We start from the raw sequence: 57,222 nt of genomic DNA on the forward strand, positions 1-57,222 counted from the left end.
CAACACGCTGGTCGATGGCTTCGAAGCACAGGCCCACCAGGTGTTCCGCAACCTGCGCGCCGTGTGCCAGGCCGCCGGCGGCGACCTCTCGCACATCGTCAAGCTCGGCGTGTTCGTGGTCGATCTCGCCAACTTCGCCAAGCTGAACGAGATCATGGGCGAGTACTTCAGCCAGCCGTTCCCGGCACGCGCGGCCGTGCAGGCCGCCGCGCTGCCCAAGGGGGCGCTGGTGGAAGCCGATGCAGTGATGGTGCTGGGCTAAACCCACTGCACCGGCCGCGCCGTTCCTCGACTGTGACGGGACGGCGCCTGGCAAAAAGCGCATGCTGGGTGACCATGCTTTCCGGATGCCCGCCATGCGCCTCGATCTCTGGCTCGCCTTCGTCGCCGCCACGCTGCTGATCTCGGCCACGCCCGGCCCCAACATGCTGTTGATGCTGTCGCACGGTGTGCGCTACGGCGTGCGCGCCACGCTGGCGACCATGGCCGGCGCACTGCTGGGGCTGCTGCTGCTGATCGGGCTGTCCGCGCTCGGGGTCGGCGCCATCCTCGCCGCCTCGGTCACGCTGTTCACGGTGCTCAAGCTCGTGGGTGCAGCCTATCTCGTCTACCTGGGCGTGCAGGCCTGGCGCGCCGGCGAATCGCTGCACCTGCCGCGCGCCAATGCCGACGGCGCCCGCGCCCGGTTCCGTACCGGCCTCGCTGTGGCGCTGTCCAATCCCAAGGCCATCCTGTTCGCGGCCGCCTTCCTGCCGCAATTCATCGATGCCAAGCTGCCGCAATGCCCGCAATGGGCATTGCTGCTGGCGAGCTTCTTCGTGATCGAGGCAAGCTGGCAGGCGGTTTACGCCTGGGGCGGCGGCCGGTTGGCCGGTTGGCTGGCAGCCCCGGGACGGGTGCGTGCCTTCAACCGCGGCTGCGGCGCCACCTTCGTCGCCGCCGGCGGCCTGCTGGCAGCAGCCCGCCACTGAACCACCACGGCCCCAGTCTGACGCGACCTTGCCTATAGTAAGGTTCATCGCCGTTATGACGGGGTCGTATCATGGCTGCACTCAAGGACAGGTCGCTGCGCGCCAAGGTGCTGGTCGCCGCCGCGCTCGCCGTCGCCACCGGCTTTACGGTGATGATCGCGTTGATCGCGGTGAAGATCCAAAGCGGCGCCACCGCCGACGGCATCGCGCTCACCCATAAGGAAGCGGAAGACTACGCCACGCGCGTGAGCGACTATTTCGCGCTGGGCTATACGCTGCCCCAGCACCTGGTGCAGGTGGTCCAGGCACAGCAGCAAGGCGCCGCGCCGCCGGAACGCGCCGTCGTCTCCCGGCAGATCATGGCGCTGCTCGCCGGCTTTCCCGGCGCCTCGGGCTTGTGGATGGTGTGGGAGCCCAATGCCTTCGACGGCAAGGACGACCAGTTCCGCCTCGACTGGCCGCTGCACGACCCTTCCGGGCGCTACACGCCCTACGTGATCCGCAATGGCGGCAAGATCGAGCAGGCGCCGCTGGCAGCCTCCGACGAGGTGCCCAAGTTCGAGCAGTACCGCGAGCATCCGCAGGACTACAAGCCGCAATACGAGGCCGCCGGTTGGGGCGATTTCTACTACACACCCAAACAGCGCAACCGCGACACGGTGACCGAGCCGTATCCCTACGAGGTCGGCAGCGAGAAGGTGCTGATGTCCTCGCTGGTATCGGTGATCCGCAAGGACAACGCCCTCGTGGGCGTGGCAGCAGTCGACCTGCCGCTGGGTACGCTGCAATCGGGCATCGGCAACTACAAGCCACGGGGCGTCGGCCACGTGACACTGGTCTCCAACGGCGGGCTCTATGTGATCCATCCCGACGCCGCCCAGCTCGGCAAACCGCTCGATGCGGCCCGCTACCCGGCCGGCTTCAAGGACGCCGTGGCAGCCGGGCGCAGCGTGGAGTTCGAGCGCGATGGCCTGCTGCATGTCTATCGCCCGGTGAAGATCGGCGACACCGGTCAGGCCTGGTCGCTGGGGCTGTCGGTGCCGATGGACGCCATCCTGGCTGACGCGCGCGCCGCCCGCAATCACGCCATCGTCGTCGGCGTGGCCGCCACACTGATCATCCTCGCCGTGCTCGCCACGCTGTTGGGCGTGCTGACCCGGCCGCTGGCGCGGCTGGCGCAGGCGATGGAGGAATTGTCGTCCGGCGAAGGCGACCTGACGCGCCGACTGGACGTGACGGCACGCGACGAGATCGGCCGCACCAGCGAGGCATTCAACCGCTTCGTCGGCAACCTGCAGACCATGTTCCGCGAGGTGCGTAAGCAGAGCGACCAAATCGCCGCCGCTTCGGTGCAACTGCGCCAGGGCGCCGGCCGGGTCGCCGAAGCCTCGCACCAGCAGGCGGAGGCGGCCACCGCCACGGCAGCCAGCGTGCAGCAGGTGACGGTCAGCATCCAGCACATCGCCGATTCCACCGACGATTTCCGCGATACCGCGCGCAGTGCCGGCCGCGATACGGCAGCCGGCCAGGGCCAGGTGGAACAGGTGGCACGCGAGATCGCCGAGATCGATGCCGCGATGCAGGCGCTGACGGCGACCATGGACCAGTTGGGCGAGCAATCGAGCCGCGTGAACCATATCGTGCAGGCGATCCGCGCCATCGCCGACCAGACCAACCTGTTGGCGCTGAACGCGGCCATCGAGGCGGCGCGCGCCGGTGAGCAGGGCCGCGGCTTCGCGGTGGTGGCCGACGAGGTTCGCCAGCTCGCCGAGCGTACTGGCCAGGCCACGGTGGAGATCGGCGGCATCGTCGGCGAGATCCAGCGCGAGATCACCACCGCCACCGACGGCATGCACGGCGCCCGTGGTCAGATCCAACAGGGCGTCGCGGCATCGCGCGATGCGGCGCAGGCACTGTCGGGCATCCGTGATCGCGCCGACAACCTGGTGGAGAACGTCGGCCATATCGCCGAGGCGACCCGTGAGCAGGCGGCCGCCAGCACCGACATTGCCCACCATGTCGAGCGCATCAGCGGCATGGCACAACAGAACGACGAAGCTGTGGCTCAGGTGGGCCGCGCGGTGGCGGACCTGGAAAACCTGTCGTCGCGGCTACGCGGCCTGGTCGAGCGCTTCCGCATCTAGCCAGCGGCGTCAAGGCGAAGCAGACCACAGCGGCAGCAAGGCAAACGCGCTATGCTGCGCCTTGTTGCCGCCTTTGCTTTCACGCCTCTTGCTTCGTCATAAATATTCCTACCTCGCCGTGCTGCTGGTGTGGCTACTACTGACCGCCGCCGTGCTCGCCGCCTACGCCGGCATTGCGCTCAACGCGGCGCAGGCACGCCACCAGGCGCTGCACCAGCAGCTGCAGGACCGCCTGTGGTACCAGTTCGCCAGTGCGGAAATGGCGCTGGAGAACTTCGCCGCCTTCCAGAGCAACCCGCGCAGCCGCTCGCTCGCCATCGACCGTACCTATGCGCGCAAGCTGCTGTCACGTTATCCACACCTCTACGGCCTGCAACTGATCCGGCGGGTGCCGGCCAGCGAACTCGACCGCTTCAGCCAGGCATTGCGTGAGCTGGGCGAGCCGGGCTTCACAGTGCACGCGGTCGATCGCAACGGCCGCACCGTGCCACTGGTGCAGCGCCGCGATTACCACCCCATTGTGTTCATGGAGCCGGCGCCGCCGCCGGGCGTCGACCTGCTCGGGCTCGACGTGACCGACCGGCTCAGCATTGCCGGCGCCAGCGGACCGCGCACCATCGCCACCAAGCCGTTCCGGCTGCTGGAAGGCGAGGATGGCTACGGCATGACCCGGCCAGCTGCCAGCTGGACCATTGATGGTGCGGGCCATCCACCGCTGCTGTGGGTGGGGCTCGTCATCAAGACCGCTGCAATGAAACCGGAGCTCGCCACGCTGCCGGTCGGCATGCAGGTGAGTGCCTGGCACGACGCTGATCGCCAGGCGCGGCTGTTCGACCTGGCCGCGCCGCAGGTCAGCGCCTTCGAGGCGCGCTGGTTTCCGCAGCTGACACTGGGCACGCGCATCGCCAGCGACAGCCAGCCCTACGTGCTGGAAACGCGCTGGCAACTCGGCTGGTCCGTGCTCGATCGATCGCTGCTCTACACACTGGGTGCAGTGCTGGGCCTGCTGCTGCTCACGCTGCTGACCGTGGTACGGCTGGTGCATGCGCGCCACGATGCCCGGGCGCGGGCGGCGGCGCAGCTGGCGCACCTCGCCACCCACGATGGCCTCACCGGCCTTGCCAATCGACGCCTGCTGGACGACGCCCTCGAGGGCAGCATCGCCAGCAGCACGCCGTGCACGCTGGTGTTCCTTGATCTCGACCGCTTCAAGCCAATCAACGACGAGCACGGCCACGATGCCGGCGATCATGTGTTGAAGACGGTCGCGCAGCGGCTGGCGCTGTGCGTGCGCGCCGACGACACACTGGCGCGCTGGGGCGGCGACGAGTTCGCGCTGCTACTGCCTGGCGAGATGAATGCAGCACGCGAACGCGAGCTGCTGCGCCGGCTGACACAGGCGCTGATGGAGCCGATCAGCTGGCAGCAGCACAAGTTCACGCTCGGCGCGAGCCTCGGCGTCGCCCACTATCCACAGGACGGCGCCACCGCCAAGGCGGTGCTGCAGGCGGCGGACGGCCGCATGTACCAGCACAAGGCGCTGCGCCGCGCCAATCCGCTGGCGCCACCGCCGACACCGCTGGAGCTGGCACGGGGCTGAGGCGCATCAACGATCAGGCCCCGCATCGCGGGGCCTGTCGGGTGATCAGCAGTGGAACTGCACGTTGTCGATCAGGCGAGTGCTGCCCAGTCGTGCCGCGATCAGGATCACCAGGTGGTGATCGGTATGGGTGGCCGGCTTCAACGTATCGGCATTGCGCGTCTCGACATAGTCGATCTCGTTCCAGCCGCGAATGCGCAGATCCATCACCACCTCGGCCGCGAGCTTGGCGTAGTCGCGCTCGCCGCCTTCGATCGCCCTCTTCATCCGCGACAGATGCCAGTAGAGCCGCGGCGCTTCCTTGCGCTCCTCGGCGCTGAGATAGCCATTGCGGCTCGATAGCGCCAAACCGTCCTCGGCGCGTCCGGTATCGACCGGCACGATCTCGATCGGCATGTTGAGATCGCTCACCATGCTCTGGATCACGAACAGCTGCTGGAAATCCTTCTTGCCGAAGCAGGCCACATCCGGCTGCACGATGTTGAAGAGCTTGGTCACCACCGTGGCCACGCCACGGAAATGCCCTGGGCGGAAAGCGCCGCACAACTCATCCTGGATGGCGGGTGGCTCGACCTTGTACTGCTGGATCACATGTGGATACAGCTCCTTCTCGTCCGGCGCGAACACCACGGCGTTGTCGCACTCGGCGGCGATCAGCGCGGCATCGTTCTCCAGCGTGCGTGGATAGCGGTCGAAATCCTCGCCCTGGCCAAACTGCAGGCGGTTGACGAACAGGCTGACCACCACGGCGTCGCCACGTTGCTTCGCTTCGCGCACCAGCGCGATATGGCCCGCATGCAGGTTGCCCATGGTCGGCACGAAGGCGACGCGCCCGGCGCTTTTGCGCCACTCGCGCAGCTCGGAAATGGTATGGATGATGCGCATTGCAGGTCTCAAGCTTGGGGAATGGGAGACGGCACCAGATCGAACGGCGCCTTGCGGTAGTTGCTGACCGACGAGATGGAATGCAAGTAGCTGACGAGCTCGGGCAAGGGCTGGGCATGGATGTCGGGGTACAGGCATTCACCGGCATGCTCCACCGGATAGGCCAGCCGCTCGACGCCGGGTGTGAATTGGGCATCGATCCCTGGACGGGTATTGCCGCGCGGATCGCAGCGATACCAGCCGTAGCCCGGCAGGGAGACGGCGACGAGGCCATGCAGGCAGTGCGGCGGCGTAGGGCCATCGACCGTCAGCCGCTGGTAACACAGGCCCGCGGGAATGCCGTTGGCGCGCAACAGCGCCACCAGCAGATGACTCTTGGCAAAACAGAAGCCGGTGCCGGTGGCCAGCGTTTCGCTGGCGCTCACCGGCACTTCCTCGCGGTTGAAATCGTTGCAGTGCCCGATCTCGTCGCGCACCCACTCGAACGCCGCCTGCGCGGTCGCTTCGACATCGTCGCGGTGCAGCGAGGCAGCCAGCCGGGCCACGTCCGGGTCGGTAAAGTCGAGCACCGCACTGGGCTGCAGATAGGCGTCGGTTTTCATCATTCCTCGCTCAACCAGCCCTGGCGGCCAGCCTCATTGAGTTCGGCCTCCAGTTCGGCCCAGAGTTCGGGAAACACCGGTGCGATGCGTATGCGGTTGAGCCGCAGCACCTGGGAGAGCTTCACGCCGTTCTCGCGCCAGCTGCGGCCGTGTTGCGCCAGATTGAGCAGGATGGGCATCAAGCGGTCGATCGCCTTGGCATAGCGCGCCTCCGGCGTCGCGCCATCCTCCATCTCATGCCATAGCGCCAGCAGCGTCGCCCCCTGCTCACCAGGCAGCAGGCCGAACAGCCGCTCGGCAGCGCGGGCTTCGCCTTCCTCGCGCGCGGCAATGGCGGCGGTGTCGTAGACATTGACGTCGCCGACCTCGACCTCCGGAATATCGTGCACCAGCAGCATGCGCAGCACGCGGTCGATGTCGATCTGGAACGCGGCCTGCTCGCGCAGCGTCAGCGCCAGCAGCGTAACCTGCCAGCTGTGCTCGGCCACATTCTCCAGCCGGTCCATGCCGACCGGCCGGCTCTTGCGGGTAACGCCTTTGAGGCCGTCGGTTTCCAGGATGAAACGGCGCACCGCCTGGAACGGCGTCGCGCCGGCCATCAGAAGCTGTGCTCGTCGGCCGGGAAGGTGGCCGCTTTCACTGCCTTCACATAGGCCTCCACGGCGGCCTGGATGCTCGACGCGCCCTGCATGAAGTTCTTCACGAAGCGCGCCTTCTTGCCGGGGAACACGCCGATGGCGTCATACAGCACCAGCACCTGACCATCGCAATCGACACCGGCACCGATGCCGATGGTCGGCACCGCCAGCGACGCGGTCACCGAGCGCGCCACGGCGGCAGGCACCATCTCCATCAACACCAGCGCAGCGCCAGCCGCCTGCACCGCCAGCGCATCGCGCTTGAGCACCTCGGCCTCAGTCTCGCTCTTGCCCTGCACCTTGAAGCCACCGTAGGCATTGACCGACTGCGGCTGGAAGCCGATGTGCTGGCAGACCGGAATGCCGCGCTGGGTAAGGAAATCGACGGTCTCGGCCATCACCATGCCGCCCTCCAGCTTGACCATCTCGGCGCCGGCCGCCATCAGCCTGGCGGCATTCTCGAACGCCTGCTGCGGCGAGCACTGGTAGCTGGCGAACGACATGTCGGCAATCACCAGTGCCTGTCTGGCACCGCGCGCCACACACTCGGTGTGGTAGATCATCTGTTCCAGCGTCACCGGCAGCGTGCTGCTGCGGCCCTGGATCACGTTGCCCAGCGAATCGCCGATCAGCAGCACGTCCACTCCGGCCTCGTCGAGCAAGGTGGCGAAACTGGCGTCGTAGCAGGTCAGCATGGCGATCTTCTGACCGTCCTGCTTCATCTTGGCGAGCGTGGAAAGCGTGGTTTTCATGGCGAGGTTCCCTGAAGGCACAGCGCATTCATGTTGCGCCGCAAGACGAGTGTAGCCGAGGCGGATAGCCGCGGTTTATAGGGGAAACAGCAATTGGTCCGCCACCTTGGGCAGCAGGCGCGCCACCATGCCGTGGCCGGGGATGGCGAGATCGGGGGCGATCTCGGCGAGCGGCACCAGCACGAAGGCGCGCTCGTGCATGCGCGGGTGCGGCAGCGTCAAGTCGGTGGTCTTCACCATCAGGTCGTCGTACAGCAGCAGATCGAGATCCAGCGTGCGCGGCGCGTTCTTGAAGGTGCGCATGCGGCCGAGCAAGGCCTCGATCGCGAACAGCGATTCCATCAGCGCATCGGGCGTCAGCTGGGTTTCCAGTTCGGCCACCGCGTTGACGAAATCAGGCTGCTCGGCAAAGCCCACCGGTGCGGACGAATACAGCCGCGAGTGCTTGACCAGCCAGCTTTGCGGCAGCAGCGCGATCAGCTCGAGCGCCCGCTCGAGCTGTACGACGGGGCGCCCCAGATTGGCGCCGAGCGCGATAAAGGCACGGGCCATGGCTGCGGCTCACTCCTCGCCAGCCGTGGCGACACCGGCAGCACGCGGCTTGCGGCGGCGCTTGCGCGGCTTCTTGTCGCTCTTGGCCGGGTTGCCAACGCGGGCGATCATCGCCAGCCGGGTGTCGCCGTCCACCATCTGGAACTGGGTCCACCATTCGGCCAGCTCGCCCTCGACCAGGCCGCACTCGGCGCGCAACAACAGGAAATCGTAACCGGCACGGAAACGCGGCTGCTCCAACAGGCGGAACGGCCGCTGGCCGACGCGTTGCTCGAAGCGCGGCTGCAGCATCCAGATCTCCTTCATCGCCGTGCCGTAGCGCTTCGGAATGGCCAGGCGCTTCTCGACCTTGGCCTCGACCTCGTTCATAGCGTCGACCAGCGCCGGCACCGGGTATTCGCCAGCGGCGGTCTGCTTCTGCCACAGCGCCTCGACCTCGTGCCACAGCAGCGAGGCGAACAGGAAACCGGCGGAGACCGGCTTGTCGCCGGCAATGCGCTCGTCGGTGTTGGCGAGTGCCTTCTGCAGGAAGGCCTTGGTCGCGGGCTCGGACAGGAGCTTGTCGAGCAGCGGGAACAACGGCTTGTGCAGCCCCTGCTCGCGCAGGCTCATCAGGCAATCCCACGCCTTGCCCGAGAACAGCAGCTTCATCATCTCGTCGAACAAGCGCGCCGACGGGATGTTCTCCAGCAGCGGCGCGAGTTCGGCGATCGGCTTTCGGGTCGGCGGGGTGATGGTCAGGCCGAGCTTGGCCGCGAGGCGCACCGCGCGCAGCATGCGCACCGGATCTTCGCGATAGCGCAGGCTGGGATCGCCGATCATGGCAAGCCGCTTGCCGGTGAGATCATCGACGCCGTGGTGGAAGTCGAGGATCTCCTCGCGGCTGGGATCGTAGTACAGCGCGTTGACGGTGAAATCGCGGCGCGCGGCGTCTTCCTCGATGTTGCCGTAGACATTGTCGCGCAGTATGCGGCCGGTGGCATCGGTCGGGGCATCGGAAGCGCCGCGGAACGTCGTCACCTCGATGATCTCTTCCTCGCCGTGCTCCCAGAACGGCACGTGCACGATGCGAAAGCGCCGGCCTATGATGCGCGCCCGGTGGAACACGTGCTTCACCTGCTCGGGCGTGGCATTGGTCGCCACGTCGAAATCCTTGGGATGCTTGCCAAGGATCAGGTCGCGCACCGCGCCGCCGACGACATAGGCTTCAAAGCCCGCGTCCTGCAAGCGATCGCACACCTTGAGCGCCCCGTGGTGGATGTGCTCGCGGCGCACGCCGTAATGCTTGGCGTGCAACACCTGGCGACCAGGGCGACGCAGTACCTTGCCGATCAGCTTGCGTATCATCGTGGGTGGAGTGGGGAAGGACACTGGTAAAAACCGGCCATTATACAGATCGCGTCGGAAAACCTGCGGTGGACCCCCAAGGTCAGCGTCACCCGGCTGTCGGCATGCCGCCGCGCCCGGCCTAACCCGCTGTACGGGCGGCTTGCCGCTCAAGCTGTCACTGCCGCCCACCCAGGCTCGCGTGGTGAACTGGTGACCACACAGCCACAGGATAGTCCGATGCGCACGTTCCGCTACCTTCTCCTCAATGTCTTCAGCGAAAGCCATTTCGCCGGCAATCCGCTCGCCGTGTTTCCCGCGGCGCATGGGCTGACCGACACCGAGATGCAGCAGCTGGCCCAGCAGCTCAACCTGTCCGAGACCACCTTCGTCACCGCGCATGCCAGCGCCGACGCCGCCGTGCGCATCTTCACACCGAACTACGAGCTGCCGTTCGCCGGCCACCCTACGCTCGGCACCGCCTGGGCGGTGGCGCAGGGCCGGGCGGATGTCACGCTGGCGATGCCGGCCGGCCTCATCCCGGTGCGCCTCGATGGCGACGTGGCCACGCTCACCGCGCAACCGCCGCGCTATCGCGACGCCACGCCGACCGCCGAGATCGCCACCGCGCTGCGCCTGCCAGCCTCAGCCTTCGCCGGCACGCCACGCTGGGTGAACACCGGCACCGAGCAGCTGGTGGTGCCGCTGGCCAGCGCGGAGGCGGTCAGCGCCTGCGCGCCAACGGTCGCCGCGTTCGAAGCGGTGGCCACCAATGCCGTGGGCGTGGCGCAGATGCTGGTGTGGGCGCGCGATGGCGCCGATATCGTCGCCCGCTTCTTCTGGGTGCAATACGGCGCGATCGGAGAGGACTACGGTACCGGCTCCGCCGGCGCCAACCTCGCCGGTTGGCTGCTCGGCGAGGCCACGCCGCTGCCATTCATGGCGACCATGATCCAGGGCCGCGGCATTGGGCGCCTTGCCCATGTGCGGGTCTTGATCGACGCCGATCGCGCGATCCGTGTCGGTGGTCGGGTGGTGCAAGTGGGCGAAGGGGCGTTGACGCTGCCTGATTGAGGTTGCCGCGCTGCAGCAAATGGAACTGTTGCCGGTTGGGCGAAGTCACTCGGGTCTTTATACTTCGCCTTTTCCCGCCTCCATGTTCCCGCCTGCCATGAAGTTCGCCCCTCTCGTCATCGCCGTCGCCGCCGCGCCGCTGATCACCCATGCCTTCACTCCCCAGGTGCCGGAGATCGCCGCCAAATCGTATTACCTGTTCGACTACCAGAGCGGCGCCGTGCTGGCGGCAGATGATGCCAACGCGCGCGTCGAGCCCGCTTCGCTGACCAAGCTGATGACCGCCTATCTCACGTTCAAAGCGGTGAAGGAAGGCAAGCTCAAGCTCGACCAGCAGCTCACCGTGTCAGAAAAGGGCTGGAAGACCGAGGGCTCGCGCATGTTCCTCGACCCCAAGGTGCCAGCCAAGGTGGACGACCTGATCAAGGGCATGATCGTGCAGAGCGGCAACGATGCCTGCGTGACGCTGGCCGAGGCCATTGCCGGCAGCGAGGAAGTGTTCGCCCAGCTGATGAACCGCGAGGCCAAGCGCCTGGGCCTGTCCGGCAGCCATTTCACCAACTCCACCGGCCTGCCCGACCCCAACCTCTATACCACGACAACTGACCTCGGGAAGCTCGCCGCCGCCATCATCCGCGACTTCCCCGAGTTCTATCCGATCTACTCGATGAAGGAATTCTCGTACAACAACATCAAGCAGCCCAACCGCAACCTGCTGCTGTACCGCGATCCCTTCGTCGATGGCCTCAAGACCGGGCACACCAACTCCGCCGGCTTCAACCTCGTTGCCTCCACCCACCGCGACGAACGCCGTTTGATCTCGGTGGTGGTCGGCACCGCCAGCGAGCAGATGCGTGCCGCTGAATCGGCCAAGCTGTTGAACTGGGGCGTGCAGTTCTTCGAGACCCCACGCCTCTACGAAGCCAAGAAGGCCATCGCCACCGTGCCGGTATGGAAAGGTGCGGCCGACGAAGTGAAGGCCGGTTTTCTCGACAACCGTTACATCACGCTACCGCGCGGCGACGCCAAGAAGCTCAAGCTCGACTTCACCAGCAACCAGCCCTTGATCGCGCCGATCCAGCTCGGGCAGCAGATCGGCACACTCAAGGTCAGCGTCGAGGGCAAGGCCATCGGCACCTATCCGGTGGTGGCGCTGGAAAAGGTCGAGCAAGCGGGCATCTTCGGCCGCGCCTGGGACAGCATCCGGCTGTGGTTCAACAAGCTGTTCGGCTGATGCCGCTTTGCCTCTGAGCATGCCACTTTGTCGGCTGCGCGACGCAGCGGCTTACCGTACCTCACGTACTGTCTCGCCGCTGCTTGCTGGCCTTCGCGTGTCACGCCCGGATGCTGCGCGGAATACCCCAGACCGGCCAATGGTGCTGCCTCCGCGTTCGTGTACCAGCCGCCTGACACGGCCCTTGCCGGTGCGGAACTCGCTCCGGTGGCCAGTTGGCGAACCGCAGATGCCTGAGGTCACGGGTTCGGCGCTAAACTGGAAGCCCATCGCCTAGGAGATGCCCATGCTCGAGATGCGCCCCGGCTGCGAATGCTGTGACCGTGATCTGCCTGCCGATGCGGCTGGCGCCATGATCTGCTCGTTCGAATGCACGTTCTGCGTCGATTGCGCGACCGGCGTGCTATCCGGTATCTGCCCCAACTGTGGCGGCGAGCTGGTGGCCCGGCCGCGCCGGCCCACCGCCAAGCTTGCCAACAACCCCGCCTCGACCGCGCGCACCTACAAGCCGGCCGGCTGCGCCACGCACTGAGCCTGGCCATGGATGCTGCCCCCACGCTCACCGCCTTTCTCAACGGCCGCTTTGCGCCGCTTGCCGAGCTGCAGGTGTCGGTGCTGGACCGCGGCTTTTTGTTTGGCGACGGCGTGTACGAGATGATCCCGGTTTACGCGCGCCGGCCGTTCCGCCTGGCCGAGCACTTGCGCCGGCTGCAACGCAGCCTGACCGCCATCTCGCTCCCCAATCCGCACAGTGATGCCGAATGGACGGCCATCGTCGAGCAGCTCGTCGCTGCTCAGCCGTTCGATGACCAGTCGATCTACCTGCAGGTGACGCGCGGCGCGGCCTATCCGCGCAACCACGTCTTTCCCGCCGAAACGACGCCCACGGTGTTCGCCTTCGCCGATCCGCTGACGCCGCCGGCACGCGAAGCGGTCGAGCTGGGCGTCACCGCGATCTCGATTCCCGACATCCGCTGGGGCCGTTGCGATGTGAAGGCCATCTCGCTGCTCGCCAATGTGCTGGCCAAGCAGGCTGCGGTGGCGGCAGGCGCGGCGGAAACCGTGCTGTTCCGTGACGGCTGGCTCACCGAAGGCGCAGCCAGCAATCTCTTCGTGGTGCAGCACGGAGTGATTGCCACGCCCGCACCCTCGAACCGCATGCTCACCGGCATCACCTACGACGTGGTGATCGAGCTCGCCCAGGCACATGGCCTGCCGCTGCAGGTCCGCGACGTAAGCGAGGTGGAAATACGCGGCGCCGACGAGCTATGGCTCACGTCGTCGTCCAAGGAAATACTCGCCATCGTCGCCCTCGACGGCGCCCCGATTGGAAACGGTATTCCCGGCCCCATCTACCGACAGATGTACACGCACTACCAGGAGGCCGCGCAAGCGCGGCGCAACACACCATGAGCCTGAAACCGACCCAACCCAATGCTGGTGAACCCACCGGCAACAAGCTCGAAGACCTGCTGACCTTCCCGGCGGTGATCCCGGTCAAGGCCGTCAGCCTGAAAGGCGCAGACGCGGCCGAGTTCGAGGCTGCGGTGGTCGCCGTCACCGTCACCCATGTGCCGGGCTTCGCCGGCGGCGAACTGGTGACGATCCGCGCGTCGAGCTCGGGCTCTTACTACTCGGCAACGCTCAGCGTCACCTTCGACAGCGCAGACCAGTTCCGCCAGCTCGATGCCGCACTGCGCGCGCATCCGCACGTGCAGCTGGTGCTGTAAGGCGTGCTCGCCGAGGTCGTCACCGCGTTTCCCGCCGCATTGCCGTGGGTGGACGGTACGCCAGCCGTATCGCCACCCGGCTCGTCGGTGCGCCTGCTCGGCCAGCAGCCCTACGAGCCGACCTGGCATGCAATGCAGGCGTTCACCGACGCGCGCAATTCGGATACGCCGGACGAGATCTGGCTGCTGGAGCACCCGCCAGTATTCACGCTTGGCCAGGCCGGCAAGACCGAACACATCCTGCAGCGCGGCAACATCCCCATCGTGCAGATCGACCGGGGTGGCCAGGTCACCTACCACGGCCCAGGCCAGTTGATGGCCTATACGCTGTTCGACCTCAAGCGGCTTGGGATCGGCGTGCGCGAGCTGGTGCGCCGACTGGAGAACAGCGTGATCGCATTGCTCGCCGATTACGATCTCCCCGCCTACGGCAAGGTCGATGCACCCGGCGTGTATGTGCGGGATGCGGCGGGCGAGGAAGCCAAGATCGCCGCGCTGGGCCTGCGCATCCGCAATGGCTGCTGCTTTCACGGCCTGTGCTTCAACGTGGCGATGGATCTCGCGCCTTACGCCATGATCAATCCCTGTGGCTATCAGGGCCTCAAGGTGGCACAGCTCGCCGACTTCGGTATCGCGACCACACCGGCCGCGATTGCCGGTAAAATGGCCGACAAAATCCTGCAACAAATCAGCTGATTAGCCGCCGATTCGCGCGGCACTGGCGCCCACGCACATGACCGACACCGTCAAGACCGCCCCGCAATCCGCCCTACAGGGCGTGAAACTGAAGGGCGAAGCCAAGACCGCCCGTATCCCGATCAAGATCGTCCCGCTCGAGGAAAAGCTGAAGAAGCCGTCGTGGATCCGCGTGCAGGCGCCCAGCACCACCAGCCGCTTCTACGAGATCAAGGACATATTGCGCAGCCAGAAGCTGCACACGGTGTGCGAGGAAGCCTCCTGTCCCAATATCGGCGAGTGCTTCGGCAAGGGCACGGCCACCTTCATGATCATGGGCGACATTTGCACCCGCCGTTGCCCGTTCTGCGATGTGGGCCACGGTCGGCCCAACCCGCTCGATGCCGACGAGCCGCGCCATCTGGGCGAGACCATCGCCGCGCTGCGGCTGAAATACGTGGTGATCACCTCGGTCGATCGCGATGACCTGCGCGACGGTGGCGCCCAGCATTTCGTCGACTGCATCAGCCACACCCGCTCGCTGTCGCCCGCAACGCAAATCGAAGTACTGGTGCCCGATTTCCGCGGTCGGCTCGAAGTCGCGCTGGAACTCTTCGGCCAAGCGTTGCCGGATGTGATGAACCACAATCTGGAAACCGCGCCGCGGCTCTATAAGCAGGCTCGCCCGGGCTCGGACTACCTGCACTCGCTCAAGCTGCTGAAGGATTTCAAGGCGATGTACCCGGAGGTGGCAACCAAGTCCGGCATCATGGTGGGCCTCGGCGAAACCGACGAGGAAGTGGTACAGGTGATGCATGACATGCGTGCCCACGACATCGACATGATCACCATCGGCCAGTACCTGCAACCCTCGAACGGCCACCTGCCAGTGCTGCGCTATGTGCATCCGGACCAGTTCAAGGCCTGGGAAACGCTGGCCTACGAACTCGGCTTCAAGCACGCCGCCGTCGGCGCCATGGTACGCAGTTCCTACCACGCGGATCAGCAGGCTCACGACGCGGGGTTGTGACCGCTTGAACTGCGATGACAACAGCCGGCCATGTGCCGACTGTTTGTTTTTGTGTCGCGGCAAGGCACACTGAATGATTCGTTCACGAGCCCGCGCCATGTCCGACCTGCCCCGCCACCAGCTCTCGATGACTGTGCTGATGATGCCCGAGATGGCCAACTTCTCCGGCAATGTGCACGGCGGTCAGCTCTTGAAACTGCTCGACGAGGCGGCCTACGCCTGCGCCAGCCGCTATGCCGGCACCTATGTGGTGACACTGTCGGTCGATCAGGTGCTATTCAAACAGCCGATCCATGTCGGCGAGCTCGTCACCTTCCGCGCCAGCGTGAACTACACCGGCAACACCTCGATGGAGATCGGCATCCGGGTGGAGGCCGAGAACATCCGGACCCGCACGGTACGGCACACCAACAGCTGCTACTTCACCATGGTGGCACTTGGGGATGACGGCAAGCCGATCGCGATCCCGCCATTGGTGCCGGCCAATGAAGCCGAAACCGCGCGCTGGCGCGCAGCCGAATCACGCCGCCAGCGCCGGCTCAAGCACGGCTAGTCCGGCTTGGGTCTTTGCTGCGCCGCCTTGCGCGACCGCACTTGCTTGCGCAGCACCAGCCAGTTCGGCGAGCGGAAGCGCACCAGCTGGCGATAGAGCAGCACATACAGCACCACGAACACGGCGAGTGCAATCTGCAGTGCCAGCGGGTTCTTCCAGAACAGCACCGCCGGCACCACGCTGGTCGAGCACAACAGCCACAGATAGGGCGACGTCAGCGCATTGCGCGTGGTCTTGTGCCGCGCCTCCTGGCTGCCGACCGCCCAACGCACCAGCCGCTTGTACACCAGCATGTGCAGGTGTACGCCATCCGGCATGCCGGGCGACATGCCGCGTACGAACTTCTTGCGCCAGATCGAAAACAGCGTCTCGAACACCGGATAGATCACCACCAGTAGCGGGAACCATGGTGTGACACGATCGTGCCGCGCCACCAGCAGCACGGCCATCTCGCCGACCATGAAGCCGATCAGATAGGCGCCGCCATCACCGAGAAAGATATGACCACGCGGGTAGTTCCAGACGAAGAAGCCGAGGATCGCACCGATCATGGCAAACGAGGTGCGCCAGATCAGCGGGTCCTGCAGCTGCCACCCCACATAGCCGAAGGCGGCAAAGATCATCATCGACACCATGGCGGCCAAGCCGTTGTAGCCGTCGATGATGTTCACCGCATTCGCCACCCCGGCCACCGCCACGGCGGTGAACAGCAGCGCCACCGGCCAGAACGACACCATCGGGTCGAGCATCGGCACGTCGATGCGCTCGATGCCGGCATCGAGCAGCCAGAAGCCCGCCATCGCCGCGATCATGGTCAGCACTAGCCGTGCCAGCGGCGACACCGCCTTGGTCAGATCCTCGATCAAGCCGCCGAAAAAGGCCGGCAGGCTCACCAGGATCAACAGCCAGAACGCGCGCTCCTCGAGGATGCCCTTGTACGAATACCAGCTCGCCACGGCGAGCAGCCCCGCCATCACCGCCACGCCGCCGATGCGCGGCACGGCGTGCACATGGAATTTCTGTACGCCGCCCAGATCGTGGTCGGCCGACAATCCGCCGTGCCAATGGCTGGTGCGAATGATCAGCATGGTGCCGAGGAAGGACAGCAGAAAGCTGATGAACAAAACCTGCATGGGTCAGCGTATCCGTGACTTGAGCCAGCCGTTGACGGCGTAATGAATGAAATACCAGATCGACGCCGGCAGCGACAGCCGCTCCACCTCGCGGTGGACCTTCCATTGCCAGGCGGCGGCGCTCGACTTGTTGCTCGACACCGTGCCTGGGTGCACCCGATACAGCGCCAGCGGCTCGCCGATGCCGATCACCTTGTCGCGACAGGGCCCGAACTCGGCGGCAATGCGGCGGGTGAGCCGGATCCACAGCGCCAGATCCTGCCGCTTGCGGATATCCGGCATCCGCTCGCGCCCCAGCGCGCCGGCGTCGAAGATACCGGTCAGGCAACCGATATGGTTGGACTTGAGCAACATCACATGATTGACCCATGGCGGCGGCACCACCGGCCGCTCGCTGCGCACGCCAGCGGTGTCGATCTTGTGGTAGGCGCTGTAGCACAGCAGCGCGCCATGCCGCTGCATCGCTGCCAGCTGCGTGGCGAGCTTGTGCGGCAGCCAGGCATCGTCGCTATCGAGAAAGGCGATGTAGCGACCGATGCTCGCATCAATCGCCAGATTGCGCGCCCGTGCCGGCCCGCCCTGCCCGGCACTCTGCAGCACACGGATGCGTGGATCAGCCAAAGCCATCTCTTGGGCAACAGCGACCGTCTCGTCGGTCGAACCGTCGTCGACGATCAGCAGCTCCCAATCCTGATGCGTCTGCGCCTGCACCGAGGCCACCGCCTCGCGCAGAAAGGGCAGCGCGTTGTAGGCCGGCATCACGACACTAACGAGGGTATCGCGTACGGGGATTTCGCTCATCGCGTCAGCCCGCCTTTCCGTAGTGGAACAGTGCCGGCCAGCGCGTGCCGATGCGGCGCGCATGCCGGGCCCAGAAATACAGCGATGCAATCAGGCATAGCGGCACACCGAAAATCTCATAGAAGGCGATGGCGCGGGCGCGAACAAACTCCGGCCGGGCGAACTGTTGGCCCGAGCGCAGCTCGGGGTGGATCACCGTCACTCGATCCAGGTGCGAGATGCGCGCACCGGCGCGCAAGGCGCGCGCCAGAAACACCGGCTCGTCGCACACCGGGTAGGTGGCGCCGGCGCCCAGCCGCAATGGGAAACGCACCGCATGGCGCCGCAGCCAGTCGGCTTGCGCGATGATCTGGATGGTGCCCACGGTGAGGATATGCCGGCGGTTGTAGCGCAGGCCATCGGGCCGGCGCTTCATCGCGCGACCATCGGGCAGCAACACCGAAGCGATCAGGATCTCGTTCTCGGCGCGTTGCGGCAGATCGGCGAGCAACACGTCGATCGAGGCTGCCGGCAGTGTCACGTCGTCGTCCATGAACCACAGCCACGGCGTGGCGCAGTGAGTGATCGCCACATTGCGGCTGTGAGTGACGCCGACGGTATCCAGTGGCAACACCGTCACATTGTCCGGCCAGCCGCCGCGATCCTCGCCCGGCCGCTGCCACAGCAGCAGGTACTGCACGCGTGAATCGAACGCCCAGTCGCGCACGGCAGCGATGCGCTCGCCGAACACCGCGACGGCCACGGTCAGCAACGCACTCACGGCAGCCTCCGGTAGCCGTGCAGCGCACGAGTCACCTGGAAGCAGATGTCTTGCACGTACTGCCGCAGTTTTCGCGGCAACCGCGGGCTGAATACTTTCTGCCAAAAACCGGGATCGAGATCGAGCCGATCGCGCTCGATATGGCTGCCCGCCAGCAGCTCGGGATGCGACAGCAGCGGGGCGTAATAGAGCCGGATGCCGGTACCGGCCACGTAGCGATCCCAGCCATCGGCCACCAGCGTCGTTGCCCGGCCGCGTTGCAGCAGCTGCTCCGCGCTCTGCTTGGTGATCACATAGCCGCAGGTGCGCTTGATATGCGGATAGCTGTAGTCCGCCAGCTGGTACAAACCCGGCGTGGCGGTCGGCTTGCCGTAGAGGCGCTTTCTGGACACCAGCCCTTGCTGGCCACCAGCAATCAGGATGGCGTCGTCAGGCAGCTCTCCGGCCAGCGCCAGCACCTGGGCCAGCGCTGCATCGTCTCCCTCGATGTCGTCTTCCAGCACCAGCGCGCGCTTGGCCGTCGTCTGCAGGAAGGTTTCGTACGCCTGCAGGTGCGACAGCGTGCAGCCAAGCTCGGCCGGCGACATCAGCCGGCGGTAGTTGTGGTAGAAATCGACGGTGCGCTCGAAGAAGGCACGCGCCGGCATGGCGCGGCCGTCGACGGCTTCCACCAGCTGGAACGCAGAAGCATGCTGCGGGAAGCGAGCCGCCAATGCCTGGCGCCGGGCTTCGTCGCGCGCCAGCGAAACCAAGTAGATCGAGTAACTCATTGTGCCTTGTCCGTCGCCTCGAGCGGCATTACCCGAATGCCAGCCTCGCGTAGCAGCGTGTAGTCGGCGGGCCGGTTGATGTCGCCATGCTGCACCGCAAGCGTTTGCACGCGCGGCCACCCAGCGACAGAAAGCAGGCTGGAACTGAAAAAACTAATGACCTCCACGCCAAGCGCGGGCTCTGCCTGCAAGCGTTGTGCCAACCAATCCTCGAATACTTCGGGAGCCTCTACACGCTCGACTCGCTCGACAATGTAATCCTCGCGTGGGTGGGGGAAATAAAGGTCTGGTTGAAGCAGATCAACAGCAGCTTGGTTGAGCACCTTGCATCGCTCACGATCCGCTTCATACACCGGCTGCCCGAGGAAGACCCGCAACCAGCGGCTTGGGGAGGCCACTTCGATTGGCGCATCGAACAGCGGCAAGTAGCGGGAACGCTCGAATACGTTCGGCTGGCGATAGATCGTGTGATGCTGCGCCGATTGGGCCCGGATGGTATTGAGGTCATGCCGCACGCCAATCAGCACGGAGACCAGCGCCCGCTTCCTGCCACGCGGCTTGGGCACATCGAACAATCCCCCACGGATCAGGTTGCCCAGACCATCATCGAAGGTCTCCAGCCTGCGATAGTGCAGCTTGGAAAGCAGGTAATGCACCAGCCATTCGTTGGCAGATCCAAGGTACGCCACGTCGAGCCTGCCCCATCCCAGCGCAGCAATGCGCATGCGCACGAGATTGCCGCCGCTGCCGCCCCCCAGCACCACATAGCGCGAGCGAACACAAAGTCGGGCCAGTCGCTGATAGTAGTGGCGTGCCTTGTCGTTGTCGTGCTTCGTGTAGTAAAGCAGCTGCCATTCCGCAGGCGTCTCAACAATCAGCCGTTCGCCAATCAGCACGTGCAGCGGCGTGGCACAGATCAGCAACCGGCGCTCGCTCATGCGACTGCTCCAAAGGCGCTACGCCATGGCATTGGATGGTGGCGGGCGGCAAAGAACCAGGTCGCGGCGAAGAAACAGGCCTTGGACAGTGCAAACGCCAGCGCCGCGCCGACGAGGCCAATCGCGTGCACCAGCGCCAGCGCCAGCAACACGCTCAGCACCGCACACGACAAGGTGATGCGCGACAGCACCGCGGTCTTCTTGGCGTAGAACAGGTAGTTGGTCACCATCAGATACATGCCGTGAAAAGCCCCACCCAGCGCAATGAACAGCACCACCTGCTCAGCGCCGGCATAGCGCGGGCCCAGCACCAGCGCCGCCAGCGGCGGCGCCAGCCAGCCGAGTAGCAGCGCGAATACCGTGATGGCGGCAAAATAGCCGTAAGTGGCCCGCACCACGCGGCGCAGCGTGGCAGCATCATTGCGCGCCAGCACGCCAAACAGCCACGGCGCATAGGCCTTGTTCACGGCATCGGCCAAGAGCTGCACGATCATGCCCAGCTGCAAGCCGGCGATATAGAGACCGACCGCGTGTTCATCGAGCGCACCCGCGATCACGAAACGATCGGCATTGGCGAGCGCCACTCCCCCCAACGCATGCGGCAGCAACGGCACGCCAAAGCGCAGCAGCTCGCGCAGCGATGCACCATCTGCCCCCCAGCGCAGTTGCTGCTTGCGGGCCAACGTCCACAGCGCCACGGCGGCGGCGACCAGCGCCGCCAGTACGAGGCCGGTTGCCCGGCCGTGCCAGTCCGGCAATACGGTGGCGATCAAACCCAGCGACAGCAGCACATTGCCCGCCGCCTGCGACAGCTGGAACGCGGCATACGGCCGCGCCTGACCCGCGGTCTGCCAAGCCGCCAGCCGCACCTGCGCCACCATCTGCAGCGCCGCCAGCACCACGCACAACGCCAGCCACTCGGGTGGCAGCCAGGTCTCTCCCGGCCACAAGGCCGCGCCCAGCCAGGTGAGCACCGTCAGCACCAGCGCCGAGGTCCATACCAAGGTTAGCGCACTGCCGACGAAGCGCGGAAACGCCTCGGGCGCTCGCTGGTGATAGAACACATTGAGCGCGCCGGGCGCGGACAGGCCGACCAGCGCCACCATCACCGCGGTGATCGCTTGGAATAGCGCAGCGATACCGAACTGCTCCGGCGTCAGCAGCCGAGTCAGCACCGGCAGCGCGAGAAACGGGATGGCGCTGCCGCCCAGATTGGCCAGCAGATACCAGGTGGCCGAACGGGCCAGCCGTGAACTCATGAGCCCTCGCCCTCGCGCAACAGGATGTCGGCTAGCAACAGGTCAGCGCGATGATCGATATCGACGGCGCGCTCGGCCGGCATCACATAGGCATAGCTGTTCGCGCCCAGGAAACCGCCCTGCGCCAGCAAGCTGGCAGTACGCGCGATATAGAGGGCGCCATTGAGCCGGTAGTAGGTCGGCAGATCCTGCGAGCGTTTGCCCAGCACCTCAGGGCGCAGGAAGCCCGCCAGCGAACCATCATGCGGCAAGGTATTGCTCCACAGCGGGCTGTGCTCGGCTTCGGAGACCGAGACTACGCTGTCGGCGCCGGTATCGCGAAAGCGCGCAAACGCCGCGCGGATGTCCTCCGCGGTGCGCAGCGGGCTGGTCGGTTGCAGCAAGGTCGTTGTCTCCGGCACGCCGGATTCGGCCTCCAGCCAGGCCAGCGCATGGCGGATCACGTCCATCGAGCTTGCGGTATCGGAGGAGAATTCGGCCGGACGCAGGAAGGGCACGTCGGCGCCATGCGCGCGCGCGATGTCGGCCAGCGCCCCGCTGTCGGTGCTAACCAGCACGCGGTCGAAACAACCACTAGCCAGCGCTGCCTCGATGGTCCAGGCAATCAGCGGCTTGCCTGCCACCGGCAGCAGGTTCTTGTTCGGCAAGCGCTTGCTGCCAGCACGCGCGGGGATCAGTGCCACTGATGAGTTGAACACGGCTCGTCCTCGATCAATTAGAAAGCCAAGCCAAACCCACACCAACAGGCAACCGATTTACTCGCTGCGAAGGTGTGCCATGGCGGCAGTAGGCAGGTCGTGGAAGCGTTTCACGAGGAGGCTTGCGAAATCGGTCTCGCGCAACACCGCCATGATGCGGTCAGTGGTGCCACCATCGCCATACGGATTGACTTGGCTGGCTGCGGCTTGCCGCGCACTCTCGCTCGCCACGTGGGCGAGGCCCGCAGCAATGGCATCGGCCGCTGGCGCCACGTGCCGGACCGAGCCGGCACGCACCCGCCCTTGCTGGCGCGCACCGATATCGAGCGTCGGCACACCGAGCGATGGGGCTTCGATGATGCCAGACGACGAATTGCCAACCACGGCAAGCGCGTGCTTCACGGCAGAGAGATAACGCAACGAGCCCAGCGAAGCGAACAGCACCAGCCGATCCGGATGTTGCGCCTGCCAGTATTGCCAGCGCGCGTTCACCGCGCGGCCGCCGGTGTCGGCATTGGCCCCTGTCACGACGATTCGGGTGCCAACCTGCGTCAGCAATGCCTCCACCAATGCGTCGACCTCGGCAACGGCGTCACCATCGGCCAGCGTGACCGGATGGTAGGTGACCAGCCAGTAGCGCTCATCCTCGGTCAGCTCCAGTTGCGGCAACAATTGCGCTCTGGAGAGCAGCGGCAGTGTCTTGATGCTGTCGATGCCGATGGCACCAACGTTGAACACCCGAGCCGGATCTTCACCCAACTGGATCACGCGGCGGCGATAGTCCTCAGTAGCGGTGAAATGCAGGTGTGCGCACTTGGTGATGGCGTGGCGGAACGCTTCGTCGTACGCGCCCTCGGTGGTCTCGCCACCATGCAGGTGGGCAATGGGAATACGGAACAGCGTGGCTGCGGCGGCCACAGCCAACATCTCATAGCGGTCGCCCAGCATCACCAGCAGTTCAGGCTGCAATCGCGCAAACACATCGGCGAAACCGGATAGCGCGAGGCCCATGCTCTTGGCCGTCGCCGTCGCCGTATCGCCTGTGAGCAGCATCTCGACCTTGGCATCGATCGCAAAGCCATCGGCCTCGATTTGTTTCCAGGTCTGGCCAAACTCGGGTGCGAGGTGGGCGCCGGTCACCACCAGCTGCAGTGATACTGCGCCATCAGCCTGCAGCGCGGCGATCAACGGCCGCAGCAAGCCGTATTCGGCCCGCGTGGCGGTGACAACGCAGATCCGCCTTACCACGCGATCACCTCGTCTTCGGCGTAGTCGCGGCTTGCCGTTCGGCCGATCAGCTCGGGCCAGCGCATCGGGCTGATGCCGGTGCCCGGCCGCTTGATCGCCAGGTTGTCGGCGCCGAACACCTCGCCGGCCCGGATGGCGCGGGCAGCGACGATGCTCTTCCTTGCGATCGGCCGATTCTTGGCCTCAGAGGGCGTCGGCTGCTTGATACCGTTGCCCAGCGCGGTTTCCACCGCGCGGATCGCGGCCACCATACTGGCGAGTTCACCCGGCTCCAGCGACGCCTTGTGATCAGGCCCGGGCAGGTTGCGATCGAGCGTGAAGTGCTTTTCGATCACCCGCGCACCGAGCGCCACGGCGGCGACCGAGATCGCCTCGCCAGCGGTATGGTCCGAGTAACCGTAGGCAGCGCCGAACAACGCACCTAAATTGGGCATAGCACGCAGGTTCACATCCGATAGCGGCGTCGGGTATTCGGTATTGCAATGCAGGATGGCCAGTTGCTCACGACGGAGGCCATGCGCCAGCAGCACCCGTACCGCGTCGTCGATCTCGGCCACCGTCGCCATGCCGGTCGAGAGTATGGTTGGCCGCTGCAGGGCGGCGATGCGGCATAGATAGGGATAATTGGTGATCTCGCCGGACGGGATCTTCCACAGCGGGATATCGAGTGCGATCAGGTAGTCGATGCTGGCCGGATCAAAGGCCGTGGAAAAGAACAGGATGCCGCGCTCCTGCGCACGCTGGCGCACGGCGTCGTGCGCCTCGGCCGAGAGCTCCAGGCGCTTCAGCATCGCGTATTGCGATTCCTCCACCCCCGTGTTGGCTTTCTGGTAGTCGGCCGTCACTGCATCGCGCGACACCAGCGCGGCGGCCTGGAAGGTCTGGAATTTCACCGCATCGGCACCGGCGTCGGCAGCGGCATCGACCAGCTGCAGCGCAAGCGCCACATCGCCATTGTGATTGACGCCAGCCTCGGCGATGACAAAGACGCGATCCTGCCAGGGCGTCATGAAACTCTCCTTGCGGGCACGCCGACCCAGGTGCCGGCCTCATTGATATCGGCCGTGACCACTGCGCCGGCGCCGATCACCACGTCGTCGGCAACGATCACGCCCTGCAGCACCACGGCACGGCTGCCGACCAGGCAACGGCTGCCGATGCGCGCGCCGCCATTGACGATGGCGCCAGTGGCCACATGGCTATGCGCGCCGATCACTGCATCGTGCTCGACCAGCGCGCCGCTGTTGATGATGCAATTGGCGCCGACGTCAGCATCGGCATTGATGAGCGCGTGGTGCAGCACTGCAGAACCCTCGCCCAGCCGCGCCGATGGCGACACTACGGCCGTACTGGCAATCAACGTTGCCAGCGGCAGGCCCAGCGCCTTCAGTTGATCGTACAACCGCACGCGCACCGCGGCCGATTTCACTTGCCCGACGGTGATCAGGAAACGCTGTCCGCCAGTAGCCTCGTTCAACCAATTGTCGTCGCCCAGCCAGGGTGCGCCTTGCATATCGGCTTGAGGATCGCGATCCACGAAGCCGGCCACCGTCAGCCCAGCGCTGCGAGCGGTCTCCAGGCAGGCGCGACCATGTCCGCCACCGCCGATGAACACCAGCGCACTCATGGCCGCACGCTGCTCGGCAGGTTGACGAGACGCGCCGCCAGCCATTCGGCATGGGGCAGCGGCCCGCACTGGGCCTGGGCAAACGCCGGCAGCGTCTGCATCAGCTGCCATACCGGTCGGGTCATTACGCCCAGACCATTGCTGTACGCGAGGAAGGCATCACGCTCGGCTTCGTCCTCAAGCAATACCGCGTTAAGCCAGTAATTGCTGCGTGTGCCGGATGGCTCCGCGACAAATTCGATGCCGTTCGCCGCGCAGAAAGCGGCATAGCGGGCCGCGGTCTCGCGCTTGTCGGCAAGAATGCCCGGCAACTGCTCCAGCTGCGCGCAGGCGAGCGCGGCATTCAGATTGGGCAGCCGGTAGTTGTAGCCGACCTGGTCGTGCGAGAACGCCCACGGATGCGCCTCTTTGGCGGTGGTGGTGAGATGCTTGCCCAGCCTGCCGAGGCGCTCGTCGTTGGTGACGATGCAGCCACCGCCGCCGCAGGTGACCGTCTTGTTGCCGTTGAAGCTGAACGCCCCTAGCTGGCCGATGGAGCCGGTATGGCGCTCGCCAATGTAGGAGCCCAGCGATTCGGCGGCGTCCTCGATCAACACGATGCCCCACTCGGCACAGATCGCATTCAGCGCGTCGATATCGCACGGCAGGCCGAAAGTATGCATCGGCACGCAGGCCGCGATGCGCCGGCCGGAAGTACGGTTGTAGCAGCCATCGTCGCGCCGCTCGGCATGCTCGGTGAGGAAGGCCGAGAGCGCGGCAGGCGACAGCCCTAGGGTGTGCCGGTCGACATCGATAAAAACCGGGTGCGCGCGCTGGTAGCTGATGGCATTGCAGGTCGCGACAAAGGTCAGCGGCTGAGTGATCACTTCGTCGCCATCGTTTACGCCGGCGAGGATCAGCGCCATATGCAGCGCGGCCGTGCCATTCACCGTCGCCACCGCATATTGCGCGCCCGTGATCTCGCGCATCATCGCCTCGAAGCGATCGACATAGGCACCGACCGACGACACGAAAGTGGAGTCGATGCAATCGAGCAGATACTGCTTTTCGTTGCCGGCGAAACGGGGCGCATGCAGCGGAATGAAGCCATCCGCACCGTAGAGCTCGCGGGCGAAGGCAACCAGTGCCTCAAGCCGGGGGGACATCAGCGCACCCATCAGACGTTGTAGAGATCGGGCTTGTACTTGGCGAGGTTAGCCGGCTCGAGGAACCAGCTCACCGTTTCCTTCAGGCCCGCCTCGATGCTGTATTGCGGCTCGAACCCGGTCAGCGAGCGAACCAGGCCGTTGTCGCACCACAGACGGAAGACTTCGGATTTTTCCGGCCGGATGCGCGCCTCGTCGACGATGAACTCGACATCCGAGTCCATGATGGTCTTGATCAGGTTGAGCGTATCGCCCACCGAGATTTCGAAATTGGAGCCGATGTTCACCGTTTGGCCAACCGCAGCGTCGCACTCGGCCAGCGCGATAAAGCCGCGGCAGGTATCGGTGACATAGTTGAAATCACGGGTCGGGCTGACATCGCCAAGCTTGATCTGCTTCTTGCCAGCAGCGATCTGGCTGATGATGGTCGGGATCACCGCCCGGGCACTCTGGCGCGGACCATAGGTATTGAAGGGGCGGGCGATGGTCAGCGGCAGGCCGAAGGCGTTGTAGAAGCTCATCGCCATCGCATCAGCGCCGATCTTGCTCGCCGAATAAGGCGACTGCGGCTGCAGCGGATGTTTCTCGTCGATCGGCACGTATTGGGCCGTGCCATAGACTTCGGACGTCGAAGTGTGGATCACCCGCGACACGCCATTTTCCTTGGCTGCCTGGCAGATGTTCAACGTGCCGCGCACATTCACATCGACATAGCTGTCCGGCGCGACATAGGAATACGGGATGGCAATCAGTGCCGCCAAGTGGAACACCACGTCCTGACCCTTGGTGATGGCTTTGCAAAAGTGCGGATCACGCACATCTCCGCTCACCACTTTAATTGCATCGCGACAGGCCACATCCTCCAGCCAGCCCCAATAGTTGAACGAGTTGTATTGCGCCAGCGCGGTGACTTCGTAACCGCGGCTGACCAGCATTTCAACGAGGTGGGAGCCGATGAAGCCATCGGCGCCGGTAACAAGTGCTTTCTTCATTTACGCATCAACATCCGTTCAACAGCGCACGCATTCTGCTTGCGCAAACTCTAATCCATATCCCTGAAACGCAATCCTTGCGCATCTTTCTGCGACAAAATCGGCGCCTTGATGGGCCAGTCGATCGCCAAGTCGGGATCATCCCAACGAATGGACTTCTCGGCTCCGGGCTGCCAGAAAGTCGTCACCTTATACGCGACTTCCGTATTGTCATCCAGTACAACAAATCCATGTGCAAAGCCAGGCGGAACCCAGAGTTGAAGCCTATTTTCGGCAGAAAGTTCTGAACCACACCATTGCCCAAAAGTAGCTGAATCACGACGCACGTCGACCGCAACATCGAAGATGCGCCCTGCAAGAACACGCACCAGCTTTCCTTGCGCGTGAGGCTCACTTTGATAGTGAAGCCCCCGTAGTACACCCCGGCGTGAACCTGAGTGATTGTCCTGCACGAAACGGACGGAATACCCGAGCGCCTTGTCAAAATGCTGCTGGTGAAAACTCTCGAAGAAAAAACCTCTTTCGTCCTCAAAGAGCGTCGGCTCAAGCAACAGCAAATCAGGGATTGTCGTTGTACGTATTTTCATCGGGGGTAACGTTCAGTAAGCACCGCCTGCAAATAGCGGCCATAACCCGTTTTGGCCAACGGTGCGGCAAGCTCCGCCAACGCACCATCGTCGATCCAACCTTGTCGCCATGCTACTTCTTCCGGTGCGCATACCTTGACCCCCTGGCGTGCCTCCAGCGTCTGGATGAATTGCCCGGCCTCCAGCAACGACTCGTGAGTCCCGGTATCCAGCCATGCATATCCCCTTCCCATCAACTGGACATCGAGCACACCCGCAGTGAGGTAAGCGCTGTTCACATCGGTAATTTCCAGCTCCCCGCGCCGGGAAGGCTTCAATTGGCGTGCAATATCCACCACCCGATTGTCATAGAAATACAACCCGGTCACAGCGAAACTTGATTTCGGCTGCGCCGGCTTTTCCTCGATGCTCGTCACCCGGCCGGCGCCATCGAATGCCACTACCCCATAGCGTTCCGGATCGTTCACCCGATATGCAAAGACCGTGGCCCCGCTCGGCTTGGCGGCTGCGGCAGCAAGCAGCCCCGGCAGATCGTGGCCGTAGAAGATATTGTCGCCCAACACCAGCGCTACTCCATCCTCGCCGATGAAATCCTCGCCGATCAGAAATGCCTGCGCCAAGCCATCCGGACTGGGTTGCACGCGATAGCACAGTTTGAGCCCCCAACGCGCACCATCACCGAGCAGTTGTTCAAAGCGAGGGGTATCCTGCGGCGTGGAGATGATCAGGATGTCGCGGATACCCGCCATCATCAGCGTGGACAGCGGGTAGTAGATCATCGGCTTGTCATAGATCGGCAGCAGCTGCTTCGACACCGCCAACGTCGCCGGATAAAGCCGGGTTCCTGAACCACCAGCCAGGATGATGCCCTTGCGGATAGATTGCATTGCTCACCTCGATAAGGGCGCGCACACGGTATCGAGCACTTGCGCCAAGTGATGCCGCCAGTCTGGCAGAACGAGGCCGAACGTGCCGCACAGGTATCGGGAATCGAGCACCGAATAGGCCGGTCGCGTTGCGACCTGCGGATAATCGACGCTGGCAATCGGGCGGATTTCCGAGGGCTGCAGGCGCAAGCGCATTCCTCGCGCCCATGCCCCGGCAACAATCGCCTGCGCATAGCCGTGCCAGCTCGTCTCGCCTGCGGCGGCCAGATGATACAGCCCATCGGGAAAGCCGATACGGTTTCGCAAGTAGTCACGCAACAACAGGCCGGTCACGTCCGCGAGCAACGCCGCAGCCGTGGGTGTCCCTCGTTGATCCGCCACCACGGACAAGACGTCACGCTCGGCGGCCAAGCGCAGGATGGTCTTGGCGAAGTTGCCGCCGTGCACCCCGTAAACCCAGCCGGTACGCAAGATCAGATGCCGACAGCCGCTGTCGGCAATCGCTTGATCGCCCGCCAGCTTGCTGGCCCCATAGACCGACAATGGCGCGGCCGTCGCGCCTTCCGACCATGGCGTCGCCCCCCGCCCGTCGAACACATAGTCGGTGGAGTAGTGGACCAGCAATGCATCATGCCGGGATGCCCAAGCAGCCAGCAGTGCCGGCACCGTCGCATTGACGGCATGCGCGCGGTCCGGCTCAGATTCAGCGCGGTCGACTGCTGTATACGCCGCCGCATTGACGATGATCTGAGGTCGCACTCGATCGAGCAACTGGCCTACCGCAGCCACGTCAGCAAGATCGCATTCAGCGCGACCGTACATGTGCAACGAACCCAGCGGCGCCAAGCTGCGGGCAAGCTCGAAGCCCAGTTGACCGTCCTTGCCTGTCAGCAGCAGTCGCGGCGCGTCATTGACCATAGTGCAGACCAACCCAATCGCGATAGCTGCCGCTGGTCACACCCGAGATCCACTCCGGATTGGCGAGGTACCACGTTATCGTTTCCCGCAAACCTGATTCAAAAGTCTGTGCCGGCCGCCATCCCAGCTCGTTTGCCACCTTGCGGGCATCAATGGCATACCGGCGATCATGCCCAGGGCGATCAGCCACAAATTGGATCTGTTCCGCGTAGTGGTGGCCATCCGGGCGAGGCCTGAGTTCGTCGAGCTGCGTGCAGATCGCCTGCACGACGTGCAGATTCGTCCGCTCGTTCCAACCGCCGATGTTATAGGTTTCGCCAACGCGCCCGGCCTCGAGCACTTGGCGCAACGCTGCGCAGTGGTCCTTCACGTAGAGCCAATCCCGCACTTGCTGACCATCCCCATAGACGGGTAGCGGTTTGCCGGCCAACGCATTCAGGATCACCAACGGGATCAGCTTCTCCGGAAAATGGAAGGGTCCGTAATTGTTGGAGCAGTTGGTGGTGAGCACCGGCAGGCCATACGTATGGTGCCAAGCCCGAACCAGATGATCGCTCGCCGCCTTGCTCGCGGCATAAGGACTGTTCGGCTCGTACGGATCACGTTCCGCAAAGGGCGCCTCGTCCGGCTGCAAACTCCCATATACCTCGTCAGTGGAAACATGCAGGAAACGGAATTGCGTCTGCTCCGGCTCTGACAGCTCTGACCAGTAGACACGCACGCGCTCCAACAGATTGAACGTACCGACGATATTGGTCTGGATGAAATCAGCAGGGCCATGGATGGAGCGATCCACGTGAGATTCGGCGGCAAAATTGATCACCGCGCGCGGCTTGTGATCAGCCAATAGCTGCGCCACCAGCGCGCCATCCCCGATATCGCCCTGAACAAAAACATGCCCGGCACATTGCTGCAGCGAAGCCAGCGTCTCCAGGTTGCCGGCATAGGTCAGCTTGTCGAGGTTCAGTACCGGCTCATCGGAGCCGGCCACCCAGTCGAGTACGAAGTTGCCGCCGATAAAGCCAGCGCCGCCTGTCACGAGTATCATTCAGACATCCCTATCCAATCGCCACAGCTGGCTCTCCGGCCTTGTTGCTGCATCACATGCAATATCGCGCAGAACCATCCGGCGAGCTGATCGCGCTAGTTCACCAAAGGTAAGCTATGAATATCACCTCAAACGTCCGTATCGGCAACCATTCCCCCATGGTGCTGTTCGGCGGCGTCAATGTACTGGAAGACAAGGATTTCGCGCTCAAGATCTGTGCCGAATACGTGCGCGTCACCGAAAAGCTCGGCATCCCTTATGTGTTCAAGGCATCGTTCGACAAGGCCAACCGCTCCTCCGTGCACTCCTACCGCGGTCCGGGTCTGGAAGAAGGCCTGCGCATCTTCGAAGCGGTGAAGCAGGAATTCGGCGTGCCGGTGATTACCGACGTGCACGAACCGTGGCAGGCCGCCCCGGTGGCGGAAGTGGTCGATGTGCTGCAGCTGCCCGCCTTCCTCGCCCGGCAGACCGACCTCGTCGTCGCCATGGCCAAGACCGGCAACGTGATCAACATCAAGAAGCCACAGTTCCTCAGCCCTTCGCAAATGGCCAATATCGTCGAGAAATTCATTGAGGCCGGCAACGACAAGCTGATCCTGTGCGACCGGGGCAGCAGCTTCGGCTACGACAACCTAGTAGTCGACATGCTCGGTTTTGGCGTGATGAAGAAAACCTGCAATGACCTACCGGTGATCTTCGACGTAACGCACTCGCTGCAACAGCGCGACCCAGGCGGCAAGGCTTCCGGCGGTCGCCGCAGCCAAGTACTGGAGCTCGCCCGTGCTGGCATGGCTGTCGGCATCGCCGGCCTGTTTCTGGAAAGCCATCCCAATCCGAACGAGGCCAAATGCGACGGGCCAAGTGCTTTGCCACTGGCGCAACTGGAGCCCTTCCTCGCACAGACGAAGGCGATCGACGACTTGGTGAAGGGCTTTCCGCCTGTCGTCATTGATTGAACATCACCGGGAAACCGGCGCAAGCCGGTTTCCCGGTCGCCGGAACATCAAAGCTCTTCGTACAGATGGTCCTTGATCGTCGATTCTGGCTGGAAATCGGTCACACACAGCCGCAGCAACGACATGATCGCGTCGAAGTTGTTCCAGGCACAGGCTTCTGCCAAGCGGGCAATCACCACGTCCATTTCCTGTTTGGTATAAAAATGTTCGCGCGCCTTCATGATTCGAGGGTGAGACGTGCCAGAGACGTTGTCACCAATCAGCAGCTCTTCGTAGAGCTTCTCGCCGGGCCGTAGTCCAGAATACTGGATTTCAATATCGCCATCCGGGTTTTGCGAATCGAGCACCGAATATCCACTCAGGTGAATCATCCGCTTCGCAAGCTCGACGATCTTGACGGGCTGCCCCATGTCGAGCACGAATACTTCCCCCGAATCGCCCATGGCGCCCGCCTGGATGACCAGTTGAGCCGCCTCGGGAATGGTCATGAAATAGCGGGTGATCTCCGGGTGAGTCACCGTGATCGGCCCGCCTACTTCAAGCTGCCTCTTGAACAAAGGCACAACGGAACCAGACGAGCCCAGCACATTGCCAAAGCGCACCATACAAAAACGGGTGTTGCCTTCACCGCCATCAGCGAAGGCTTGCAGTACCAACTCCGCCATGCGCTTGCTGGCACCCATCACATTGGTTGGGCGCACCGCCTTATCGGTAGAGATCAAGACAAAAGTTTCGACGCCGTTCTGCAAAGCCGCCTGCGCGGTCGCCAGCGTACCGAAAGTGTTATTCAGCACACCTTCAACGATATTGAACTCGACAATGGGCACATGTTTGTATGCAGCGGCGTGATAGACAGTCTGCACGCCATAACGCTGCATGATTGCCCCGACGCGCAATCCGTTCTGCACCGATCCAAGAACTGGCACTAGCTCAACATCCAAGCCCGAAACGGACTTCGCTCTGCTCAATTCCTGCTCGATACTGTACAGACCGAATTCTGACATCTCGTACAGTACTAGCCGTGTTGGGCCGAACCTAAGGATCTGTCTACACAGCTCGGAACCGATTGAACCGCCAGCACCGGTCACCATCACCACCTTGCCGTCGATATTTGCAACCAGCAAGTCCTCATTGGGCGGCACGGCCTCGCGCCCTAACAATTCGTCGACGTCGACATGGCGGACATCAGACACCTTGACTTCGCCACTGACCAAATCAGCAATCCCTGGCACCGTACGCACTTCCAGCTTGAAAGGCTCTAGCCAATTCACTAGTTCGATGCGCCGATTGCGACTCACCGAAGGCGTCGCCAACAAGACTTGGCGCACTTTCTTCTTCCGGATCAGCCAAGGCAGATCATTCGGGCCAAACACCGTCAATCCGCCCATCTCCAGACCATGCAGGCTCTCATCATCATCGATGAAACCAACAGCCTTATATCCACCGCTGTGGTTCAACGCTATTGCCAGCTGTCGTCCGGCACTGCCCGCACCGTAAATCACCACAGCCTTGCGCCTTGCCGCCTGCCTGGAGAAATTACGCAGCAGCATGCGCACCGAAAAGCGGCTGGCCAGCATATAGAACACCACCAGCAGCCATGTGATGAGAAAGGCGCTGCGGGGAATTCCCCAGTGCCCCACCAGCAGCGCTACGCCGGCATAAACCAGCACGACAATCGACACGGTACCCAGCATGACCAGCACAGCGCGGTCTGCCAGATAGCGGATCACGGCGCGATACATGCCCGTTCTCAGAAACAACGGCAACGCTATCAGCGACAGCGTGGCATATCCGACCAGATCGGTCGGCTCCGGGCGTATCCATTTGCCATAGCGCAAACAAACAGCCAGCCAGACCATCAAAGGCAACACGATGGCGTCTATCGCCGCAATCAGCATGGCCTTGGAAGTGCGGCTCATGCGGGTAAACCGATAAAACATCGGGATCGGTCGTCGTGCCATACAGCTATGCCTTGAGAGAAGAGCCCGGAGGGTAGATGCTTTCCGGCGCAACGGCAACGCCATATCCCGCAGCCGACCCCGCCTGCAACCATGCACTTGCGCCTATATGCACGCCACCGGCCAGATGAACACCTACACCGAGGTGGGCAAACTCGTCCAATCGGCAATGATGATCAGCGATGGCCCCTGCATTCAGGATTACTCCTCTGGCAAGTACAGCCTCCGTTCCCACTACCGCAGCCGACATCACCGCCACACCGGGTTGCAATTGCGCAGAGGGCGCAACGACGGCAGCAGGGTGCACTACCGTGACCAGCGTAAATCCCGCCTCTTCCGCCAAGAGGGAGAGTTTTTTCCGGACCGTGTTGTTCCCAATAGCCACGATTGCGTGGGTGGCTAGGCGTTTCAGTTCGGGAAGCTGATCGGTTTTTCCCAATATCGGTAATCCGAATACCTCCACACCAACGATGGTCTGATCGTCGACAAATCCAGCAATCCGATATCGGCCTTCCAGCAACAAGGCCTCCGCAACAGCTCGGCCGTGGCCACCCGCTCCAACCACAATCACTTCATTCATGGCAATCTTCTTCCGAGCTCTAGGCCAACTGTTTTTCCGGTGCACCGGCAGCATAGTAGACCGCCAAACCAATGAGCGGAACATATGCAATCAGCAAGGCAATCACTCCGTCCAGCCAACCCAGCGCAGCCAGACACGCCGCGGGAAGCAACCAGAACAGATTGATCGCAGCGACGGCCAGACTCACGGGACGATGTGCTCCAGCCATACGGGATGCGTGCTGATACGCATGGCTGCGATGGGCGACTTGCAGACGCTGCCGCCGAAGCGCGCGGCGAATCAAGGTGACTGTGGCATCGACAACGAACACGCCGAGCAGAATAATCCAGGACCAGAACAGCGGCGGCTTCAAATGCGCGAAGACGATTGCCATCGCGGCAAGAACAAAACCAAGAAAACCGCTTCCAGCATCACCCATGAAGATCTTGGCAGGCGGAAAATTCCAGATCAGGAACCCCAATGCGGCAACCCCCAACGTCGCCGGCAACAACCATACGGGGTTACTTCCCAAACCAAGCCAGCTCAATATCACTCCACCTAGGCAAACCGTCAACGCTTCTATGCCCGCGATGCCATCAATACCATCCATGAAGTTATAAAGATTGAGCAGCCACACTAAATAAATCACCGTGCAGAGCAACCAGAACGCGTTCGGTTCCAGCGTGCCGCCAAAAGCCGGAATTGCAGGCACGCCTTGCAAACAGAAGAGCGTCACGACGCCAGCGACAAAATGACCGAGCAACCGCCAACGCGCCGCGATGTGTCCGTGGTCATCCAGAAAACCGATGGCCGCAACCAAGCCTCCGCCCAAGCCCAAGCCCAAGGCAGTTGCCGAATGGATCACCTCCGAATACCAAAGCACAAGCAACGCGACCAAAAAACCGATGACAATCGCAACGCCCCCACCTCGCGGCGTGGGTATCACGTGTGAACTACGCTCATTGGGTACATCCATCAGGCTGCGCGCCAGCGCATAGCGGCGCAATAGGCCGGTTAGAACGAAAGACAGCACGGTCAACGCGACTAGGCCCAGACTCAGCATCATTGCCGCAGCCCCTGGAAGTGAGCCGCAGCGCGGCGCAAACCATCGTCGACGGAAACAGGCGGCACCCAACCCAGACATTGCCGGTTTTTCTCGATATCCACCTGAAGTGAACCAAACAAGCGCTGGGTGAACGCCTTTTTTCCCAATAACCGAGCAACTCCGGACATCAAACCGATGGGCACCGGCAACAGTCGCGCCGGGCGCCCTAATGCGTCGGCAAGCCGCCGTAGCAGCTGTGCCGTAGACAGGTCCTCCCCGTCGCCGGCCAGGAAAATCTGGTTAGCCGCAGCCGGATGGCGAAGGCAGACGGTAATAAGGTCCACCAGATTGTCCAAGGCCACCAAGCTACGGCGGTTATCGACGAGACCGAAAGGCAGCGGCACACCACGCGCGAGCGTTGCCATCATCTTGGCAAAATTCGCTTTCACACCCGGGCCATATACCAGTGGCGGGCGAATGATCACCACCTCCATGCCTGTTTCATGCGCGAAAGCCAACAACCCTTGCTCCGCCTCGTTTTTTGAAACGCCGTAAGGATCCATCGGAGCCGGTGCATCATCCGCTCGAAATGGGTGCCCCGGGGCAGTTTGCTCACCGTTCACCTTGATCGAGCTGATGAATACAAACCGCTTCACGCCAGCCACAGCGGCCTGACGCGCTAGATGTAACGTCCCTTCGACATTCACCTTCCTGAATTCAGCGAGCGGATCCAGAGCCACTTCGTCCATCACATGCACTCGTGCAGCGGCATGAACGACCTCCGTGACGTCCGACAAAGCACCGGACCAGTCCGTGTCGGCATCAAGGCTCTTCACTTGGTAGGCACCAACTCGCGCTTGCCGCACCACCGGGCGGACGGCAACACCATCCTGAACAAGACGCTCGCAAAGGCGTGAGCCCACAAATCCACTCGCTCCTGTCACTAAGATCATTTCAACTTCCTGTGGGCACACAGTTCAACAAAGCATTGCTCCAGCTGCTTGAGCAACGTCGCGCGATCAAACTCACGCAAGGCATAAGTACGACCACATCGCCCCATCTGGGCACGGTGCTCTTCCGGCATCGCCGCCATTCTAGATATTGCATCAGCCAAATCTGCCGCTTTACCCGCAGGCACGGCAATACCAGCCTCCGCCTCATCAATAACGCGAGCGCCCTCACCATCCAGCATTGCCAACACCGGCACACCGCTCAGCAAATACGATTGCACCTTGCCTGGAATGGTCAGTGCAAAGACCGGATCCGACTTCAACGACACCAACAGTGCATCCGCGTGTGCATAGAACGATGGCATCCGCTCGACAGGGTACCGACCAAGCAACAAGACCTGTTGTTCAAGCCCTCGTCGCTCAACCTCCTGTTTCAGCCAATCAGTCATGCGGCCATCACCAACGATCACCCATCGAACCGGCCGCTCGCGCAGTAGTTCCGCAGCTGCCAGAACAGCGGGAAAATCCTGAGCCTCGCCGACATTGCCAGCAAAGAGGATGGTGAAGAACGCAGGATCTTTTGCCAGTTCCGGAGCGGGCTCACTTTCGCAACCAAAGACATCTTCCGCCCAGCTTGGAAAAAACCGGATATCTGCAGCATTGCCTGCATATCGACGCAAACTAGGCAAAAATCCCTTGGATTGCCCCAGCAATACGTCACAACGCCGATAGATAAACTTCACAAGCATGCCGACAACCGCGAGCATGTGTGACGAGCGCACCACCCCCACAGCAGCCAAGGTTTCAGGCCAAAGATCGAGCGCCCAGAACACCACTGGCGCCCGTTTGAGCCTGCGCAACAATATCGCCGGTAATCCCACCGTCACCGGAGAAGGCTCAAAGACAAAAATCACGTCGAACGATTGCTTTCGCAGATGCCACGCTCCTGCAATACAGGCGCTGATAGCGAAGCTGGCATAGTTCGCCATTAAACGAAGGCCACCGGTGCCGCGCGCAATCAGAGGGGTACGAATTACCTTCGCACCGTGGAAATCTTTATAACGTTCCGGTGAGGCTATATAATCGGCAAATACCTCGCCTTGCGGATAGTTAGGCAATCCAGTCAATACCGTGACCGAATGGCCAGCCTCACACCAAGCCTGCACGAGATCATTGACCCGGAAATTTTCGGGCCAAAAGTACTGCGACACAACCAAAATGCGCATGCGAATCAAATTTCCTTGCGCCAGACGACACGATTCACATAGTCCACATAGCTATGCAGGATTCGAATGACCTTGTCGGATACATTGGGCATGCTGTAGTCCGCTACCTGGCGCAGCAGGCGCTGACTCCCTCGTGGCTGCGTAGTCAGTATTTCCAATCCTTGCATCACCCGTTCAGGGTCGAGCCCGGTCATCATCACAGCCCCTTCTTCCATACCCTCAGGGCGCTCATGGGCCTCGCGGATATTCAGTGCGGGAAAGTTCAGGATCGAAGATTCCTCGGTGATGGTGCCGCTGTCGGAAAGTACCGCACGTGCGTCCATCTGCAGTCGCACATAGTCGTTGAAACCCAAGGGCTTGAGCAATCGAACGAGCGGATTGAAACTTGCGCCCTTGGCATCGAACCGCTTCTGGGTGCGCGGATGCGTGGAGACAATCACCGGAAGCTGGAATCGCTCCGCAACCACGTTAAGTGTTTGAATCAGTTTCTCAAGATGAGCATCCGAATCAATATTTTCTTCGCGATGCGCACTCACCACAAAGTACTGATTGGCACGAACATCAAGGCGCTGTAACGCAGTTGAAGCAGAGATATTTGCACGGTAGTGGTTAAGCACTTCAAACATCGGGCTGCCCGTTTTGATAATGCGATCCGCAGGCAGTCCTTCCCGCAATAGATATTCGCGTGCTATATCGCTATAGGTAAGGTTGATGTCTGCGGTATGGTCAACGATTTTGCGATTCGTCTCTTCCGGCACACGTTGATCGTAACAACGATTCCCCGCTTCCATGTGAAAGATGGGCACTTTTCTGCGCTTCGCAGGAATCACGGACAAGCAGCTATTCGTATCGCCCAATACCAGCATGGCCTCGGGCTGTACGTCCGCTAACACACCGTCCACAGCAGTAATCAAATTACCAATCGTCTGCGCTGCGCTGATACTCCCTTCTGCGCTGCTCAAGAAGTAGTCGGGCTTACGTACGCCCAAGTCGTCAAAAAAAACTTGGTTGAGTTCGTAATCATAATTCTGGCCAGTATGAACAAGGACATGCTCACAATGTTCGTCAAGCCTTGCGAGCACACGGGACAGACGAATAATCTCCGGTCGCGTACCCACGACCGTCATTACTTTCAGCTTTTTCATCTCAAACCTTGCTTGCGATCGTGTCGGGACGATCCCGATCGAAAATCTCATTGGCCCAGAGCATCACCACCATTTCATCGTCGCCGATGTTTGTGATGTCGTGCGTCCAGCCTGGCACCGTTTCGACAATGCGTGGCTGATTCCCTGAGGTTTCCAGATAATAGACCTCATTCGTCAACATATGCCGAAAGCCGAAACGTGCCCGCCCCTTGATCACCAGAAATTTCTCTGTCTTAGAATGATGATAATGCCCGCCTCGCGTCACGCTAGGATGGGCGGAAAAGAACGAAAACTGTCCGGCATCGGGCGTTTTGAGCATCTCGACGAAAACACCACGTGCGTCGCCATAGGCAGGCACATCGTAGACGAATTTTTCCTTAGGCAAATAGCTCACGTAGGTCGCGTATAGCGCGCGGACCAGCCCGGTACCGACCCGCTCCGAAATCAGTGTCGATCGGCAATTTGTGAATGCAGTAATCTGCTCGGCAAGTTCACCCAAGGTGAGACTATATCCGGGCGTAACGATATCCTGCCGAACGCCGGACTGCGGCGCTTCAAGCGCTGCCAGAAACGAAGTCACCACGTCGTCGATATATACCAGCTGTATCTCCCGACCCGGATCGTTGATTTGGATCGGGAGATCATTGGCGATGTTATGGCAGAAGGTCGCGACGACCGAGTTGTAATTAGGCTTGCACCACTTCCCGAACACACCTGGCAAACGGTAGATCGTCACCGAATTGCCGTGGGTGTTGGCAAGCTCGGTCACTCGCCGCTCTGCTGCTAATTTGCTGCGGCCATACGGATTATCCAGTTCCGCCTGGGCTGACGAGGCCAAAATAACCGGCACTTGACTGCCCGCCTTCGTGAGGGCATCGCACAGCCGCTCGGTAAGGCCAACGTTGACGATCTCGAATGCGTTCGGCGAAGGGGGCCTGTTTTCTCCGGCAAGATGAACAACGGCATCGGCAGCACGGACGACATCGAACAATTGCGCATCGGAGTCGCCACGCACAAATTCAAGAACCTCGATATCACCCCGCTCTCGCAACCTAAGAACAAGATTCTTGCCGATAAATCCTTGGCTACCGGTTACCAAAACTCTCATTGCTCATTCCTCCGGTTGCACATACTCACCGGCGGTGATGGCCTGCATGAAGCGTAGCTTCATCAGCAGCTGTTGCATCTCCTTCACGCCAAGCTGCGTCGTGTTATGAGAGTTGTAGTCGACTGCCTCGGAGATCTTTACTTCGCCCTGCTCGACAAACTTTCCGTAGTTCAAATCGCGCAAATCGGGTGGCACGCGGTAATAACCGCCGAGATCCTGGGCTGCGACCATTTCTTCACGACTCAACAGGGCTTCATACAATTTCTCACCGTGTCGTGTACCAATGATATTGATCGGATGATCAGGTTTTTCGAGCAGCCCGGTCAATGCCCGCGCCAGCGTTTCAATTGTCGCTGCAGGGGCCTTCTGCACAAAGATGTCGCCAGGATGGCCGTGCTCAAATGCGTACAACACCAAGTCCACCGCGTCATCCAGCGTCATCATGAAACGCGTCATATGAGGATCGGTAATGGTGATTGCCTTGCCGGAGCGGATCTGATCAACGAACAGCGGAATCACCGAGCCCCGCGAAGCCATCACATTTCCATAACGGGTTGCACAGATCACAGTCGAACTACTGCTTCGCGACTTGGCCACGACGACCTTCTCCATCATCGCCTTGGAGATTCCCATCGCGTTGATCGGATAGACCGCCTTATCGGTGCTCAGGCACACAACGCGTTTCACACCAGATGCAATGGCCGCTTCCAGCACATTTTCAGTGCCAAGCACATTGGTCTTCACGGCTTCGAGTGGATGAAACTCACACGAAGGCACTTGCTTCAAGGCGGCAGCGTGGTAGATGAAATCGACACCGCGTACGGCGTTCAGCACGGACTGGTAGTCACGTACATCACCGATGTAAAACTTCAGCTTCGGGTCTTGGTACTTCTTTCGCATGTCGTCTTGTTTTTTTTCGTCACGACTCAGGATGCGAATTTCACGCAGATCAGAATCCAGAAAGCGCCGAAGTACCGCGTTGCCAAACGAACCCGTCCCACCAGTGATCAACAACACCTTGTCCGAAAACATCACAGTCCTTTCCAAATCAATTCTTCACAAACCGTCGGGCGCCGCGACAAATTTCGTCTTTTTGCGCCGGCGATGGATAGTTGATCAACACCGCCCGGTACTTGCCTTTGAAAACGAAGAGGCTGCCGGCCGCGGCCCCCACGACACCGCAAGTGTCGACAAGTGCACCGATATCGTCCAGCGAACCCGCCCCACCCAAGAACGTAGTCGGCACGCGAAGGGCGTCGCGCATTTTGCGCGCCAGTTCCAGATCGTACCCTTTCATCTCACCGTCGCGATCAACCGAGTTGACAACGATTTCGCCAGCCCCCGCCTCTTGCAGCCGCACAGCCATTTCGACGGGTTCCACCTTGTGTGACTGCTTGGCATTGTGGGTACAGACTTCGTATCCCTTGGCAAACAAACCACTGCGTTTGCGGATATCCAAGACTGCAACAACGGACTGCCTGCCAATTGCAGCGGCGATTTCCCCCAACAATGCAGGATTCACGATGGCCGCAGCGCTGATCGCAACCTTTTCGACCCCCAAATCGATGATCCGGGCAGCCTGAGCCGCAGTCGTGATACCACCACCGTAACAAAGCGGCATCCTGCACTCTTCGGCCAGCTTGGCGATGAGTCCGTAGTCCGGCTCCACGCCATTCACCGTTGCATCGATATCTAGGACGATGAGCTCGTCAGACTCCTTCTCGTTGAAGATCTTCACTGCATTGATCGGATCACCAACGTACTTGGGCGACTTGAAGCCTTGTGTTTTTACCAGCCCGCCCTTGTGAACCAGCAGACAGGGAATGATACGTGGGCGCAGCATGGCTTAAAGCTCCGCAAAGTTCTTTAGAAGTTGCGCGCCCCAGTGATGGCTTTTCTCTGGGTGGCACTGAACACCGTGAATGTGCCCGCGCGACACAACGGCGTCGAAGTCGAGGCCATAATGCGCAGTCGCTGCTACGTGCGCCTTGTCCTCCGCATCGAAATAATACGAATGCAGGAAGTAAAAACGCGGGTCCGCCTCAAAACCACGGCCGAAAAGCTGCGCGCCTTCACTAGGCTGAAGGTCATTCCACCCCATGTGGGGCATCGGCAACTCGGCTGATTGGCTGGTCTTAGCAAATGCCTTCACACGTCCGGGAATCCAATCCAACCCCTTCAGAACACCTTCATCCGAACCAGTCGCCAACATCTGCATACCCACGCAAACTCCCAACACTGGAACCCCCTGAACTTGTACCGCACTTTCCAGAGCAGAACGTATGCCAGAATTATTAAGCAACTGCATCGCGTGATCAAAGGCGCCAACGCCAGGCAGAATCAGGCGGGTTGCGTCAGAAAGTTCGGCAGCGGTTCGCGCGCGCTCAGCAGGGATACCCAAGCGTTTGAACATGGTCATGAACGCTTGGATATTACCCACGCCATAGTCGACAACGCGAATCACCTAAAGTACCTCTTCTCCAAGCCAAGCCGACGCATCACGCGTGCGCCCAAGCCAATCGCCCAGCGCTTATTCTTATAATTACGGTATGTGTGCCTTGGCATATCAAAAAGCGCTTGCAATTGGTCAACCGAAAGTGCCAATTTATGAGCCACATACTCGAACTCTTGAGAAAGAAAATGCTCATCCATTTCCGGCTGAGCTATTCGAAGCAATGCCTCAGCCCGGGTCATTTGCCCCGTCATGATCAAACTTGAAAAATGAGCTCGCCTCTTTTCATAGCCGAAGCGCCTGGGGAGCCAATAATCTTCATAAAAACGGGTAAATCGCGACTCGTGATGTTTATGCTTAAAACTCTTCCACCCAAATCGCTCGGCCAACTCTCTCTCGGCATCTACCTTCAGATAAGGAATAAGATTCAGTGGGTGATGAACCTTCATTCCAAGTATTTTTTGATAAACAATTTTATAAACAAAAATATCCGTCAGTGGAAACGAACCAAGCTCACCATCACCAAATTGCTTCCAAATATCGCCAAACAATCGTTTATCAATCCCTAAATAACCACCCCACTCTTCCGGCTCTCGACAGCATTCTGTGGAAAAATTTGAACCTGTAATAACATGCTTGATATTATGCTGCCTAGCAAATTTGTAGAGGGCAGAGAAGAAGGCAGCATCCTGCACCAGATCTTGATCGGGGATACCCGATCTTAAAAACGCAACTTGCAGGCGTTTGACCTCTTCCCAATTTACCACCTCGGTATAAAGATCCAGACCCAACCCATCTACCAGCTTCTCTATATTGCCTACGGCCTGATCGGTATTCCACCCAGCATCAACATGGAATAGCAGGGGGCGCAGGCCCATTTTTTCTTTGGCAACGAATGCTGCATAAGAGCTATCCAAGCCTCCACTGAGACCGATGATGCAATCAAAATCACGCGCTTTTCCGGATAAACGAATAGTATCTGCCATGGCAGCCAGTTGAGCGGCACCTCGATCATCCACATGCCAGTTTGGCGCAATATCACTTTCAAAATTTTGACAAAAGCTACACCAGCCCCGCTCGTCAAAAACGATATGAGGTGCTGATATATCCATAATACAACGGCTACAAATTTTATATTCCAATCTCGCCATCCACTTGAAGTGACTTAAGCCAAAGCTTCATAAACCGCTAAAATGCGTTTTGCGTTATCTTCTGGCACAAAAAATTCGAGCGCCAAGTCTCTGCTCGCGAGACCCATTTGCCGTCGTTCCTGCGGATGGCGCAAATACCACAGAATTGCATCTGCCAGCGAACGAGGATCGCGTGCTGGCACGCAAAGGCCAGTAACTCCTGGGCGAACCGTGTCCGGCAAAGGATCCTCAACGCAGACCAAGCAAGGCACCTCATAAAAGGCCGCTTCGAACACCGGACGGCCAGGAGCATCAAAATGAGATGGAAAAGCCAGCACATCAAAGGCCGGGTAAAACCGATGTATATCGTTGCGGTGTCCGACAAAATGAATATTACACGTCAAATCCAGTTGCTGCACCAATGACTCAAGATCATCAGAAACGTCCTGTGCAAAGCCCGCGAAACGAAGTAGTCGCCCCTTCAAGCCGTCGCTCGGGCGAGTCTTACCGCCCACAAAAACAAACTCCACTGCGGCACCAGCTCGCTCTTTGACCAACGCAGCCGCTCGAATTAAATCAACCACCCCTTTGGCGTGTTGCAAATTTCCGACGAACCCAACACACATCGAGTCGTTCGACTGGAGCATCATTTCCTGTCGGCTGGCCTTCTCCTCCTGCGCGGGCGCAGAAAATGAATTGTGCACAACAACACACGGCAACTCAGCGGGCAAGGTCGACCTAACAGTTTCATCGATAGCCACTATAGTACTGACATGCCGTTTGAGCAGAAATAGAATTAGACGAGATCGCCAAGCATTTTGTTCACGCCGCTGAGAAGAACGTACATGAAGCACCAATGGCCTTTTGAATAGCCATTTAGCAAAAAGGGCAGGAAAAATTTCTGTAATTTCGTTACAATGAATTAAATCAATATTATTTCGCCACCGCAGCCATGCCTTGACAAGCGCGAAAAAGGTAAAAGGCAGATGGAAAACTTCCCGAAGCAGAATCAGCCAACGTAATCCGCGGTAATAGCTATATTGTGTATTATCAATGCGAGTTAAGCCGCGTGTTTCGATAACATCATCTGCAACTTTGCGATAATAGGACAGCGCAGTACCTCTAGCTGCGACAAAATAGGCACTGACGCCCAAAGACCGCAAAGCTGCTACAAGCTCAAAAAGACTACGCGATGCACCACCAAATGGTCCTACCCCATCGATGTACAAAACATTCTTATTCAACGCGGCCTCACTGACAACAGGGAAAAAAAGAGCATCGCAAGAAAATCATATGAGTTGACGTAGCTACCATACGACAGCATGGTTATAAAAAAAAGCAAAAGAATAATTAAGGAATGTCGCCATCCATTCTTGAATGCGCAATTCGCGTTTAGCACTAGCGCTAGCACAAAAAGAAATGCAGAAACAATCCCACACCGAGCCAGCAAGCCCGTAAAAAAAGATTCAGATCCGGTGCCATTTGCGGCAATCTTCTCACCAAATGTCATCTCGTCCAGCGTAAAAGACCCAAAACCCCAAAGGGGATTTTGCTGCCAAATTAATATATGCTGAAGCCAAAGCCATCCTCTATAAACCGATTGGCGCAAGGAATCTGCATCGATATAACCGGCCTCCCCTCTAAACAGGTACTGAAACAAAACGATCGGCACATAGTCTTGCAACAAAAGGATAATCTGGGTGGAAAGCACAAATACAACAAAAAGCGCCGTAAACAAAAACACAACAGCCAAATGACAAAAAAAATGCGAGTTAGAGCGCTTTCGAAAAAGAAACACAAAGTACAGCAGCGCAAGAAACATGCAGATGATCGCCGTCCTCAAGCCAGAAAATATCACCATCGCTGCAGCCAAAACAACGAGGATTCGATATCTCCTCCCCTCTCCAAATTTTGAGAGATTTACCACGAAGACCAATAGCGAGAATATCGCCCCAGTGGCAACTTGCGGAAGAAGAGAGCCTCTCCATGGCAACTGGCCATCTTTTGAAAAGCCAAGCACAGGCAAATAATTGCTATAGCCAAAAAAATAAGCTGCGGTTGTAGCAAAAATCGAAAATATGAAAAGAAAATTGATTAGCCCCACCGACACTGAAGGGCGCAACCTAAATACAAACAAAGGAAGAAGGGAAAGTGCTATAACATATTTAGCTGAATCAATATCTGAGCGAAACAAACAAACAAACAATGAAAAAAAGAAAAACCCCAAAAAAACAAGCTCAACCCGGGAGAAACTGAACCCCCTAGTCATGAAAGAAAAACAATAGCCAACAAGGCACACCGCAAAAGAAGGAACTACAAAGGCAAAGTACAACACCGACGACGCACCAACAATCACCCCTTCAAAAACAAAAAATTGCAATAAAAAATAGTAAACCAACAGCATAGAAAATGCACGATCTACTTTTCGAACACAAGAAGAAGCCATGGTCGTATTTGACTTTATCGACATATACAAGACACTAGCCAAGTCTTATTCAACCATCTGGATAAAATTTTTGAAATTGCTTTCCCAGTTCTTTTCCCAAAGCTCATCTCCAAGCCTTTCTTCTTCAGATTGATCAGCACTTTCCAACACTTCGAATAATTCATCGATTGAGGAAAAACTAGAAAAAGGAAGTACCGGATATGCGAAGATAGACTTCGCTGTGCGCCAAGCTAAGATTTTCTTGCATAAGCCAACCGCATCAAACAGCCCTGTCGAAACTTCACTAATAACTATTTCTGCGCCAGATACAGCATCATATATCGTAGAGGAGTCATCTAAAGCGATAATATCTTCGTCATCAAAGGTCATTGAACTCACCCTTTGTCGCTCCAGCGGATGTGGTCGGATTAAAATGCGCAAACCTCTTTGCTTTGCGTAATCAATCATTGAATGCGCCAACTCAGCATACTTATTAAATTCTATGCCATCACTCAGGATAATGATGAATGGGCGCCCCCCTCGTCCTACCCCCCCCCCTTCGGGGCGAGCAGGATTGCCTACAGTAACCATTTTCACCGGAAGATTCACCTGGCTTTCCCACCATCGTCCGTAGCTGAGAAAATAATCGGGTAGCGCGCTTCGATAAACTTTTGATTGAAAAATGCGATCGCCAAAATTATACGCATCGTGTCCTCGGGAGATTGCGCCGTGTTGAAATTCTACGACACAAGCTCCTACTTCCCGTGCGGCATAAATCAAAGGCATGAGCGGGCCGTAGCTAGCGCCACTTGCTAAAAGGAAAGAAGGTTGTATCGATTCCACCATATTGCGGTATAAAGCAAGGGCTGCAGGAAGCCCGCCAATTTTTCGCGCAACAAAGTGTTCGAAAGCCAATTTGCGATTGCTGGTTAAATTCCAACCTAAAATCCTTTGGGCTGCCGAACACGCTGCATTAACAAGTTCAACAGTAGCAGCTTTTACGTTAGGTATTCTTGCCCTTAAGTGCCCGATGACTGCAATTCTTGCTTGGCTCGGCCCATGAAGTAAAACTCGAGATTTGTGTCGCGGAAATGGCCACTTCCAATCATATTGCTCTAGCAGACAAACAGAGTTTCCGTCATAACAGTTTAGCAATGGATCTGAAAGTCGATTAAAACGCCTGCCATCGATAAAGCGATCAGCTACAGAATCAGTTACGCACAATAAAGAGGCGCGCATTCCTGCATATTGTAGACCTATGTTCCACAGCTCGGCACGAAATAGAGCAGAAGCTTTTTGAAAAGCAGATGGTCCATTCGAAACACTTGAAATTGCAGTTGAATAGACCAGATCAGATATAATTTCTCTGAAGAAAGCCACACGAACCAGCGGCCACAAAAGAAGCCCGGTACTGGGACAAAAAAAATCATCTAGAGGCGCTTCATCTTCTATGTTTAAAAGGTCTTGAAGCGTAAAATTGTAATAAGGCATAAGTATTCAACGGGTTATATGCTTTCGACAAAACCCTTCAAAATGTCCAAGCCCAGCCCGCCGCTCTTTTCAGGGTGAAATTGCATTCCATGGACGTTAGCTACACCTATCGCTGCCACAATTTCTTGCCCTTCATAGTTGTAAGTGGCAATCACATGATCAGGATTTTCCGGTAATGCACGGTAAGAATGCACCAAGTAAACTGATTTACCGTGTGTAGGGTGTAACCAAGTGGGTACGTTTACGCCAGAACAACGACAATCCAACTCCCTCCATCCTATAGATGGTATTCTCCGGACTTTGCCATCTGCCCGCTCAGCGGGAATAGGAACAACTTCCCCAGGAATCAGCCCAATACCCTCGTGCCTTCCGTGTTCTACTCCAACCGACAGAAGCATCTGCATCCCCAAGCAGATCCCCAAAACCGGCTTTCCTGTTGACGCAAATTTCCTAATCGGGTCAATTAAGCCTGCTTGTTGCAGGCCTTGCATCCCATCGCCAAAAGCGCCAACACCTGGAATAACCAGCGCTGATGCGTATTCGAGGCGAGCGAAATCTACTCCAGTATAGATCCTCGTTGCACCACAATAATCGAAAGCCCGCTCAACGCTAAATAGATTGCCAACGCCATAGTCAACAATATATATATCTTTCATATTAAACTACCCTTACCTGCATTCCCAGTTCCCGGGCTTGTTCTCTGAGTACCCCAATTGTGGTCCGCCCATAATGTAGCGCATCTGCAAACGCCACAGCATTCGCTCCTGCCGCAAGCACGGCATCAAGATGAGCTGGCTCGCCGTAACCGCCGCTTGCAATTACCGGTACATGTACTGCCTCAGAGACATCACGAACCAAATCGCAGTCAAAACCTTTGCGCGTCCCTTCTTGATCAATTGAAGTGACCAGCACTTCCCCCGCACCAAGCTCTACTGCCTTACGCACCCAATCAAGAGCATCGAGGCCCGAACCTTCTCGACCACAGTCGGTATAAACTTCCCATCGGCCCGAACGAAGCTTTTTTGCCTCAAGCGACAAAACCACGCACTGGGAGCCAAATCGGAGAGCTGACTCGGAAATCAATTCAGGGCGTTTGACCGCAGCAGTGTTAATTGCCACCTTATCAGCGCCGGCCCGAAGCAACTCTCTGACATCCTCAACACTCCGAACTCCCCCTCCAACGGTCATCGGAACGAAAACCGACTTCGCCGCACGACGCACGATTTCAGTCAAATTGGAGCGACCATATAGACTAGCTACAATATCCATATATATGAGCTCATCAGCCCCTTGTTGGTAATAGCGCTCGGCGTATTCTTGTGGATCTCCGATAATGCGCAAACCTTCAAGATGCACGCCCTTTATTAGGTTTTCGCCCTTAACGTCCAATCTACCTATCAAGCGTACGTTTCTATCCTGAATACTCATTCTTTTTGAATCTCATCATGCGCGACGATATTAATCGCTTCAGGTGCTAAGCATGTGGCTCAGAATAGGCCAAGCAAATACCTTGATCCGTGCCGGCCCAACCGCTGGGTTATTAAACCCAAGATGCGTGACTGCGAAACCTACGCGCCCTCGCCAAACAGGTGGATTTACTCCGGCTTGAAGCGCAGCTTCCATTCACCATCGACGACATGCCACAAATGGGGTGAACGGAATTTATCACACGTCGCCAGAAACTCCTCTCGGCTCATGCCAATATAATCCAAAAATTCCTTTTCATAGCGCTCAGGATATTCGCCTTCAAACCGGTTCATCAGAGCAACCCCTTCTTCCCTGGTAATGTGGTGATTGCGAATTTCCTGCGCTGAATCCATCATGGCGCGTCCCACACCAAATTTAATCCAACGCGTAAAATAGAAGAACCCATCAACTTTATCGTCCAGACTATTGTATTTTGAATACGTGCCTTCCGTACGAACGGGATTTGCTTCAAAACCGGTATGCTCGACAGCATAATAATAGGCTTCTTGCGGAACCCATTTTTTATAATAACCCAGATATTTAAAATCAATACCCTTCTTATGCAACACCTCTGGATCCATTGGAAGATAGCTCATCAGATCAACCAATGGAACGCCTTCATCGAGGTACTCGCCAATTGCTTTTCCACCAAGGAAAACGTCTCGCACATCTTTCCCGGCCAAGTAGTCCAAGGAAAACCCTTCACTCTCCACCTTTGCATCTTTTCCGGCGTAAGAAGATGTTTTGTGGGATATCTTTTCGCCATACTCACCCGGCATTTCACCATAGAAAATCAATGGGATATTAAAGCGCGCAGCCATTTTCGCAACAAATGTTTTCTGTCCGAGAATGAACGGTTGAAATGGATGCAACAAGTTGATCGTTGCGTTGCGCGTCAACAACCGGTGGATCTTGCCATTAGGCGTATATAGATAATTATCAAAACCGCCAACGTGGAGCCAATTCTGGAAATTTTTCCACCCAATATCGGTATACAGATGAGGAGACCACGTTACCGTCAACGGGTTCATATTGTACTTATACTTCAAGAGGTGTGACTGCATGGCGCTATCCTTACCGCCACTACCCCCCACGATACAATCATAACTACCATCATTCTTGCGATATTGATCGCACAGCTCAATCAACTCGCGTTCACGCTCTTCCCAGTCGATCTCTCCGGTCTCTTTGAGCTCATTAAAATTACATGCGTGACAGACTCCATTTCCGTCGAAAGACATAGTCGTCTTTCTGGAGTCTTTGTTATGTGCATATTCATTGCTAGACATGGGCTGCTGGTTTGACATATTGCATTTTTTGCAAAAACGAACATCCCGTGGCAAGCCATACAGTACCTCCAACCCTTCTTGAGGCTTGTTGTAACGGGAAATATCAACAGAAGCGCTAGGACCGATTTTCATATGTATTACTCCAATTATACTGTATCAATGCTTTTGTCGACGTGCAGTTGCCAGATCATCGGGCCGTCCTACATCTAGCCAAGGTTCGTGCATGGGGTAAACGATCGTTTTTTCATCCGCAGCCTTCATATTGCTAAACAGCGTAGGCATATCGCAATGCTCCCCAGGCACTATATATTCGAGCGCAACGGGGCTTAGTACATAAATTCCTGCGTTGATATGGCTGCGATATACAGGCTTTTCCTCAAATCCAACCAACTCCACACCATTAGTCTTTACGACTCCGAACGGGTTTTGGATTTCATATTGACGAACCGCCATTGAGCCAGCAGCTTGATGGCGAAGATGAAACTCGACCATTTCTCCGTAATTTACATCGGAGAGCACGTCGCCATTTGACACCAAAAAAGGCTCGTCGGGCTTTTGCGGGAGAAGACCAAGCGCTCCAGCGGTACCCAGTGGGGACTGCTCGCGAAGATATTCAATCTCGATGCCCCAAGCAGCGCCGTCCCCGAAATACTCTTCCACCATGTGCGCCAAATAGTGAACCGCGATTATAAATCTCCGAAAACCGTTTACCTTCGCCCGCATGAGAATATGTTCGAGCATTGGCTTTCCACCGACCTCTAGCATCGGTTTGGGGCAGTTCTCAGTATGAGGCCGCAGGCGGGTCCCCTTCCCTCCAGCCATGACTACCATTAAATTGGATCGCCCTGCGGGCGTCAGGATTTCATCCCAAATATGTAGCCCAACGACATGATGATTGGCATCAACAACCGGCAATTGATGGATTCGATTGATCTGCATCAACTGCAGCACCAGTTCCCGACCCATCTCCAAAGGCGCAACCAAGGGTTGCTTGTGGAAAATACTATCGACAGCACTAGTCAGGCCCATTCCCCGCAGCATCGCTCTACGAATATCACCGTCAGTCAACGTGCCGATAAGCCGTAGATCAGTGTCGATCACAAGCACTATTTGCAACCCTGACTGATCCAAGCAACGAATTGCGTCTTCGATGGTAGACCCCAAGCCGAGCAGCGTCCGGCGCCAATCCGGCAGACCATCCATTGCATCGATCATATCCACTATTCACTCCACTCATCGAATCAATAAAACCACATTATCTGCACCAACAGGCCTTTGAAGAAACTCACAAAAGCAGCGTCAGACTAATTACCTGCTTGTAATTAGCGTGGACATTTAGACCTCGCCATGCAAACGAAATACGCACCCCCAAGGAAGAGGATAGACGCGCCAACTCACAACCCAAGCCAACAAAAAAAGACTTGCCTGACCAATAAGGTATCCTATCGCTACACCTTCCAATCCCCATCGCGTGCAAAAAAAATACATGGCAAGCAAACTCAATCCACCGGAGCATAAAGTGATGGTCGCGAGTTTGCCATTTTGGCTGCTAAAGAAATATAAATTGGCAATGGCATAGTACATGCCCAGAGCACTACCGGCAGCACAAAAATAAGGCAACACGACTCTAGCCTTTTCAAAGCCTGAACCTACCACATCTGTAAATATTATATTCAAAAAAAACCAAAATAATATCGCTGCGGCCGGAAAGAAAACAAACGCGCCGTATATACCCTTTACAACTTGCTGTTTGGACATAACGCTATCTTCAGCCAATTTTCTATACAACCAGGGCCCATAGGCTTTCACAAATGCATCAGCAAGCAGCCCGAAAGCCGCCCCGAATTGAAGCCCTAACGCATAATATGCAACATCACTTGGACCGAGCTGATGGGCAATAAAAATTTGCCCTGCAGATGCGATCGCGATCGCGCCCAATGCATGTGGCAATAAAGGGACCCCAAATGACAAGCAATCCCGAACCAACTCACCATACCGACTCCATTTAACTGACAAATATCCAGACCGAGTCAATATCGCCAACGTGATGCCAGCAGCCCCCAGGTATCCCAGAAAATGGCCCCACGCACGAGCAGTCCAACTGCCATTCAGAAGTTGTAAAAATGCAAGGGTGGCCAAGGCCACCGCCAATGATGCACCAACCTGAACAACAGCATAAATCCTTGCCTGTTCTTGTGCCTGAAGAAGCGCAAGCCCCACAAATACAAATGATTGAACGAACGCCGCAGCCACAGCCAAACGGATCCAGCCTTGGCTTAAAACGCCGGGCACCAAATACCGTCCTAATACTTCATTCAAAAATAGAATACCTACCGCCAGACCAACATTTACAACGAGAACAATCCCTATCAATCGAGCCAAATCTGCTTTGGATTGAGTAAAGTAACGGACAGAAATCAGCCCGTGCAAGCTGAGCCCCACCATTGGCACCAGTATCGAAACTGCAACCAAGTAAAGTGCAGCAAGTCCATAATTCGCAGGCCCCATTGCTCTGGTTACAATCGGGATAAGCCCGAACTGCACCACCGCATTCAGCAAATTGGCAAACAGGTAAATAGCTGCATTGCCAACCGACCTCCTTGTCGAATTCATAACGCTACTCAAGTAGCAGCGGGTATTGACCGAGCAGCCTTCGCTAACTCCAAGACCACGCGAGTCATATCGTCCTGAGTAAGATCAGGACTCATTGGAAGGCTCATCACCTTCCCTGCTATGGTTTCAGCAATAGGAAAACTCGCCTGCGCCGGATCAAAATAGGCTGGTTGCTGATGCATCGGTCTTGGATAGTGGATTGCCGTCGGTATACCAGCAGTCTTAAGAGCCGATTGGATATGCTCACGCTGCGCTACCATCACCGTGTACTGCGCCCAAATGCATTCGCGATCATCGCGAACGGTTAATAGGCCTACGGTATTGGCACAATGCGCTTCAATCAAGCTCGCGTACATGTCGCCGAGTTGCTTGCGCCGTTCGATTTCCCAACCAAAACGTTCAAGCTTTCCAAGTACAACAGCACATTGAAGCGTGTCCATTCTGCCGCCAACGCCGACTCGGGTATGGAAGTAACGTTTACTCTGCCCGTGCACACGTATTTCCCGACATGCCTGCGCTAAAGCATCGTCATTGGTAAACAGCGCCCCTCCGTCTCCGTAGCACCCTAACGGCTTACTCGGGAAAAAGCTGGTGCACCCAACGGTTGACAAATTACAGCTTGCTTTACCTTTGTACGTTGCGCCAAAGCTTTGGGCAGCATCTTCAATAACCGGAATATCACCGTGTTTTTTGGCAACAGCATTGATTTCATCCATGTCAGCTACTTGCCCATATAAACTGACAGGAATGATGGCTTTAGTTCGGGGACTGATCGCAGCTTCAATATGCTTGACATCGATATTGCAGGTATCATGTTCGATATCAACAAATATCGGACGAGCACCTAACAATGCGATAACTTCAATTGTAGCAGCGAAGGTAAAGGGTGTAGTAATTACTTCGTCACCAGGCTTGACATCAAGCGCCATCAATGCAATCAATAATGCCTCGGTTCCACTTGCAACCGTTACGCAATGCTTAGCGCCCGTAAGAGTTGCGAGAGCCACTTCCAGCTCCTGCACTTCCGGACCCATAATGTATTGGCCGTGGTTCAGCACCCGATGAATTCTGTCGTCGATTTGCTGCTTGAGCGCATGATATTGCGACTTAAGATCTATAAAATCCATTAAATTAAAATCCTTACATCGCCGAGGGCATCCACCCCATTAATCCGCTGCGAAGCGCATATACGTCGCCAGTATGTGGGCATGTATAGTCACCATCGCCCTCCAGAGGCAGCGGAATTCGCTCACCAAAACGTCCCATCCACCCAATTTGTCGTGCCGGCACGCCGACCATGAGAGCGTATTCCGGCACATCCGAGTTAACTACCGCGCCAGCGCCGATAAAGGCATAAGCGCCAATGGTAATTCCACATACCACGGTGCTATTTGCACCAAGCGTGGCCCCCTGCCGAACCAAGGTACGACGATACTCGCCCCTTCTATTTACGGCGCTTCTCGGGTTATAAACATTGGTAAATACCATGCTGGGACCGCAAAAAACGTCGTTTTCCAGTGTCACCGCGTCATAAATACTTACGTTGTTTTGCACTTTGCAGTTAGAACCAATAACGACATCGTTACCAACGAATACGTTCTGTCCAAAGGAGCAGCCATCCCCTATCTTGGCCTGGGCGCAGATATGAGTCCAATGCCAAATACGCACTCCATCACCAACGCTGGCCCCTGCATCCACTATCGCGGTTGGGTGAATCATAGTATCCGCCACAGAACCTCCAGACATAATTGAACACTCTTGAATAAACAGTCGTGAACGTCGACTAAGTGCAGGTTTAGTATTCCAATGGCAGTGAAACCGTCTTACCGTCTCGCGCAGAGATATAGGCAGCAATCAATAGCTCTAATGACTTGAGCCCCTCGCGGCCATCTGTTTCAGGTTCCGCTTCTCCACGAAGTACTTCAACAACGTTCTTGTAGTAGAGCGGGTGTCCAAAACCATACACCGAGGTAGTTGCGTAGTTTGCCTCATTTATTTCAGAGTCGTAGTCTCTCGACTCTTCGAATTCCCACTGCTGAATATCATTGACCGCTACGCCGCCAACTCGGACGGTGCCTTTTTCCCCGAGTATCGTAATGCTCCCTTCCATGTTTCTCGGGTAGGTCAGCATTGTCACACTCATGGATCCCAAGGCACCGCTACGCCATTTGACATTGAGCACGCCGGTATCTTCAACTTCGATATTCCGCGTCGTACTCATCAATGCTTGGACTTTTTCTACAGGACCGATTAGCCAGTCCAACAAATCAACATAGTGGCTCGCTTGATTCATGAAAGCTCCACCATCGAACTCCCACGTTCCTCTCCATTCAGCTTGATCGTAATATGCTTGAGGGCGTGACCAGAAAACATTCAAATGAACAAGATGAATCTTGCCGAATCGCCTTTCTTCAACAGCTCGTTTCAGTAACTGCAAAGTGGAATTGTGACGGTTCTGCTTCACCACAAATAGGCGCACACCCGCCTGGTCGCAGGCTCTGACCATACTTACGCCATCGTGCCAACGCGTCGCCATTGGCTTTTCCGTCATCACGTGAATCTTGTAACTGGCGGCCAAGATGGCCTGCTCAGGGTGGAGCCCACTAGGCGTGCAAAGAACCACAAGGTCAATCTGCTCATGCTCGAACAATGCCTTAATATCTCGATATCCAGGCACATTATATTTTTTTGTATGCTCTGCAAGTACTTCCGCATTCACATCACACACTGCAATCAACTGCAAATTAGATGAATGCTGCCCAATCGAGTCAAAATGGTTTTTTGAAATTCGCCCGCAACCGACAATCGCAGTTCTGATCTTTCTTTCTAAAATAGGCTGGCAATAGAGCATCTGGCTTCTCTAAAAAGAATTAGAAATTACAAACGGAAAACTGTAAAACCCGCTTTAGCAGCCTTATGTCGATCATATAGAGCCTTCACATCCGCGAGCACGGGCTCCTGACCGTTACACCACTGGAATAGCGCATCTGGCGTTAACTCGCGATATTCATTGTGGCCTACTGCCACGACCAGCGAGTCAACCTTATTCAACTCATCAATAGCACCTAATTGGATACCATATTCATGCAACACTTCGGATGCGTTGGCCCAAGGGTCTGCAACAACAACCTTAACACCCCATTTTTGCAACTCAATTATCAAATCGACAACCTTGCTATTTCTGATATCGGGGCAATTTTCCTTGAAGGTAATCCCCAGTACCCCAACGGTACTACGAGCAACATCCACGCCATTTTTCAGCATCAGCTGAATGACCTTGCGCGCTACGTAACGCGCCATATTGTCATTTATCCGTCGACCTGCCAGTATTACTTGCGGGTGGTAACCAACTTCCTCTGCCTTATGAGTTAAATAATAAGGATCTACCCCAATGCAATGCCCGCCGACCATGCCAGGCCGGAAAGGAAGGAAATTCCATTTACTCCCTGCGGCCTCCAAAACCTCTATTGTATCAATATCCAAACGAGAAAAAATTACAGATAATTCGTTCACAAGAGCGATATTGAGATCTCGCTGGGTGTTTTCGATTACCTTTGCTGCTTCTGCCACTTTGAGGCTACTGGCGGGAAACGTACCGGCCGTAATAATCGACTGATACAAGCGGTCGACCAGTTGCGCGATCTCTGGCGTGGAGCCACTGGTGATTTTCCTAATTTTGGTCAAAGAATTGATCTTATCGCCGGGATTCACACGCTCGGGACTGTACCCGCAAAAGAAATCCTGGTTGAATTTCAACCCAGACAATTTCTCAAGGATGGGAACACAAACCTCTTCAGTGCAGCCAGGATACACCGTAGATTCGTAAATCACTAAGGAGCCCTCTTTCAGGACTCGACCAACCATCTCGCTAGCCTTGATCAACGGCGTCAAATCCGGGCGGTTCACGCCATCGATTGGGGTAGGAACTGTAACAATGAAAATCCTGCAATCGTTGAGGTCGGCAACATTACTACTGTATTCTAATTGCGTTGCGTATTTTAAATCGCTCTCCGTCACTTCCAGCGTGCTATCCGTGCCAGCCGCCAGCTCAGCAACTCTTGCTTCATTTATATCAAAACCTACAACAGGTCTTATTTTACCGAATTCAACTGCGAGAGGCAGCCCTACATACCCCAGGCCCACCACGGCTATTTTTTTGTCTAAAATACTCATAAACTCACCGTCAATCAAAAATCCAATAGGGATTTCGCAGCATTTTTAGCAGCTGATTTAATAGGAGCACGAAATCAGTCTTAACGCAAAAAACAAATCACTCAACGATACACAACCCACATGCTCATACGCCCTCGTTGTTACTCTTTCTTCCGTGCATACTGAACCATTTCGCAGACGAGCATATAGAGCATTGCGAGCAATAATCCACAAACCATGCCGAACAGAATATTTTTTACCCTCTTTGGTCCGGATTTTTCGTCAGGTATTTCAGCCCAACTGATTTTCAGCTCGTCTCGCTCTTGCGCTTTTACCAATTCAATCCGACGATCAAGGCGATCAATCAACGCACTCCAATACGCGCTTTCCTGCATGGCCGTTACGGTGGCAATCCAAGGCCCAGCAGACCCTACGGATTTTTGTTTCATACCCTCGACTACAAGTCGCTGCAGGTTAGATAGCTGATCTTGTATTTTTACGACCTGGTTTTGTGCCAGATCGGAGATTCCGGACTGCAAGGTAGCCTCAGCCTGAATTCCAGCCAAACTAATAATTCCATATTGCTCGGATGCGGAAATGGTCTTGATGACTGCTGCAAGTTGAGGGGATTCAAGTGACTTCTCGGCATTTACTTTGTTTTTTGCAGCGAGCTCGCGTC

At 58.3% G+C, this 57,222-nt stretch carries 59 protein-coding genes (2 of these 59 cut by a window edge); 13 read left to right on the top strand and 46 right to left on the bottom strand.

Features of this window, described 5'->3' with window-relative positions:
• From FLM21_RS20200 to FLM21_RS20215, 4 genes are all read left to right on the top strand, one after another.
• Window positions 1-262, top strand: partial view of a Rid family detoxifying hydrolase gene (locus tag FLM21_RS20200; protein ID WP_148717301.1) — the 3' portion only. It extends 119 nt beyond the left edge of the window; only the last 262 of its 381 coding nucleotides appear in the window; the start codon falls outside the window, past its left edge; its stop codon occupies window positions 260-262.
• A 94-nt stretch (window positions 263-356) separates the two neighbouring features.
• Window positions 357-971, top strand: coding sequence for a LysE family translocator (locus FLM21_RS20205; protein WP_148717302.1), 615 nt, complete (start codon window positions 357-359; stop codon window positions 969-971).
• Window positions 972-1,042: 71 nt separating this feature from the next.
• Window positions 1,043-3,115, top strand: coding sequence for a methyl-accepting chemotaxis protein (locus tag FLM21_RS20210; protein ID WP_148717303.1), 2,073 nt, complete (start codon window positions 1,043-1,045; stop codon window positions 3,113-3,115).
• 88 nt (window positions 3,116-3,203) lie between these two features.
• Window positions 3,204-4,715: a diguanylate cyclase domain-containing protein gene (locus FLM21_RS20215; protein WP_148717304.1), complete on the top strand. Its 1,512-nt coding sequence runs from the start codon at window positions 3,204-3,206 to the stop codon at window positions 4,713-4,715.
• 45 nt (window positions 4,716-4,760) lie between these two features.
• Here FLM21_RS20215 and panC read toward each other — a convergent pair whose 3' ends face one another.
• The 6 genes from panC to pcnB all read right to left on the bottom strand — a co-directional run bounded on the left by panC (window position 4,761) and on the right by pcnB (window position 9,491).
• Window positions 4,761-5,600 carry a pantoate--beta-alanine ligase gene (panC, locus tag FLM21_RS20220; RefSeq protein ID WP_148717305.1) on the bottom strand — a complete coding sequence of 280 codons (840 nt, stop codon included), beginning with the start codon at window positions 5,598-5,600 and terminating at the stop codon, window positions 4,761-4,763.
• An 8-nt stretch (window positions 5,601-5,608) separates the two neighbouring features.
• Complete coding sequence (locus tag FLM21_RS20225) at window positions 5,609-6,205, bottom strand: transglutaminase-like domain-containing protein (protein WP_148717306.1); 597 nt, start codon at window positions 6,203-6,205, stop codon at window positions 5,609-5,611.
• On the bottom strand, window positions 6,202-6,801 hold the full coding sequence (locus FLM21_RS20230; protein ID WP_148717307.1) for an HD domain-containing protein: 600 nt from the start codon (window positions 6,799-6,801) through the stop codon (window positions 6,202-6,204). The genes FLM21_RS20225 and FLM21_RS20230 overlap by 4 nt, the downstream gene beginning before the upstream one ends.
• Entirely contained in the window at window positions 6,801-7,592 is a 792-nt protein-coding gene (gene panB, locus FLM21_RS20235; RefSeq protein ID WP_148717308.1) for a 3-methyl-2-oxobutanoate hydroxymethyltransferase, read from the bottom strand. Before panB ends, FLM21_RS20230 begins: the two co-directional genes overlap by 1 nt.
• Before the next feature lie 75 nt (window positions 7,593-7,667).
• Window positions 7,668-8,144 carry a 2-amino-4-hydroxy-6-hydroxymethyldihydropteridine diphosphokinase gene (gene folK, locus FLM21_RS20240; RefSeq protein ID WP_148717309.1) on the bottom strand — a complete coding sequence of 159 codons (477 nt, stop codon included), beginning with the start codon at window positions 8,142-8,144 and terminating at the stop codon, window positions 7,668-7,670.
• A gap of 9 nt (window positions 8,145-8,153) precedes the next feature.
• Window positions 8,154-9,491 (bottom strand): polynucleotide adenylyltransferase PcnB, encoded by a 1,338-nt coding sequence (pcnB, locus tag FLM21_RS20245; protein WP_148717622.1) that lies wholly within the window; start codon window positions 9,489-9,491, stop codon window positions 8,154-8,156.
• A gap of 219 nt (window positions 9,492-9,710) precedes the next feature.
• On the opposite strand from pcnB, the gene FLM21_RS20250 reads away from it, so the two are divergent.
• The 8 genes from FLM21_RS20250 (at window position 9,711) to FLM21_RS20285 (ending at window position 15,766) form a co-directional block, all read left to right on the top strand.
• Window positions 9,711-10,544, top strand: coding sequence for a PhzF family phenazine biosynthesis protein (locus FLM21_RS20250; protein WP_148717310.1), 834 nt, complete (start codon window positions 9,711-9,713; stop codon window positions 10,542-10,544).
• Window positions 10,545-10,641: 97 nt separating this feature from the next.
• Window positions 10,642-11,778 (top strand): D-alanyl-D-alanine carboxypeptidase family protein, encoded by a 1,137-nt coding sequence (locus FLM21_RS20255; protein WP_148717311.1) that lies wholly within the window; start codon window positions 10,642-10,644, stop codon window positions 11,776-11,778.
• Between the two features lie 286 nt (window positions 11,779-12,064).
• Entirely contained in the window at window positions 12,065-12,310 is a 246-nt protein-coding gene (locus tag FLM21_RS20260) for a DUF1272 domain-containing protein (RefSeq protein WP_148717312.1), read from the top strand.
• An 8-nt stretch (window positions 12,311-12,318) separates the two neighbouring features.
• The gene (locus FLM21_RS20265) at window positions 12,319-13,191 is read left to right on the top strand and encodes a D-amino acid aminotransferase (protein ID WP_148717313.1); all 873 of its coding nucleotides are present in this window, start codon (window positions 12,319-12,321) and stop codon (window positions 13,189-13,191) included.
• A complete protein-coding gene (locus FLM21_RS20270; RefSeq protein WP_187360013.1) occupies window positions 13,188-13,508 on the top strand; it encodes a DUF493 family protein in 321 nt (106 codons plus the stop codon). The genes FLM21_RS20265 and FLM21_RS20270 overlap by 4 nt, the downstream gene beginning before the upstream one ends.
• Before the next feature lie 48 nt (window positions 13,509-13,556).
• Entirely contained in the window at window positions 13,557-14,204 is a 648-nt protein-coding gene (lipB, locus tag FLM21_RS20275; RefSeq protein WP_505637351.1) for a lipoyl(octanoyl) transferase LipB, read from the top strand.
• A 37-nt stretch (window positions 14,205-14,241) separates the two neighbouring features.
• Complete coding sequence (gene lipA / locus FLM21_RS20280; protein ID WP_148717315.1) at window positions 14,242-15,213, top strand: lipoyl synthase; 972 nt, start codon at window positions 14,242-14,244, stop codon at window positions 15,211-15,213.
• A gap of 97 nt (window positions 15,214-15,310) precedes the next feature.
• Window positions 15,311-15,766, top strand: a complete 456-nt coding sequence (locus tag FLM21_RS20285) for an acyl-CoA thioesterase (RefSeq protein WP_148717316.1) — start codon at window positions 15,311-15,313, stop codon at window positions 15,764-15,766.
• Here FLM21_RS20285 and FLM21_RS20290 read toward each other — a convergent pair.
• The 16 genes from FLM21_RS20290 to rfbB are packed head-to-tail and all read right to left on the bottom strand — an operon-like array spanning window position 15,763 to window position 30,577.
• Entirely contained in the window at window positions 15,763-16,899 is a 1,137-nt protein-coding gene (locus tag FLM21_RS20290; protein ID WP_148717317.1) for an MraY family glycosyltransferase, read from the bottom strand. The two genes, FLM21_RS20285 and FLM21_RS20290, sit on opposite strands and share 4 nt — an antisense overlap.
• 3 nt (window positions 16,900-16,902) lie before the next feature.
• On the bottom strand, window positions 16,903-17,700 hold the full coding sequence (locus tag FLM21_RS20295; RefSeq protein ID WP_187360014.1) for a glycosyltransferase family 2 protein: 798 nt from the start codon (window positions 17,698-17,700) through the stop codon (window positions 16,903-16,905).
• A 4-nt stretch (window positions 17,701-17,704) separates the two neighbouring features.
• Window positions 17,705-18,460, bottom strand: a complete 756-nt coding sequence (locus tag FLM21_RS20300) for a glycosyltransferase family protein (protein ID WP_148717319.1) — start codon at window positions 18,458-18,460, stop codon at window positions 17,705-17,707.
• Window positions 18,457-19,230: a glycosyltransferase family 25 protein gene (locus tag FLM21_RS20305; RefSeq protein WP_148717320.1), complete on the bottom strand. Its 774-nt coding sequence runs from the start codon at window positions 19,228-19,230 to the stop codon at window positions 18,457-18,459. The genes FLM21_RS20300 and FLM21_RS20305 overlap by 4 nt, the downstream gene beginning before the upstream one ends.
• Window positions 19,227-20,168, bottom strand: a complete 942-nt coding sequence (locus tag FLM21_RS20310) for a glycosyltransferase family 52 (protein ID WP_148717321.1) — start codon at window positions 20,166-20,168, stop codon at window positions 19,227-19,229. Before FLM21_RS20310 ends, FLM21_RS20305 begins: the two co-directional genes overlap by 4 nt.
• Complete coding sequence (locus FLM21_RS20315) at window positions 20,165-21,427, bottom strand: lipopolysaccharide biosynthesis protein (RefSeq protein WP_148717322.1); 1,263 nt, start codon at window positions 21,425-21,427, stop codon at window positions 20,165-20,167. Before FLM21_RS20315 ends, FLM21_RS20310 begins: the two co-directional genes overlap by 4 nt.
• Window positions 21,424-22,125 carry an acylneuraminate cytidylyltransferase family protein gene (locus FLM21_RS20320; protein WP_148717323.1) on the bottom strand — a complete coding sequence of 234 codons (702 nt, stop codon included), beginning with the start codon at window positions 22,123-22,125 and terminating at the stop codon, window positions 21,424-21,426. The genes FLM21_RS20315 and FLM21_RS20320 overlap by 4 nt, the downstream gene beginning before the upstream one ends.
• A 57-nt stretch (window positions 22,126-22,182) precedes the next feature.
• Window positions 22,183-23,373, bottom strand: coding sequence for a UDP-N-acetylglucosamine 2-epimerase (gene neuC / locus FLM21_RS20325; RefSeq protein ID WP_148717324.1), 1,191 nt, complete (start codon window positions 23,371-23,373; stop codon window positions 22,183-22,185).
• Complete coding sequence (neuB, locus tag FLM21_RS20330) at window positions 23,367-24,383, bottom strand: N-acetylneuraminate synthase (protein WP_148717325.1); 1,017 nt, start codon at window positions 24,381-24,383, stop codon at window positions 23,367-23,369. The genes neuC and neuB overlap by 7 nt, the downstream gene beginning before the upstream one ends.
• Window positions 24,380-25,000, bottom strand: coding sequence for an acetyltransferase (locus tag FLM21_RS20335; protein ID WP_187360015.1), 621 nt, complete (start codon window positions 24,998-25,000; stop codon window positions 24,380-24,382). Before FLM21_RS20335 ends, neuB begins: the two co-directional genes overlap by 4 nt.
• A complete protein-coding gene (locus FLM21_RS20340) occupies window positions 24,997-26,145 on the bottom strand; it encodes a LegC family aminotransferase (protein WP_148717327.1) in 1,149 nt (382 codons plus the stop codon). Before FLM21_RS20340 ends, FLM21_RS20335 begins: the two co-directional genes overlap by 4 nt.
• A gap of 11 nt (window positions 26,146-26,156) precedes the next feature.
• Window positions 26,157-27,137: an NAD-dependent 4,6-dehydratase LegB gene (locus FLM21_RS20345; protein WP_148717328.1), complete on the bottom strand. Its 981-nt coding sequence runs from the start codon at window positions 27,135-27,137 to the stop codon at window positions 26,157-26,159.
• Between the two features lie 50 nt (window positions 27,138-27,187).
• Window positions 27,188-27,724 (bottom strand): dTDP-4-dehydrorhamnose 3,5-epimerase, encoded by a 537-nt coding sequence (rfbC, locus tag FLM21_RS20350; protein ID WP_148717329.1) that lies wholly within the window; start codon window positions 27,722-27,724, stop codon window positions 27,188-27,190.
• The gene (gene rfbA / locus FLM21_RS20355) at window positions 27,721-28,611 is read right to left on the bottom strand and encodes a glucose-1-phosphate thymidylyltransferase RfbA (protein ID WP_148717330.1); all 891 of its coding nucleotides are present in this window, start codon (window positions 28,609-28,611) and stop codon (window positions 27,721-27,723) included. The genes rfbC and rfbA overlap by 4 nt, the downstream gene beginning before the upstream one ends.
• Window positions 28,612-28,614: 3 nt before the next feature.
• Window positions 28,615-29,529, bottom strand: coding sequence for a dTDP-4-dehydrorhamnose reductase (rfbD, locus tag FLM21_RS20360; protein WP_148717331.1), 915 nt, complete (start codon window positions 29,527-29,529; stop codon window positions 28,615-28,617).
• Window positions 29,519-30,577 carry a dTDP-glucose 4,6-dehydratase gene (rfbB, locus tag FLM21_RS20365; RefSeq protein ID WP_148717332.1) on the bottom strand — a complete coding sequence of 353 codons (1,059 nt, stop codon included), beginning with the start codon at window positions 30,575-30,577 and terminating at the stop codon, window positions 29,519-29,521. Before rfbB ends, rfbD begins: the two co-directional genes overlap by 11 nt.
• Before the next feature lie 116 nt (window positions 30,578-30,693).
• Here rfbB and kdsA point away from each other — a divergent pair, with 116 nt between their 5' ends.
• Window positions 30,694-31,533, top strand: coding sequence for a 3-deoxy-8-phosphooctulonate synthase (kdsA, locus tag FLM21_RS20370; RefSeq protein WP_148717333.1), 840 nt, complete (start codon window positions 30,694-30,696; stop codon window positions 31,531-31,533).
• Between the two features lie 47 nt (window positions 31,534-31,580).
• On the opposite strand, the gene FLM21_RS20375 is transcribed toward kdsA, so the two are convergent.
• From FLM21_RS20375 to FLM21_RS20490, 24 genes are all read right to left on the bottom strand, one after another.
• Entirely contained in the window at window positions 31,581-33,452 is a 1,872-nt protein-coding gene (locus FLM21_RS20375; protein WP_222846733.1) for a polysaccharide biosynthesis protein, read from the bottom strand.
• Between the two features lie 46 nt (window positions 33,453-33,498).
• Window positions 33,499-34,071: a PglD-related sugar-binding protein gene (locus FLM21_RS20380; protein WP_148717334.1), complete on the bottom strand. Its 573-nt coding sequence runs from the start codon at window positions 34,069-34,071 to the stop codon at window positions 33,499-33,501.
• A gap of 19 nt (window positions 34,072-34,090) precedes the next feature.
• Window positions 34,091-35,116, bottom strand: coding sequence for an MraY family glycosyltransferase (locus FLM21_RS20385; protein WP_148717335.1), 1,026 nt, complete (start codon window positions 35,114-35,116; stop codon window positions 34,091-34,093).
• Complete coding sequence (locus FLM21_RS20390; RefSeq protein ID WP_148717336.1) at window positions 35,113-36,048, bottom strand: UDP-glucose 4-epimerase family protein; 936 nt, start codon at window positions 36,046-36,048, stop codon at window positions 35,113-35,115. The genes FLM21_RS20385 and FLM21_RS20390 overlap by 4 nt, the downstream gene beginning before the upstream one ends.
• Window positions 36,045-37,271, bottom strand: coding sequence for a glycosyltransferase family 4 protein (locus tag FLM21_RS20395; protein WP_148717337.1), 1,227 nt, complete (start codon window positions 37,269-37,271; stop codon window positions 36,045-36,047). Before FLM21_RS20395 ends, FLM21_RS20390 begins: the two co-directional genes overlap by 4 nt.
• A 5-nt stretch (window positions 37,272-37,276) precedes the next feature.
• Window positions 37,277-38,416 carry a non-hydrolyzing UDP-N-acetylglucosamine 2-epimerase gene (wecB, locus tag FLM21_RS20400; protein WP_148717338.1) on the bottom strand — a complete coding sequence of 380 codons (1,140 nt, stop codon included), beginning with the start codon at window positions 38,414-38,416 and terminating at the stop codon, window positions 37,277-37,279.
• 1 nt (window position 38,417) lies between these two features.
• Entirely contained in the window at window positions 38,418-39,524 is a 1,107-nt protein-coding gene (gene wbjC, locus FLM21_RS20405) for a UDP-2-acetamido-2,6-beta-L-arabino-hexul-4-ose reductase (protein WP_148717339.1), read from the bottom strand.
• A gap of 3 nt (window positions 39,525-39,527) precedes the next feature.
• A complete protein-coding gene (locus FLM21_RS20410) occupies window positions 39,528-40,556 on the bottom strand; it encodes a polysaccharide biosynthesis protein (RefSeq protein WP_148717340.1) in 1,029 nt (342 codons plus the stop codon).
• A gap of 16 nt (window positions 40,557-40,572) precedes the next feature.
• The gene (locus FLM21_RS20415; RefSeq protein ID WP_148717341.1) at window positions 40,573-41,367 is read right to left on the bottom strand and encodes an AglZ/HisF2 family acetamidino modification protein; all 795 of its coding nucleotides are present in this window, start codon (window positions 41,365-41,367) and stop codon (window positions 40,573-40,575) included.
• 3 nt (window positions 41,368-41,370) lie between these two features.
• Entirely contained in the window at window positions 41,371-41,988 is a 618-nt protein-coding gene (hisH, locus tag FLM21_RS20420) for an imidazole glycerol phosphate synthase subunit HisH (protein ID WP_148717342.1), read from the bottom strand.
• Complete coding sequence (locus tag FLM21_RS20425; RefSeq protein WP_222846734.1) at window positions 41,985-43,118, bottom strand: N-acetyl sugar amidotransferase; 1,134 nt, start codon at window positions 43,116-43,118, stop codon at window positions 41,985-41,987. Before FLM21_RS20425 ends, hisH (FLM21_RS20420) begins: the two co-directional genes overlap by 4 nt.
• 23 nt (window positions 43,119-43,141) lie before the next feature.
• Entirely contained in the window at window positions 43,142-44,350 is a 1,209-nt protein-coding gene (locus FLM21_RS20430; RefSeq protein ID WP_148717344.1) for a glycosyltransferase family 4 protein, read from the bottom strand.
• Window positions 44,347-45,552: an O-antigen ligase family protein gene (locus tag FLM21_RS20435; protein ID WP_187360016.1), complete on the bottom strand. Its 1,206-nt coding sequence runs from the start codon at window positions 45,550-45,552 to the stop codon at window positions 44,347-44,349. The genes FLM21_RS20430 and FLM21_RS20435 overlap by 4 nt, the downstream gene beginning before the upstream one ends.
• Window positions 45,553-45,597: 45 nt before the next feature.
• Window positions 45,598-47,022: a hypothetical protein gene (locus FLM21_RS20440; protein WP_148717346.1), complete on the bottom strand. Its 1,425-nt coding sequence runs from the start codon at window positions 47,020-47,022 to the stop codon at window positions 45,598-45,600.
• Window positions 47,023-47,036: 14 nt separating this feature from the next.
• Window positions 47,037-47,678: an imidazole glycerol phosphate synthase subunit HisH gene (gene hisH / locus FLM21_RS20445; protein WP_148717347.1), complete on the bottom strand. Its 642-nt coding sequence runs from the start codon at window positions 47,676-47,678 to the stop codon at window positions 47,037-47,039.
• Between the two features lies 1 nt (window position 47,679).
• Complete coding sequence (hisF, locus tag FLM21_RS20450) at window positions 47,680-48,450, bottom strand: imidazole glycerol phosphate synthase subunit HisF (RefSeq protein WP_148717348.1); 771 nt, start codon at window positions 48,448-48,450, stop codon at window positions 47,680-47,682.
• A gap of 167 nt (window positions 48,451-48,617) precedes the next feature.
• On the bottom strand, window positions 48,618-49,910 hold the full coding sequence (locus tag FLM21_RS20455) for an N-acetyl sugar amidotransferase (protein ID WP_148717349.1): 1,293 nt from the start codon (window positions 49,908-49,910) through the stop codon (window positions 48,618-48,620).
• A 24-nt stretch (window positions 49,911-49,934) separates the two neighbouring features.
• The gene (locus FLM21_RS20460; RefSeq protein ID WP_246120913.1) at window positions 49,935-50,993 is read right to left on the bottom strand and encodes a nucleotidyltransferase family protein; all 1,059 of its coding nucleotides are present in this window, start codon (window positions 50,991-50,993) and stop codon (window positions 49,935-49,937) included.
• Window positions 50,994-51,113: 120 nt separating this feature from the next.
• Window positions 51,114-52,391, bottom strand: coding sequence for a lipopolysaccharide biosynthesis protein (locus FLM21_RS20465; RefSeq protein WP_148717350.1), 1,278 nt, complete (start codon window positions 52,389-52,391; stop codon window positions 51,114-51,116).
• A gap of 8 nt (window positions 52,392-52,399) precedes the next feature.
• Window positions 52,400-53,518 carry a DegT/DnrJ/EryC1/StrS family aminotransferase gene (locus FLM21_RS20470; RefSeq protein ID WP_148717351.1) on the bottom strand — a complete coding sequence of 373 codons (1,119 nt, stop codon included), beginning with the start codon at window positions 53,516-53,518 and terminating at the stop codon, window positions 52,400-52,402.
• A 13-nt stretch (window positions 53,519-53,531) separates the two neighbouring features.
• Window positions 53,532-54,110 (bottom strand): acyltransferase, encoded by a 579-nt coding sequence (locus FLM21_RS20475; protein ID WP_246120776.1) that lies wholly within the window; start codon window positions 54,108-54,110, stop codon window positions 53,532-53,534.
• Between the two features lie 76 nt (window positions 54,111-54,186).
• A complete protein-coding gene (locus tag FLM21_RS20480) occupies window positions 54,187-55,242 on the bottom strand; it encodes a Gfo/Idh/MocA family protein (protein WP_148717353.1) in 1,056 nt (351 codons plus the stop codon).
• 26 nt (window positions 55,243-55,268) lie between these two features.
• The gene (locus FLM21_RS20485) at window positions 55,269-56,564 is read right to left on the bottom strand and encodes a nucleotide sugar dehydrogenase (RefSeq protein WP_148717354.1); all 1,296 of its coding nucleotides are present in this window, start codon (window positions 56,562-56,564) and stop codon (window positions 55,269-55,271) included.
• Window positions 56,565-56,704: 140 nt separating this feature from the next.
• A protein-coding gene (locus FLM21_RS20490) for a GumC domain-containing protein (RefSeq protein WP_148717355.1) crosses the window boundary here: on the bottom strand, window positions 56,705-57,222 show its 3' portion. Its footprint extends 487 nt past the window's final position; 518 of the gene's 1,005 nt are visible here — the last part of the coding sequence; the start codon falls outside the window, past its right edge; the stop codon is at window positions 56,705-56,707.

It is taken from the genome of Chitinolyticbacter meiyuanensis (assembly GCF_008033135.1).
In the GTDB taxonomy this organism is placed as follows: Bacteria; Pseudomonadota; Gammaproteobacteria; order Burkholderiales; family Chitinibacteraceae; genus Chitinolyticbacter; species Chitinolyticbacter meiyuanensis.

Excerpts from the sequence above, each read along its gene's own strand:
- FLM21_RS20380 (WP_148717334.1), bottom strand. The coding sequence starts at position 34,071 with ATGAATGAAGTGATTGTGGTTGGAGCGGGTGGCCACGGCCGAGCTGTT.
- neuB (WP_148717325.1), bottom strand. The coding sequence starts at position 24,383 with ATGACGCCCTGGCAGGATCGCGTCTTTGTCATCGCCGAGGCTGGCGTC.
- FLM21_RS20470 (WP_148717351.1), bottom strand. The coding sequence starts at position 53,518 with ATGGATTTTATAGATCTTAAGTCGCAATATCATGCGCTCAAGCAGCAA.
- wbjC (WP_148717339.1), bottom strand. The coding sequence starts at position 39,524 with ATGAGAGTTTTGGTAACCGGTAGCCAAGGATTTATCGGCAAGAATCTT.
- lipA (WP_148717315.1), top strand. The coding sequence starts at position 14,242 with ATGACCGACACCGTCAAGACCGCCCCGCAATCCGCCCTACAGGGCGTG.
- FLM21_RS20340 (WP_148717327.1), bottom strand. The coding sequence starts at position 26,145 with ATGTCCCCCCGGCTTGAGGCACTGGTTGCCTTCGCCCGCGAGCTCTAC.
- FLM21_RS20410 (WP_148717340.1), bottom strand. The coding sequence starts at position 40,556 with ATGTTTTCGGACAAGGTGTTGTTGATCACTGGTGGGACGGGTTCGTTT.
- rfbA (WP_148717330.1), bottom strand. The coding sequence starts at position 28,611 with ATGCAATCTATCCGCAAGGGCATCATCCTGGCTGGTGGTTCAGGAACC.
- FLM21_RS20310 (WP_148717321.1), bottom strand. The coding sequence starts at position 20,168 with ATGAGCGAGCGCCGGTTGCTGATCTGTGCCACGCCGCTGCACGTGCTG.
- FLM21_RS20345 (WP_148717328.1), bottom strand. The coding sequence starts at position 27,137 with ATGAAGAAAGCACTTGTTACCGGCGCCGATGGCTTCATCGGCTCCCAC.
- FLM21_RS20465 (WP_148717350.1), bottom strand. The coding sequence starts at position 52,391 with ATGAATTCGACAAGGAGGTCGGTTGGCAATGCAGCTATTTACCTGTTT.
- FLM21_RS20475 (WP_246120776.1), bottom strand. The coding sequence starts at position 54,110 with ATGATTCACCCAACCGCGATAGTGGATGCAGGGGCCAGCGTTGGTGAT.
- FLM21_RS20265 (WP_148717313.1), top strand. The coding sequence starts at position 12,319 with ATGGATGCTGCCCCCACGCTCACCGCCTTTCTCAACGGCCGCTTTGCG.
- rfbB (WP_148717332.1), bottom strand. The coding sequence starts at position 30,577 with ATGATACTCGTGACAGGCGGCGCTGGCTTTATCGGCGGCAACTTCGTA.
- FLM21_RS20455 (WP_148717349.1), bottom strand. The coding sequence starts at position 49,910 with ATGAAAATCGGTCCTAGCGCTTCTGTTGATATTTCCCGTTACAACAAG.
- FLM21_RS20260 (WP_148717312.1), top strand. The coding sequence starts at position 12,065 with ATGCTCGAGATGCGCCCCGGCTGCGAATGCTGTGACCGTGATCTGCCT.
- wecB (WP_148717338.1), bottom strand. The coding sequence starts at position 38,416 with ATGAAAAAGCTGAAAGTAATGACGGTCGTGGGTACGCGACCGGAGATT.
- FLM21_RS20460 (WP_246120913.1), bottom strand. The coding sequence starts at position 50,993 with ATGATCGATGCAATGGATGGTCTGCCGGATTGGCGCCGGACGCTGCTC.
- FLM21_RS20270 (WP_187360013.1), top strand. The coding sequence starts at position 13,188 with ATGAGCCTGAAACCGACCCAACCCAATGCTGGTGAACCCACCGGCAAC.
- FLM21_RS20295 (WP_187360014.1), bottom strand. The coding sequence starts at position 17,700 with ATGAGCGAAATCCCCGTACGCGATACCCTCGTTAGTGTCGTGATGCCG.
- FLM21_RS20230 (WP_148717307.1), bottom strand. The coding sequence starts at position 6,801 with ATGGCCGGCGCGACGCCGTTCCAGGCGGTGCGCCGTTTCATCCTGGAA.
- FLM21_RS20255 (WP_148717311.1), top strand. The coding sequence starts at position 10,642 with ATGAAGTTCGCCCCTCTCGTCATCGCCGTCGCCGCCGCGCCGCTGATC.
- FLM21_RS20315 (WP_148717322.1), bottom strand. The coding sequence starts at position 21,427 with ATGAGTTCACGGCTGGCCCGTTCGGCCACCTGGTATCTGCTGGCCAAT.
- FLM21_RS20440 (WP_148717346.1), bottom strand. The coding sequence starts at position 47,022 with ATGCCTTATTACAATTTTACGCTTCAAGACCTTTTAAACATAGAAGAT.
- FLM21_RS20335 (WP_187360015.1), bottom strand. The coding sequence starts at position 25,000 with ATGAGTGCGCTGGTGTTCATCGGCGGTGGCGGACATGGTCGCGCCTGC.
- FLM21_RS20290 (WP_148717317.1), bottom strand. The coding sequence starts at position 16,899 with ATGCAGGTTTTGTTCATCAGCTTTCTGCTGTCCTTCCTCGGCACCATG.
- hisH (WP_148717347.1), bottom strand. The coding sequence starts at position 47,678 with ATGAAAGATATATATATTGTTGACTATGGCGTTGGCAATCTATTTAGC.
- FLM21_RS20385 (WP_148717335.1), bottom strand. The coding sequence starts at position 35,116 with ATGATGCTGAGTCTGGGCCTAGTCGCGTTGACCGTGCTGTCTTTCGTT.
- FLM21_RS20285 (WP_148717316.1), top strand. The coding sequence starts at position 15,311 with ATGTCCGACCTGCCCCGCCACCAGCTCTCGATGACTGTGCTGATGATG.
- FLM21_RS20250 (WP_148717310.1), top strand. The coding sequence starts at position 9,711 with ATGCGCACGTTCCGCTACCTTCTCCTCAATGTCTTCAGCGAAAGCCAT.
- FLM21_RS20485 (WP_148717354.1), bottom strand. The coding sequence starts at position 56,564 with ATGAGTATTTTAGACAAAAAAATAGCCGTGGTGGGCCTGGGGTATGTA.
- FLM21_RS20395 (WP_148717337.1), bottom strand. The coding sequence starts at position 37,271 with ATGCGCATTTTGGTTGTGTCGCAGTACTTTTGGCCCGAAAATTTCCGG.
- FLM21_RS20205 (WP_148717302.1), top strand. The coding sequence starts at position 357 with ATGCGCCTCGATCTCTGGCTCGCCTTCGTCGCCGCCACGCTGCTGATC.
- FLM21_RS20375 (WP_222846733.1), bottom strand. The coding sequence starts at position 33,452 with ATGAGCCGCACTTCCAAGGCCATGCTGATTGCGGCGATAGACGCCATC.
- FLM21_RS20415 (WP_148717341.1), bottom strand. The coding sequence starts at position 41,367 with ATGCTGCGCCCACGTATCATTCCCTGTCTGCTGGTTCACAAGGGCGGG.
- FLM21_RS20435 (WP_187360016.1), bottom strand. The coding sequence starts at position 45,552 with ATGGCTTCTTCTTGTGTTCGAAAAGTAGATCGTGCATTTTCTATGCTG.
- kdsA (WP_148717333.1), top strand. The coding sequence starts at position 30,694 with ATGAATATCACCTCAAACGTCCGTATCGGCAACCATTCCCCCATGGTG.
- rfbD (WP_148717331.1), bottom strand. The coding sequence starts at position 29,529 with ATGGTCAATGACGCGCCGCGACTGCTGCTGACAGGCAAGGACGGTCAA.
- FLM21_RS20480 (WP_148717353.1), bottom strand. The coding sequence starts at position 55,242 with ATGCTCTATTGCCAGCCTATTTTAGAAAGAAAGATCAGAACTGCGATT.
- hisF (WP_148717348.1), bottom strand. The coding sequence starts at position 48,450 with ATGAGTATTCAGGATAGAAACGTACGCTTGATAGGTAGATTGGACGTT.
- rfbC (WP_148717329.1), bottom strand. The coding sequence starts at position 27,724 with ATGAAAATACGTACAACGACAATCCCTGATTTGCTGTTGCTTGAGCCG.
- pcnB (WP_148717622.1), bottom strand. The coding sequence starts at position 9,491 with ATGATACGCAAGCTGATCGGCAAGGTACTGCGTCGCCCTGGTCGCCAG.
- FLM21_RS20390 (WP_148717336.1), bottom strand. The coding sequence starts at position 36,048 with ATGATCTTAGTGACAGGAGCGAGTGGATTTGTGGGCTCACGCCTTTGC.
- folK (WP_148717309.1), bottom strand. The coding sequence starts at position 8,144 with ATGGCCCGTGCCTTTATCGCGCTCGGCGCCAATCTGGGGCGCCCCGTC.
- FLM21_RS20210 (WP_148717303.1), top strand. The coding sequence starts at position 1,043 with ATGGCTGCACTCAAGGACAGGTCGCTGCGCGCCAAGGTGCTGGTCGCC.
- FLM21_RS20225 (WP_148717306.1), bottom strand. The coding sequence starts at position 6,205 with ATGATGAAAACCGACGCCTATCTGCAGCCCAGTGCGGTGCTCGACTTT.
- panC (WP_148717305.1), bottom strand. The coding sequence starts at position 5,600 with ATGCGCATCATCCATACCATTTCCGAGCTGCGCGAGTGGCGCAAAAGC.
- FLM21_RS20305 (WP_148717320.1), bottom strand. The coding sequence starts at position 19,230 with ATGAGTTACTCGATCTACTTGGTTTCGCTGGCGCGCGACGAAGCCCGG.
- panB (WP_148717308.1), bottom strand. The coding sequence starts at position 7,592 with ATGAAAACCACGCTTTCCACGCTCGCCAAGATGAAGCAGGACGGTCAG.